The 57,671-nt window shown below is 73.8% G+C and carries 42 protein-coding genes (2 of these 42 cut by a window edge); 11 read left to right on the forward strand and 31 right to left on the reverse strand.

Going from position 1 to position 57,671, the window contains the following annotated elements; genetic code table 11:
- Positions 1-35: the start of an SCO0607 family lipoprotein gene (locus GA0070617_RS28580; RefSeq protein WP_229688254.1), read on the reverse strand. The gene continues 247 nt to the left of window position 1, outside the view; the window shows 35 of its 282 coding nt (coding positions 1-35); its start codon is at positions 33-35; the stop codon falls past the left edge of the window.
- 222 nt (positions 36-257) lie between these two features.
- Between GA0070617_RS28580 and GA0070617_RS28585 the strand changes: the two genes are divergently transcribed.
- Positions 258-2,357, forward strand: coding sequence for a cellulase family glycosylhydrolase (locus GA0070617_RS28585; protein WP_091445371.1), 2,100 nt, complete (start codon positions 258-260; stop codon positions 2,355-2,357).
- Between the two features lie 110 nt (positions 2,358-2,467).
- On the opposite strand, the gene GA0070617_RS28590 is transcribed toward GA0070617_RS28585, so the two are convergent.
- Together GA0070617_RS28590 and GA0070617_RS28595 are read right to left on the reverse strand one after the other, a co-directional pair.
- Positions 2,468-3,775, reverse strand: a complete 1,308-nt coding sequence (locus GA0070617_RS28590) for an ABC transporter permease (RefSeq protein ID WP_091445373.1) — start codon at positions 3,773-3,775, stop codon at positions 2,468-2,470.
- A complete protein-coding gene (locus tag GA0070617_RS28595; protein WP_091445375.1) occupies positions 3,772-4,470 on the reverse strand; it encodes an ABC transporter ATP-binding protein in 699 nt (232 codons plus the stop codon). Before GA0070617_RS28595 ends, GA0070617_RS28590 begins: the two co-directional genes overlap by 4 nt.
- A gap of 228 nt (positions 4,471-4,698) precedes the next feature.
- On the opposite strand from GA0070617_RS28595, the gene GA0070617_RS28600 reads away from it, so the two are divergent.
- The 3 genes from GA0070617_RS28600 to GA0070617_RS28610 all read left to right on the forward strand — a co-directional run bounded on the left by GA0070617_RS28600 (position 4,699) and on the right by GA0070617_RS28610 (position 8,361).
- A complete protein-coding gene (locus GA0070617_RS28600) occupies positions 4,699-5,838 on the forward strand; it encodes a sensor histidine kinase (RefSeq protein WP_217628882.1) in 1,140 nt (379 codons plus the stop codon).
- Complete coding sequence (locus GA0070617_RS28605) at positions 5,835-6,530, forward strand: response regulator (RefSeq protein ID WP_091445379.1); 696 nt, start codon at positions 5,835-5,837, stop codon at positions 6,528-6,530. Before GA0070617_RS28600 ends, GA0070617_RS28605 begins: the two co-directional genes overlap by 4 nt.
- Before the next feature lie 202 nt (positions 6,531-6,732).
- Positions 6,733-8,361: an alpha/beta hydrolase-fold protein gene (locus tag GA0070617_RS28610; RefSeq protein ID WP_139135800.1), complete on the forward strand. Its 1,629-nt coding sequence runs from the start codon at positions 6,733-6,735 to the stop codon at positions 8,359-8,361.
- Positions 8,362-8,434: 73 nt separating this feature from the next.
- Here GA0070617_RS28610 and GA0070617_RS28615 read toward each other — a convergent pair whose 3' ends face one another.
- Both GA0070617_RS28615 and GA0070617_RS28620 read right to left on the reverse strand, forming a co-directional pair.
- Positions 8,435-10,255, reverse strand: a complete 1,821-nt coding sequence (locus GA0070617_RS28615; RefSeq protein WP_229688255.1) for a sensor histidine kinase — start codon at positions 10,253-10,255, stop codon at positions 8,435-8,437.
- Entirely contained in the window at positions 10,252-10,959 is a 708-nt protein-coding gene (locus GA0070617_RS28620; RefSeq protein ID WP_091445383.1) for a response regulator transcription factor, read from the reverse strand. Before GA0070617_RS28620 ends, GA0070617_RS28615 begins: the two co-directional genes overlap by 4 nt.
- Positions 10,960-11,049: 90 nt before the next feature.
- Between GA0070617_RS28620 and GA0070617_RS28625 the strand changes: the two genes are divergently transcribed.
- The 3 genes from GA0070617_RS28625 to GA0070617_RS28635 are packed head-to-tail and all read left to right on the forward strand — an operon-like array spanning position 11,050 to position 14,233.
- Positions 11,050-12,243 (forward strand): efflux RND transporter periplasmic adaptor subunit, encoded by a 1,194-nt coding sequence (locus tag GA0070617_RS28625; protein WP_091445385.1) that lies wholly within the window; start codon positions 11,050-11,052, stop codon positions 12,241-12,243.
- A complete protein-coding gene (locus GA0070617_RS28630) occupies positions 12,240-12,962 on the forward strand; it encodes an ABC transporter ATP-binding protein (protein WP_091445387.1) in 723 nt (240 codons plus the stop codon). Before GA0070617_RS28625 ends, GA0070617_RS28630 begins: the two co-directional genes overlap by 4 nt.
- 26 nt (positions 12,963-12,988) lie before the next feature.
- Positions 12,989-14,233: an ABC transporter permease gene (locus GA0070617_RS28635; protein ID WP_229688256.1), complete on the forward strand. Its 1,245-nt coding sequence runs from the start codon at positions 12,989-12,991 to the stop codon at positions 14,231-14,233.
- Positions 14,234-14,302: 69 nt separating this feature from the next.
- Here the strand turns inward: GA0070617_RS28635 and GA0070617_RS28640 are convergent, their stop codons facing one another.
- The 4 genes from GA0070617_RS28640 to GA0070617_RS28655 form a co-directional block, all read right to left on the reverse strand.
- Positions 14,303-14,854, reverse strand: a complete 552-nt coding sequence (locus GA0070617_RS28640; protein ID WP_139135801.1) for a hypothetical protein — start codon at positions 14,852-14,854, stop codon at positions 14,303-14,305.
- A gap of 207 nt (positions 14,855-15,061) precedes the next feature.
- On the reverse strand, positions 15,062-16,732 hold the full coding sequence (locus GA0070617_RS28645) for a right-handed parallel beta-helix repeat-containing protein (RefSeq protein ID WP_229688257.1): 1,671 nt from the start codon (positions 16,730-16,732) through the stop codon (positions 15,062-15,064).
- 153 nt (positions 16,733-16,885) lie between these two features.
- Positions 16,886-17,584 carry a hypothetical protein gene (locus GA0070617_RS28650; protein WP_139135802.1) on the reverse strand — a complete coding sequence of 233 codons (699 nt, stop codon included), beginning with the start codon at positions 17,582-17,584 and terminating at the stop codon, positions 16,886-16,888.
- Between the two features lie 134 nt (positions 17,585-17,718).
- Positions 17,719-21,021, reverse strand: a complete 3,303-nt coding sequence (locus GA0070617_RS28655; protein WP_091445397.1) for a non-ribosomal peptide synthetase — start codon at positions 21,019-21,021, stop codon at positions 17,719-17,721.
- Positions 21,022-21,192: 171 nt separating this feature from the next.
- Between GA0070617_RS28655 and gntD the strand changes: the two genes are divergently transcribed.
- Complete coding sequence (gene gntD, locus GA0070617_RS28660; protein WP_091445400.1) at positions 21,193-22,266, forward strand: guanitoxin biosynthesis L-enduracididine beta-hydroxylase GntD; 1,074 nt, start codon at positions 21,193-21,195, stop codon at positions 22,264-22,266.
- Between the two features lie 81 nt (positions 22,267-22,347).
- Here the strand turns inward: gntD and GA0070617_RS28665 are convergent, their stop codons facing one another.
- Entirely contained in the window at positions 22,348-22,725 is a 378-nt protein-coding gene (locus GA0070617_RS28665; RefSeq protein WP_217628883.1) for an ACT domain-containing protein, read from the reverse strand.
- A 70-nt stretch (positions 22,726-22,795) separates the two neighbouring features.
- Between GA0070617_RS28665 and GA0070617_RS30915 the strand changes: the two genes are divergently transcribed.
- A complete protein-coding gene (locus GA0070617_RS30915; protein ID WP_091445405.1) occupies positions 22,796-23,197 on the forward strand; it encodes a VOC family protein in 402 nt (133 codons plus the stop codon).
- Positions 23,198-23,237: 40 nt separating this feature from the next.
- Here GA0070617_RS30915 and GA0070617_RS28675 read toward each other — a convergent pair whose 3' ends face one another.
- Together GA0070617_RS28675 and GA0070617_RS28680 are read right to left on the reverse strand one after the other, a co-directional pair.
- Entirely contained in the window at positions 23,238-25,925 is a 2,688-nt protein-coding gene (locus GA0070617_RS28675) for a condensation domain-containing protein (RefSeq protein WP_091445408.1), read from the reverse strand.
- Between the two features lie 16 nt (positions 25,926-25,941).
- Entirely contained in the window at positions 25,942-29,280 is a 3,339-nt protein-coding gene (locus GA0070617_RS28680; protein ID WP_091445410.1) for a non-ribosomal peptide synthetase, read from the reverse strand.
- Positions 29,281-29,514: 234 nt separating this feature from the next.
- On the opposite strand from GA0070617_RS28680, the gene GA0070617_RS28685 reads away from it, so the two are divergent.
- The gene (locus GA0070617_RS28685) at positions 29,515-30,792 is read left to right on the forward strand and encodes an MFS transporter (protein ID WP_091445413.1); all 1,278 of its coding nucleotides are present in this window, start codon (positions 29,515-29,517) and stop codon (positions 30,790-30,792) included.
- Here the strand turns inward: GA0070617_RS28685 and GA0070617_RS28690 are convergent.
- From GA0070617_RS28690 to GA0070617_RS28780, 19 genes are all read right to left on the reverse strand, one after another.
- Entirely contained in the window at positions 30,782-32,425 is a 1,644-nt protein-coding gene (locus tag GA0070617_RS28690) for a condensation domain-containing protein (RefSeq protein WP_091445416.1), read from the reverse strand. The genes GA0070617_RS28685 and GA0070617_RS28690 overlap by 11 nt on opposite strands.
- Position 32,426: 1 nt before the next feature.
- Positions 32,427-35,786, reverse strand: a complete 3,360-nt coding sequence (locus tag GA0070617_RS28695; protein ID WP_175440700.1) for a non-ribosomal peptide synthetase — start codon at positions 35,784-35,786, stop codon at positions 32,427-32,429.
- A gap of 1 nt (position 35,787) precedes the next feature.
- Entirely contained in the window at positions 35,788-36,942 is a 1,155-nt protein-coding gene (locus GA0070617_RS28700) for an acyl-CoA dehydrogenase family protein (protein WP_091445420.1), read from the reverse strand.
- A complete protein-coding gene (locus tag GA0070617_RS28705; RefSeq protein WP_091445422.1) occupies positions 36,939-38,081 on the reverse strand; it encodes an acyl-CoA dehydrogenase family protein in 1,143 nt (380 codons plus the stop codon). The genes GA0070617_RS28700 and GA0070617_RS28705 overlap by 4 nt, the downstream gene beginning before the upstream one ends.
- Positions 38,078-41,506 carry a non-ribosomal peptide synthetase gene (locus tag GA0070617_RS28710; protein ID WP_091445424.1) on the reverse strand — a complete coding sequence of 1,143 codons (3,429 nt, stop codon included), beginning with the start codon at positions 41,504-41,506 and terminating at the stop codon, positions 38,078-38,080. Before GA0070617_RS28710 ends, GA0070617_RS28705 begins: the two co-directional genes overlap by 4 nt.
- A 3-nt stretch (positions 41,507-41,509) precedes the next feature.
- Positions 41,510-42,364, reverse strand: a complete 855-nt coding sequence (locus tag GA0070617_RS28715; protein ID WP_217628884.1) for a [LysW]-aminoadipate kinase — start codon at positions 42,362-42,364, stop codon at positions 41,510-41,512.
- Between the two features lie 8 nt (positions 42,365-42,372).
- Positions 42,373-43,398 carry an N-acetyl-gamma-glutamyl-phosphate reductase gene (argC, locus tag GA0070617_RS28720; RefSeq protein WP_091445426.1) on the reverse strand — a complete coding sequence of 342 codons (1,026 nt, stop codon included), beginning with the start codon at positions 43,396-43,398 and terminating at the stop codon, positions 42,373-42,375.
- Entirely contained in the window at positions 43,398-43,562 is a 165-nt protein-coding gene (gene lysW / locus GA0070617_RS31905; protein WP_091445428.1) for a lysine biosynthesis protein LysW, read from the reverse strand. The genes argC and lysW overlap by 1 nt, the downstream gene beginning before the upstream one ends.
- A gap of 256 nt (positions 43,563-43,818) precedes the next feature.
- Positions 43,819-44,904, reverse strand: coding sequence for a BtrH N-terminal domain-containing protein (locus GA0070617_RS28730; RefSeq protein ID WP_091445430.1), 1,086 nt, complete (start codon positions 44,902-44,904; stop codon positions 43,819-43,821).
- Entirely contained in the window at positions 44,894-45,514 is a 621-nt protein-coding gene (locus GA0070617_RS28735; RefSeq protein ID WP_091445432.1) for a hypothetical protein, read from the reverse strand. The genes GA0070617_RS28730 and GA0070617_RS28735 overlap by 11 nt, the downstream gene beginning before the upstream one ends.
- On the reverse strand, positions 45,511-46,494 hold the full coding sequence (locus tag GA0070617_RS28740) for a transketolase family protein (RefSeq protein ID WP_091445434.1): 984 nt from the start codon (positions 46,492-46,494) through the stop codon (positions 45,511-45,513). The genes GA0070617_RS28735 and GA0070617_RS28740 overlap by 4 nt, the downstream gene beginning before the upstream one ends.
- The gene (locus GA0070617_RS28745) at positions 46,491-47,348 is read right to left on the reverse strand and encodes a transketolase (protein ID WP_091445436.1); all 858 of its coding nucleotides are present in this window, start codon (positions 47,346-47,348) and stop codon (positions 46,491-46,493) included. Before GA0070617_RS28745 ends, GA0070617_RS28740 begins: the two co-directional genes overlap by 4 nt.
- A complete protein-coding gene (locus tag GA0070617_RS28750; RefSeq protein ID WP_217628886.1) occupies positions 47,345-48,676 on the reverse strand; it encodes a DegT/DnrJ/EryC1/StrS family aminotransferase in 1,332 nt (443 codons plus the stop codon). Before GA0070617_RS28750 ends, GA0070617_RS28745 begins: the two co-directional genes overlap by 4 nt.
- Positions 48,673-49,023: a hypothetical protein gene (locus tag GA0070617_RS28755; protein ID WP_091445438.1), complete on the reverse strand. Its 351-nt coding sequence runs from the start codon at positions 49,021-49,023 to the stop codon at positions 48,673-48,675. Before GA0070617_RS28755 ends, GA0070617_RS28750 begins: the two co-directional genes overlap by 4 nt.
- Positions 49,020-49,907 (reverse strand): RimK family alpha-L-glutamate ligase, encoded by an 888-nt coding sequence (locus GA0070617_RS28760; RefSeq protein ID WP_217628887.1) that lies wholly within the window; start codon positions 49,905-49,907, stop codon positions 49,020-49,022. The genes GA0070617_RS28755 and GA0070617_RS28760 overlap by 4 nt, the downstream gene beginning before the upstream one ends.
- Complete coding sequence (locus GA0070617_RS28765) at positions 49,904-51,088, reverse strand: M20/M25/M40 family metallo-hydrolase (RefSeq protein WP_091445440.1); 1,185 nt, start codon at positions 51,086-51,088, stop codon at positions 49,904-49,906. The genes GA0070617_RS28760 and GA0070617_RS28765 overlap by 4 nt, the downstream gene beginning before the upstream one ends.
- 2 nt (positions 51,089-51,090) lie before the next feature.
- Positions 51,091-51,861 carry a 2OG-Fe dioxygenase family protein gene (locus tag GA0070617_RS28770; RefSeq protein ID WP_091445442.1) on the reverse strand — a complete coding sequence of 257 codons (771 nt, stop codon included), beginning with the start codon at positions 51,859-51,861 and terminating at the stop codon, positions 51,091-51,093.
- 154 nt (positions 51,862-52,015) lie between these two features.
- The gene (locus tag GA0070617_RS28775; RefSeq protein WP_139135804.1) at positions 52,016-54,934 is read right to left on the reverse strand and encodes an AAA family ATPase; all 2,919 of its coding nucleotides are present in this window, start codon (positions 54,932-54,934) and stop codon (positions 52,016-52,018) included.
- 116 nt (positions 54,935-55,050) lie between these two features.
- Complete coding sequence (locus tag GA0070617_RS28780) at positions 55,051-55,260, reverse strand: MbtH family protein (RefSeq protein ID WP_091445446.1); 210 nt, start codon at positions 55,258-55,260, stop codon at positions 55,051-55,053.
- 172 nt (positions 55,261-55,432) lie between these two features.
- On the opposite strand from GA0070617_RS28780, the gene GA0070617_RS28785 reads away from it, so the two are divergent.
- Positions 55,433-57,671: the 5' portion of a M20/M25/M40 family metallo-hydrolase gene (locus GA0070617_RS28785; protein ID WP_175440701.1), read on the forward strand. It continues 20 nt past the right edge of the window; 2,239 of the gene's 2,259 nt are visible here — the first part of the coding sequence; it begins with the start codon at positions 55,433-55,435; the stop codon falls past the right edge of the window.

A 57,671-nucleotide genomic window follows, 5' to 3' on the forward strand; every position in this document is an offset into this window, starting at 1 on the left:
AGGGTGGCGAGGAGGATCGTCATCCGGTTACGCATGGGAAGCATTCTGCTGCCCGCGACCGGGTCGGCCATCGGTACAGGTACTCAGTCCTCTCCATGACCTACGTCACTCCTTGGTGGAGTGCCGACCGACCTTGCCGGAGCAGACATCGATGGCTATGTTATCGGTAACACGGGAGCCTCTTCGCTCGGCGCGGACGTCACGGGCAGCGTCCGCACACCCCATCACCACGCGCCAGCATGGCGAGGAGTCTCCTGATGAGTGCGTACGACGTTCGAAGAACCCGAGGACGGATCGGCCTGGTCGCCGGCGCGGTGGCGCTGATGATGACGGCCGGCCTGATGGTCGCCGGCAACGCCCAGGCCGCAGCCGGTTGCCAGGTGGCGTACACCGTGTCGGCGCAGTGGCAGGGTGGTTTCACCGCCGACGTGAAGGTCACCAACCTCGGTGACCGGGTCGACGGCTGGAGCCTTACCTGGGCCTTCCCGTCCGGCCAGCGGGTGACCCAGGCGTGGAACGCCACGGTCACCTCCGCCGGGGCCCAACACACCGCGAAGAACCTGAGCTACAACGCCGCGATCGGCACGAACGCGGCGGTCTCCTTCGGCTTCAACGGGTCCTGGTCGGGCGGCAACACGGCACCTACCTCGTTCGCCCTCAACGGCGTCACCTGCACCGGCAGCGTGGGCACGCCGACCCCACCCCCCACCACCGGGCCCCCGTCCCCTACGCCGACGAATTCACCGTCACCGTCACCGTCGCCCGGTGGCGACGCGATGGCGACGGTGGCCGCGATGCAACCGGGTTGGGGGCTGGGCAACACCCTCGACGCCATCCCCGACGAGACCGCCTGGGGCAACCCGCTGGTCACCCAGGCCCTGCTACGCCAGATCCGCTCGCAGGGGTACAACAGCATCCGGATCCCGGTGACCTGGACCGACCACACCGGTCCGGCCCCCTCGTACACCATCGACCCGGTCTGGTTGAACCGCGTCCGCCAGGTGGTCGACTGGTCCCTCGCGGAGGGCCTGTACGTGATGATCAACCTGCATCACGACTCCTGGCAGTGGCTCAACGGTTACCTCGCCGACCGCACCACGGTGATGAACCGTTACACCGCGCTCTGGACCCAGCTCGCCACCACCTTCCGGGGCCACTCGTCGAAGCTGACCTTCGAGAGCATCAACGAGCCGCAGTTCGCCGGCACCTCCGGCGAGGCCCAGGGCGACGAGCTGCTGCACGAGCTGAACCTCGCGTTCGTCCGCCTGGTACGCGCCTCCGGTGGCAACAACGCCACCCGGCTGCTCGTGCTACCCACCCTGTACACCACCTCCGATCAGGCCCGACTCGACGCACTGACGACCACGCTCGACCAGCTCCGGGACCCCAACATCGCCGCGACCGTGCACTTCTACGGCTGGTGGCCGTTCAGCGTCAACATCGCCGGCGGCATCCGCTACGACGCCACCGTGGAGAAGGACCTGGTCGACGGCTTCGACCGGGTCCACGACACCTTCGTCGCCCGGGGGATCCCGGTGATCATCGGCGAGTGGGGCCTGCTCAGCTACGACTACACCCGGCCCGGCATCATCCAGCGGGGCGAGCTGCTGAAGTTCTTCGAGGCGGTCGGCCACCACGCCCGGACCAGGAAGCTCACCACCATCCTCTGGGACGCCGGGTCCTTCCTCAACCGCAACACCCTGCAATGGCGTGACCAGGGCCTCTACCAGCTGATGAAGGCGAGTTGGACCACCCGCTCCGCCACCGCCGCCACGGACCAGCTCTACCTGCCCCGCACCGGCACCATCGCCAGCAGGGCCCTCACCCTGAACCTGAACGGGGTCTCATTCCAGGGGCTGCGCCAGGGCAGCACCAACCTGGTCGCCGGCACCGACTACACCGTGTCGGGCAACACCCTCACGCTGACTGCCGCCGCGTTGACCCGGCTGGCGGGCAACCGCGCGCCGGGCGTCAACGCCACCCTCGAAGCCCACTTCTCGGCGGGTGTGCCCTGGCAGATCAGCGTCATCTCGTACGACCCGCCGACCCAGGCCGCGGCCACCGGCACCACCAGCTCGTTCGCCGTCCCCACCCAGTTCCGCGGCGACCAGCTCGCCACCATGGAGGCCAGGTACGCCGACGGCAGCAACGCCGGCCCGGCGAACTGGACCTCGTACAAGGAGTTCTGGACGCACTTCCAACCCGACTACACCGCGAACACCATCCTGCTGAAGCCCGAGTTCTTCGCCGAGGTCAACGACGGTCCGGTCGTCCTGACCTTCCACTTCTGGAGCGGTGCCCGGCTCACCTACCGGCTGACCAGGTCCGGCGGCACCGTCACCGGCAGCGTCGGCTGACGCCTCGGGTCCGACCGCGCCGCCGGCGTGGTCGGACCGCCCGACGACCAGGTACGGCCGTCCCGGCGCGGGGCGTCGGAACGGCCGTACCGGCGTGGTCGGGTGACCGGCTACTCGTAGCGCAGCGAGTCCACCGGGTCGGCCCGGGCCGCCCGCGCCGCCGGCAGGGTGCCGGCCAGGAAGGCGATCGTCATGACCAGCAGGATGATCGCCGCGATGGAGAGCGGGTCGAAGGCGATCAGGGTGAGTCCGGGCAGGTCCGCGAGGAACGAATCGGCGAGCATGGAGCTGATCACGGTACCGGCCAGCATGGCCAGCGCCGCGCCGACGGCGCTGCCGACGAAGCCGATGAAGGTGGCTTCGAGGCTGAACAGGCCGAACACCCGGCCGCTGCCCATGCCCATCGCCTTCATCAGCCCGATCTCGCGGGTACGTTCCTGCACCGACATGAACAGGGTGTTGACGATGCCGAAGCTCGCCGCGAGCAGGGCGATGACGGCGAAGGCGTTGAGCACCAGGACGATTCCGTCGATGATGCTCTTGAAGGTGCCGAGTTGGTCGTCGACGGTGACCCCGTTGTATCCGGCGTCGGCGAGGCGGCCCTTCAGGGCGTCGACCTCCTGTTCCGTGGCGTCCGGGTCGAACCAGACGCTGGCCTGGGCGTACCGCTGCGCCTCGGCGGCGGACAAACCGGTGTTCTGGGCGTCGAAGAGCGTGTCGGTGAGCGTGGCGTTGGGGAGGACACTGGCGCCCTCCGGGGACGCGAAGGACTCCTCGGCCACTCCGACGATCGTCGCCTCGACCACCTGGGCGGTGCGCTCCGCGTCGGTGATCGCGATCGACACGGTCTGCCCGAGCGCCGCGCCGGCGTCGGCGAAGCCGAGCGGCTCGACGTACGAGGTGGGGAGCACGACCTGCGGCTCGGTGGAGGAGTCGTCGGGTTCGGCCCCGGCGGCGAGCTGGATCTGCTGCCCGGCGACGATCCCACCGACGGTGACGACGTACTTCGGGCCCGTGCCGGCCTGGATGTAGTCGGGCCGGACCGCCTTGCTCGCCTGCACGTCGCGCACGCCGTCGATGGCGGCCAACGAGTCGAGATCCGCCGGGGTGAGCGCCACGACCGTCTGCCCCGGCGGGCCGGGCTGCGCGGACGCCACGGTGTCCGGGTCGTACTCGACGGGCCCGGAGGAGTTTCCGAAGCCTTCGGAGCCCTCCGAGGGCTTGACGACGGTCATCACGTCCGAGGCGCCGATGGCGGTCACGGTGTCGTCGATGTAGTCGTTGATGCCGGTGCCGAGCCCGTTCGTCAGGGTCAGCGTGAACGCGCCGATGAAGATCGCGAGGATGGTCAGCAGGGTACGGGTCTTGGCGCGGAAGGCGTTGCCGGCGGCCGAGCCGACGAGGTCGGAGATTTTCATGCCGGCACCGCCACGGTGTCGTCCACCAGCTGACCGTCCCGGACCAGGACGCGGCGGTCGCAGCGCGCGGCCAACTCGTCGTCGTGGGTGACCACGATGAGCGTGATGCCGTGCTGCCGGTTGAGGTCGAAGAGAATGTCCTCGACCACCGCGCCGGTGGCGGAGTCGAGATTGCCGGTGGGTTCGTCGGCGAAGATGACCCGAGGATTGTTCACCAGTGCCCGGGCGATCACCACCCGTTGTTTCTGGCCACCGGAGAGATTCGCGGCCTTGTTCTTCGCCTTGTCGCCGATTTCGAGCTGCTCCAGCGCTGCCAGGCCCCGGCGTTTACGTTCGGCACGGCCCACTCCGGCGATTTTCAACGGTAGCGTCACGTTTTCCAGCACCGAGGCGCCCGGGGTCAGGAAGAACTGCTGGAAGACGAAGCCGAACGTCTTGTTGCGGGTCTCGTTGAGCCGCTTACCACGCAGCGTACGGGTGTCGACACCGCCCAGGGTGACGGTGCCCGAGGTGGGCGCGTCCAGCAGTGCGAGAATATGCATGAGGGTCGACTTTCCGGACCCGCTCTTACCAAGGATCGCGATGCTCTCACCATCGGCGATGTCGACGCTGACGCCCTTCAGGGCGTCGAAGCTGTTCGCCCCGCGACCGTATGTCTTGCGCACGTCCGCGGCCGAGATGATCGGGCTTTCCATAGGGTTCCTTTCGCAGTTCGGCCAGCGGCTGGCTGGCGACTCCATCGTTGCCCTGCACCCACCTCCTCGACGTCCCCCCGCTGCGGATACCCGAATACCGCGTTCGCGGTATCCCGGTTGCCGCGGAAGGAGTACGCACACCGCCGGGGGGAGCGGCAGAATGAGGCGGTGACGTCGACAGCCACCGCGGCGGACCCCAGGATTCCGCGCCGCAGAGCACCCTGTTGGGTGGGGGACGTCGTCGCCGGGGTGGCCATCGTCGCTGCGGCGTTCACCCCGTTCGACATCGGGGAGTTCCGGCCGGGCAGTCACGCCGTCACGGCGGTGGTGATCGCCCCGGCCGCGCTGCTACCGCTGCGACGGCGGTGGCCGATCCCGGTGCTCGCCGGCTGCCTCCTGCTCTACGGCGTCGCGGCGTCCACCGGCATCCTGGCCCCTGGTGCCGTGCTGGCCACGGCGATCGCCCTGTTCCACGTCGCCAACCGGATGGACCGCCGGACCACCCTCACCGTGACCTGTGCGACCGTCGTGGCGATGGCCCTGCTCAGCCTGCTGTCGGTGATCGGGAACGTCTTCGATCCCCGGTCCCTGCAGTTCGCCGTGATGATCGCGTTCGCCGCTGCCGCCGGTGACGCGACCCGGTCCCGACGGGAGTACCTGATCGCCGTCATCGAGCGCGCCGAGCGCGCCGAGCAGACCCGTGAGTCGGAGGCCCGCCGGCGGGTGACCGAGGAACGGCTGCGGATCGCGCGTGACCTGCACGACGTCGTCGCCCACCAGATCTCCGTGATCAGCCTCAACGCCGGGGTGGCCTCGTCCACCCTGCGAACGCGGCCGGAGCGGGCGGAGCAGTCCCTCGGTGTGATCCGAAGCGCCGCCCGGACGGTGCTCACCGAGATCGGCGACCTGCTCCGGGTGCTGCGCGCCTCCGACGACGACCCGGCCAACCGGGCAGCCGTCCCACAGCCCGGTCTCGACCAGCTCGACCGGCTGGTCCGCGGGTTCGTCGAAGCCGGACTCAGCGTCTCGGTACGGACCACGGGAGATCTCTCGACGGTCACCGGCGCCGTCGACGTGGTCGCGTACCGCGTCGTCCAGGAAGGCCTCACCAACGCGCACAAGCACGGCACCGGGCACCGGGCACACGTCCTGATCGAGCTCGGTGACCAGCAAGTCACGGTGGTCGTCACCAATCCCGCCCCGCTCGGGGCGGCGGACGACCGGCCGGAGGCGGCATCGGGCGGCCACGGCCTCGTCGGCCTGCGGGAACGCGTCGCCTCCGTCCGCGGCGTCGTGGAGACCGGGTTGTCGACCAGCGGCTTCCGGCTCGCCGCCTGCCTACCCCTACCGAAAGAGGATCCGCGGTGACGACCGTGCTTGTGGTCGACGACCAGCCACTCATCCGTCAGGCCGTGACAGACATCCTGGTCGACCAGGCAGGCATCAGGGTCGTCGGGGAAGCGGTAAACGGCACGGAGGCGGTGGCGCTGGCCGCCTCGCTCCGCCCCGACGTCGTGTTGATGGACATCCGGATGCCGGAACTCGACGGCATCGGGGCCACCGCCGCGATCTGCGCCGACCCGACGTTGGCCGAGACCCGGGTGCTCATCCTCACCACCTTCGAGGAGGACGAGTACCTGGTGGCGGCCCTGCGGGCCGGTGCGAGCGGGTTCATCGGCAAGGGCGCGGAGCCCGAGGAGATCGTCCGGGCCGTACGCGCGGTGCACGCCGGCGACGCGCTGCTCTCGCCGGCTGCCACCCGCAGCCTCATCGAGAAGTACGTGCTGGCCGCCCCCGACCTGGCCCTGGCCAGGACGCACCGGCCGAACCCCGCCGCCGAGAAGCTGGAGCAGTTGACCGACCGGGAACGGGAGGTGCTGCTGCTGGTGGCGCGGGGCCGGTCGAACCAGGAGATCGCCCGGGAACTCGTCATCTCACCGCACACGGCGAAGACCCACGTGAACCGCATCATGGCCAAGCTGTACGCGCACGACCGGGCCCAGCTGGTCGTGCTCGCCTACGAGAGCGGCCTGCTTCCCGTACCCGGGCAGTCAGCCTGAGTGGCGGCGGGACGCGGGTCGGGCAGCACCGTCCGCCGGCAGGCGCCGTGACCAGGGACAACCACCCCGCAACAGCACCGCAACACCCTTGACATCGATTGGTGTGTCCGGCGACACTACCGACGCTAATTCGATTTAGCGTCCGAACCAGACCAGGAGATCCGCAACCGGCCACGCACCCCCCACAGAGGAGTTCCTTCAGTTGAGGACAACGATCGGAAGACGCCGACTCGGGCGCGCCGTCACGGTGCTCGCCTGCCTGTCCCTCGGCGCGGGCGCCGTCGCCCCCGCTCCGGCCGTCGCCGGCAAACCCCGGCCCGCGACCGCCGAGGGGGCGACCGTCACGGCGGACCGCCACTCGCCGACCGGGTACACCGTCACGTTCGTCTACCGCAACCCGAACGCCACCCAGGTACGCCTGGCCGGCGACCTGACCCTGCTCGACGTCGGCACCGGCACCACCCGGTACCAGCCGGAGGAATGGAAGCCGGGGCGGTACCACGCCGGCGGGACCGAGTTCCTGCGGGACATGACCAGGGACAAGCGGGGAAACTGGACGGTCTCGCTCCCGCTGCACGCCGGCGGCCTCAGTTACTGGTACCGGGTCTGGGACCCGAGCCGAGGCTGGGAGAACAAGCGCATCTGGGATCCCGCCTCGACGAACCCCAGGCCCCCGGGCGAGTCCTCGTTCCGGGTCCGCAACAACGACGTGCTCGACGCGGTGTACGTGCCGTACGCCGAGAAGCAGAACGACCCGGTGCTCAAGGAGCGGGCGGCGTACGAGCTGCCGGCGGCCAGGCGCTCGCAGCGGGGCACCGTCCAGTACATCCCCTACACCACGATCCTCGGCGACAGTGGGCACCACCTCGGCGTCTACCTGCCGGCCAACTACGACGCCAAGCGTGCCGAGCCGTACAAGGTCGCGTATCTCGCGCACGGCATCTTCGGTGACGAGACCGACTTCATGGTCCCGGCCAACGTGCCGAACATCCTGGACAACATGACGGCCAAGGGCGAGATCGAGCCCACCGTGGTGGTGACCGTGGGCAACCACTTCACCGGCACCAGCCTCGGCTTCGCCTCGTACAACCAGACCAACGCCGCCAACAACCTGGTACGGACGGTCCTTCCCCTCATCGAGAAGAAGTACAACGTCTCCACCGACCGTACGGGGCGGGCCTACGCCGGGTTCTCCTACGGCGGCATGACCGGCGCCCACGTCATCCGGGGCTACCCGACCACGTTCGGGTACTTCGGACACTTCTCCGGCAACCCCTCGCTGACCACCCAGGACTACGACGACGTCGCCGCCGCGGTAGGCGACGACGACCTCTTCGTCTTCCTCGGCAACGGGGTCTTCGAGGGCAGCCTCGACGTCCAGAACGCCATCGCGGACAACTTCCGGGCCCGCGGGTACGCCGCCGAGACGGCCCAGGTTCCCGGCGCACACGACGGGATGACGGCCAGCCAGCTCTTCACGATCTTCGCCCGGGACCACCTGTGGTCGGCCGGCACCGGCGCGGTCGGTACGGCGAAGACCGTGGTGAAGGCGAAGGCCGCCCCCGCCTCGGTCGTCCGGGGCGGCACCTTCACGCTCGACGTCGAGGTGCGGGCGCAGTCCCGGCACAAGAAGTCCCCGACGGTGACCGGCGAGGTCGTGGTCACCTTCGGCGGCACCACCCAGGCGGTGGCGTTGGCCGGCGGCCGGGCCGTGGTCACGCTGCCGACCGCCGGACTGTCGGCGGGGACGTACCCGGTCCACGTCGCCTACTCCGGTGACCCGACCTACGCGCCCGCCGCCGCGCTCCACCAGCGGCTGCGGGTCCGATAAGCAGGGGGCGGTGGTGGACCGGCGACCCCGGTCGCCGACCCACCACCGCCATCGGTTCCGCCAGGGGCCGCCGTCACCCGGGACTGCTCGCCACCTCGGCCGGCAGCCGGACGGTGAACACGCTGCCCTCGCCGAGCACGCTCTGCACCGTCAGCGTGCCACCGTGCGCGCTGACCAGGTGCTGGGTGATCGCCAGCCCCAGGCCGCTGCCGCCGGTGGCCCGGTTACGTGACCCGTCCGCCCGCCAGAACCGCTCGAAGATCTTCGGCAGGTTCTCCGGCGCGATGCCCACCCCGGTGTCCCGTACCGTGATCGTGGTGTCGCGGGCGGCGACGGTGACCGAGCCGCCGGGCGGGGTGTGGCGGATCGCGTTGGAGACCAGGTTGCCGACGATCTGACGCAACCGCACCGCGTCGACCGGCAGCACCGGATCGTCGTCGATCCGCGTGCTCAGCTCCACACCGGCCGCCTGGGCGGTGCCCCGGTGGCTCTCCACCACCTGGGTGAGCACGTCCCCGACGTAGGTCGGCTCGGGGTGGATGCGCAGCGTGCCGGCGTCCGCCGCCGCCAGGTCGGCCAGGTCGTCGATGATGTGCTGGAGCAGCACCGCCTCCTCGTGCAGCAGGCCGAGCAGTTGGGCGTCGGTCGGTGCGAGGTCGTCCTGGGCCGCCTCCAGCCAGCTGCGGATGTTGGTCAACGGGGTACGCAGCTCGTGCGCCACGTCGCTGACCATCGCCCGCCGCTGGGCCTCCGCCCGGTCCCGGCGCTGGATCGAGTCGTTGAGGGCGCGGGCCAGCCGGCCGATCTCGTCCGGGGCGGTCACCGGAGCGGGCCGCTGCCCGTCGACGGCCTCGGTGAGCACCCGCAGCGGACGGACCAACCGGCGGCCCACCAGCACCGTCACGACGATGGTGGCGACCAGTACCGCACCGGTCACCGCCACGACGCGGGCGGTGTTCTCGCCGGACAGGGTGAACGTGGTCTGGTCGGTGCCGCTGTCCGGGGCGGTGATGAACAGCAGCACGGCCGGGGCCACGTACGGCTGCAGCAGGGTCCGCCGGGACTTCTCCACACAGCCGTCGAGCCGGGCCGGGCCGGTCGTCCTCACCTCGGTCCCCAGCGCCTCCTGCGGGATGGGTCGTTGGCTCCGTTCGCCGTCGACCACGGCGACCACGTACGCCGAGAAGTCGGGCAGCACCTCCAGCTGGTGGCGTTTCTCGTCCAGGTCGAGGCAGCGGGCCGCCAGCCGGCCCAGCGAGCGCAGCGTCTTCGCCTCGGAACGGGTGGCCGTCGCCAGCGGATCCGGACCACAGGCACCCGCCGCCACACCCAGGCCCGGCGTGGCCAGGACCACCTCGGGCCGGCCGTTGGGCTGCTCCTCGATGCGCGCGTCGAACCCGGACTGCCGGAGGCAGGCCAGTTGCTTCTCGGCGCGCTCACGCAGTTCGACGCGATCGGCGGGGGTGAGCCGGAACGGGCCGACCGCCCGACGGTCGATGCGGTCGGTGCCGCCGGTCAGACCGAGGTCCAGGTTCAGCGGATCCACCACGGCGGCCGGCCGGGCGGTACGCAGCGACGGGCCGGGCATCGTGTCCACGATGACCGTCCGGTCCTCGGTCGTCAGGGTGATCCGGCGGTCCAGCTCGGCGGCCCGTCGTTCGAGCACGGGACGTACGCCGGACCAGTCCGGGTGACCGGCGGCGTAGTCGACCAGCAGGTCGTACACGCTGGTGTTCTCGGCGAGCGAGCGGCCCTGCTCCTGGCTGATCGCCCGGGTGGCGGTCCGGGTGGCCAGCCAGGCGGTAGCGGCGATCGCGGCGATCGCGATCAGCACCGAGGTGACCAGCAGCCGGGTCACCAGGCTGTGCCGGATCGGCACCCGCCGCCCGCTCACCGCGGCGGCGCCGCGACGGTGCTCAGCTTGTAGCCCACCCCGAAGACGGTGACCAGCCAGGCCGGGCGCTGTGGATCGCGTTCGATCTTGCGGCGCAGGTTCATCAGGTGTACGTCGATGGTCCGCTCGGTGGAGTTGCGGTCGATGCCGTGGGTGTGGTGCAACAACTGCGCCCGGCTGAATACCCGGTTCGGCTGCTCCGCCATCGCCGCCAGGATGGCGAACTCGCCACGCGTGCAGGCCACCCGGACACCGTCCACTGTCACCTGGTGCGCGGCGGTGTCGATTTCGATCGGGCCGATCCGGCGCGGACCGGTCCCGGCCACCACCGGCGCGCCCCGGCCCGCCCGCCGCAACAGGGTACGGACCCGGGCCATCAGCTCCCGCGGGCTGTACGGCTTGGTCAGGTAGTCGTCGGCACCGATCTCCAGGCCGGTCAGCAGGTCGTCCTCGGTGGTGCGGGCGGTCAACATCAGCACCAGCACGTCGGACTCCCGGCGCAGGGCCTGGCACACCCGCAGGCCGTTCAGCACCGGCATCATCACGTCCAGCACCAGCAGGTCGGGGCGGGTCCGGCGGGCCGTGTCCAGCGCCGCCCGGCCGTCGTGCACCACCGTGACACCGTGACCCTCTGCGGTCAGGTACCGGCGTACCACCTCGGCCTGGCGGGGATCGTCGTCGGCGACCAGAACCTGTGCGCACATGGCGGCGATGATAGGTGCCGATTCCCGCCGGTGGGGCTTCGGCCGCCATACCTGACAGGTTCCTAACGACCGCTGGACACCCTCGTCGGCATGCATCCGTTGCCTGACGCCCCGACCGAGTTCATTCCACGGGTGGCCGATCCGCCCCACCGCCGGCGCGGCGTGCGGTGGCTCGTCGTGGGGCTCGTGGTGGCGGGACTGGCGGTCGGGTCCGGGATCGCGGTGACCCGGCACCGGGCCGCCGCCGAGCCGAAGCCGGAGCGCACGACCGCCGCCGCGACCGCACCGATCGAGCGCCGTGACCTCTCCACCACCAGGACGCTGCCCGGCACCATCGGGTTCGGCGCGACCCGCCCGTTGGCCGGGCACCTGGCGGCGACGGTGACCTGGCTGCCGGAGGCCGGCGTCACCATCAAGCGGGGCGGGCAGCTGTTCCGGGCCGACGACCGGCCGGTGGTGCTCTTCTACGGCAGCATGCCGTTGTACCGGGACATCGCCGGGGCGAACCTGGTCGGCCGGGACGTGCGGATCGTCGCGGAGAACCTCGCCGCGCTCGGCTACGCCACCGGCCGGCAGCCCGCGTCCGGCGAGCGGGTGCCCTCACCCGCGCCCACCGGCAACGCCACCACCGGTCCCGAGACCGGACCCCGCCGGGTACGCGACGGCGAGGGCGTGCTCACCGCGGCCCTGACCGCGGCGATCAAACGGTGGCAGGAGGATCTCGGCGTACCGGCGACCGGCACCATCCCGGTAGGACACGTCGAGGTCGCCAGCGGGGCGGTCCGGGTCGACTCGGTCACCGGGCAACCCGGTTCCCCGGCGAACGCGCCCCTGCTCGCGGTGACCGCCGTCCGCAAGGTGGTCACGGTCGGCGCCGAACTCGCAGACGCCGCCACGGTCAAGCGGGGGGACCGGGTCCGGGTCGGCCTGCCCGACGACCGTACGGTCCCCGGCCGGGTCCTCTCCGTCGGGCGTGCTCTCGCCGCGGCCGACAACGGCCCCGTCACCGGCCCACAACTGTTGACCGTGACGGTCGCCGTCGACAAGCCGCAGACCATCGCCGACCTCGACTCCGGTGAGGTGCGGGTGCACTTCGCCGGGCGTACCGCCACCGACGTGCTGGTCGCGCCGGTCGAGGCGTTGGTGGCACTGCGCGAGGGAGGCTACGCGGTGCAGACGCCCGGCGGGCTGGTGGCGGTGCGCACCGGCATGTTCGCCGACGGCTGGGTCGAGATCACCGGCGACGGGCTGACCGAGGGCACCGAACTGGTGGTACCCGAATGAGCGGGCGACCCGTGCTCTCGGTGCGCGACGCGTCGATGGTCTATCCGGGCGGGGTCACCGCGTTGGCCGGGGTGAGCCTGGACGTCACCGCCGGGGAACTGGTGGCCATCGTCGGACCGTCCGGTTCGGGCAAGTCGACCCTGCTCAACATCATCGGCACGTTGGACCGCCCCACCTCGGGCACCGTCCACATCGCCGGCCGGGACGTCGCGACGCTTGCCGACCGGCGACTGTCCGCCCTGCGGGCCCGGGAGATCGGCTTCGTCTTCCAGCAGTTCCACCTCTCCGACGGCCTGAGCGCGGCCGACAACGTCGCCACCGGTCTGCTCTACGCCGGGGTGCCGCGTCGGCAGCGGCGGGAGCACGCGGTGCGTGCCCTGGCCCGGGTCGGCCTGGCGCACCGCACCGGGCACCGTCCACCGCAGTTGTCCGGCGGCGAGAAGCAGCGCGTCGCGATCGCCCGCGCCCTGGCCAACCGCCCCTCGCTGGTCCTGGCCGACGAACCGACAGGCGCGCTGGACACCGCCACCGGGCAGTCCGTGCTGCGGCTGCTGCGGCGGCTCAACGAGGAGGGCACCACCATCGTGCTGATCACCCACGACCGCGACATCGCCGCGGCCCTGCCCCGGCGGATCGAGATCCGCGACGGACGGCTGGTCCGCGACGACACCGGGCCGGCAACCCGGCCGTCGGCACCCGCCGGTCCGGTGGCCCGGTGACGGACTCACGCCGGTCCGGTGGCCCGGTGACGGACTCACGCCGGTCCGGTGGCCCGGTGACCGGGCGGTTCGACGGGGCGCCACGGCCGGTCCGGTTGGGCGTGGCGGACCTGCTCGCACTCGGCTCGACGGGCCTGCGGACCCGTCCGCTGCGGGCGGCGCTGTCGGCGCTGGGCATCGCGATCGGCATCGCCACGATGATCGTGGTGACCGGCATCCCGGCGTCCAGTCAGGCCGCGCTGCTGACGCAGCTGACCGCGCTCGGCACCAACACCCTCCAGGCGACGGCCGTGGAGCGCGACCCGCCGGCCCGGCTGCCGGAGTCGGCGGTGGGGATGGTCCAGCGCATCGGTCCGGTCACCGCGGTCAGCGCGGTCGGCAACACCCACACCCTGGTACGCCGCAACGACCAGCTGGACGCCCTGGACGGCTCCGGCCTCACCGTGCTCGCCAGCCGCCTGGACCTGCTGCCCACCATCAACGCCCGGATCCGGACCGGCAGGTGGCTGACCCCGGCCACGGCGAACTTCCCCACCGTCGTGCTCGGCTCGGTCGCCGCCGGACGGCTCGGCATCGTCGACCTGCCCACCGGCCAGCCCGCGCCGCAGGTGATCATCGCCGACCGGCGGTTCACCGTGATCGGGGTGCTGGCCGAGACCCCGCTGTCACCGGACATCGACCGGTCGGTGCTGGTCGGGTGGGAGGCGGCCCGCAGCGAGCTGCGCTTCGACGGTCATCCGACGGTGATCTACGTCCGCTGCGAGGAGTCACAGTTGGAGGTGGTCCGGGGTGTGCTGGCCGAGACGATCTCACCGGAGAGACCGGGCCAGGTGGTGGTGAGCCGGCCCTCGGACGCGTTGGCCGCCAAGCGGGCGACCGAGGGCAGCTTCTCCGTGCTCTTCCTGGCCCTGGCCGGGGTCGCGCTGCTCGTCGGCGGGATCGGGGTGGCCAACACGATGGTCGTCTCGGTCCTGGAGCGACGCGCCGAGATCGGCCTGCGACGGGCCCTCGGGGCGACCCGGGGGCAGATCCGGGGGCAGTTCCTGACCGAGTCGGTGGTGCTCGCGGTGCTCGGCGGCCTGGTCGGCACGACGCTGGGACTGCTCGTCACCGTCGGGTACGCCAGCTGGCAGGGGTGGCCGCTGGTGGTGCCGGGCGAGTCGGCGGTCGTCGGCGTCGGCGGGGCCGTCGTGATCGGCGTGCTCGCCGGCGTCTACCCGTGTGTACGCGCGGCCCGGCTGCCCCCGACGCAGGCCCTCGCCGCCGGCTGAGCAGCCGGACGGACGAAGAAGCGCGGCGGCCGGGGAATCCGGCCGCCGCGCCTGCTGTCAGTCGCCGGGTCACTTGAACTCGGCGGCCACCTTCCGCTCGCACTCCGGCGCGAGGTCCAGGCCCATGCTGATCGAACGGGAGTCGTTCTGGTCACCGCCGAAGGCCAGGGAGATGCCGTCCTCGTCGACCTCCACGTACCTGACGCCCTGGGCCTTCAGGCACTTCATCACGTCGAGCGCGAAGTCCCGGGCCTCCGGGTTGGCCGGGTCCTTCTCCCACGGCGGCAGCGGATAGAACTGCGGCTCGCAGACCCGGTTGGCCGCCTCGAACGTCTCCATCTCGGCCTCGCTGGTCGGCCTTGGCGCGCTGCCGTTCTTGCCAGGGATGCCCTGCTCGGCCATGCACGCGTTGTACGGCCCGAGCATCGCCAGGAACTCCTCCGACGTGGTGTCGAGCCGCTGGCGCGGACGTTCCTTCTTCGGCTCCGCGGAGCCGGTGCGTTCCGGTTCCGCGGTGGCCAACGTGGCCACCTGCGGCGCGTCGTCCTTCGCTGGCGGCCTGGCGTCCGCGCTCCCGCAGGCCGACAACGCGACCAACGCGACGGCAGCTACCAACAGCACCCGACTCCTGCGCATGGCATCGCCCTTCGTCTCCGGTCGGCCCGGGACGCTCCCGGTCCGTTCCGGCCCACCTCCCGGCGGACTGGAGCCAGCCTGTCGGGCCCACGTGAGGAAGATGTCAGGTTCGCCGACCGGCATCGACCCGGACAGCGCGGCGCGCGGATGCCGGCGTCACCGCTGCGGTGACGCCGGCACCGTCCGTGCTGGTTACGGGGTGACCACCCGGCCGCCGAAGGTCACCACGAGGCGACCGTCGGAGGCGAAGGACCAACCCAGGGCTCCGGTGTACGCGGAGCACCGGGAGCCGTTGGAACCGGACCAGAACTGGTTGGAGCTGTCGGCGTTGCCGATGATCCGGTCGTTCGAGCCGCTGTCGCAGGAGGTGTTGTTCCGGAACACCGAGGAGCCACCGTCGAAGTTGAAGTTGCGCTCGGTGTTGCCGATGTTGGCGTTGTTCGACACCGTCATCGTGCCCGGGTTGCGGTTGTAGGTGAACCCGTGCTTGCCGTTGTCGTAGGCGATGTTGCCCCGGATGGTGTGGTTCACCGCGATGTCCTCGCCGCCGAGCTTGAAGCCGTTGCGGTCACCGTTGCCGGCCTGACCGCCGTTGCTCAGCGTGCCGTTGCCGTACGCCAGGGAGGACTCGATGGTGATCGCGCCGATCGCCCCGGTGTCGCTCTTGGTGTAGAGGTCGTACCCGTCGTCGATGTTGTTGTGCGAGACGGTGTAGCGGAAGACGTTGCCCGGGCCGACGGTCAGCTTCGGGGCGAAGCCGTCGGCGTCCTCACCGTCGGAGTCGACGTTGTCGTGCGACTCCGTGCTGACCACGAGGTTGTTCGACGGCCACTGGTCCCGGGGTGCGTTGGCGATCAGCCGGGAGAGCTGCAGCCCGGAGTCCCGGTTGTGCCGGGTCACCACGCGCTCGATGATGTTGTTGTTGCCGGCGAGCAGGATGCCGTTGTCCCCGGCCCGTTCGACGACGATGCCCCGGACGTGCCAGTACGACCCGCCGATGGCGAGTCCCCGGTTGGCCGGGTCCTCGCTCTGCGCCGAGAAGTTCAGGACCGGGGTCTCGCCGGCGTACGCGAAGATGTTCTTGCGGCCGCTCGACGTGCCGTTGTTGCCCTGCCCGATGGTGATGGTCTGCGAGTAGCGGTAGGTGCCACCGCGCAGGAAGATCGTGCCGCCGGGGGCGATCCGGGTGATCGCGGAGGTGAGCGTGGTCGGGTTCGCAAGCGTGCCGGCCGCGCCGTCGGTGCCGGTCGGTGCCACGTACAGGGTGCCGCTCGACGGGGGTGGGGTCGACGGCGGAGGCGTGCCCGGCGGGGTGGTGGGTGGGGTCGTCGGCGGCGGGGTGGTCGGCGGGGTGGTGGTGCCGGCGGCGTACGTCTCGAACTCGGCGATCCGCGGCGTGCCGCTCGCCCCGGTGATCTCGAAGTTGATCTTCCGGAGCGAGGTGGCGGTGAAGGATACCGCTCCGGCCCCGGTACCGCTGGCCAGGACCGCGCCGTTGTCGTTGTTGACCAGCCGCCAGGAGCCGATGACCCCGACGGCGCCGGCCGCTTCCCTGATGTTGACCGAGGCCACCGTGGTGGCCGCACCCCACTTGATCGAGATCCGGCCGGTCGAACCGGACGGCGACCACCAGGTGCCCATGTTCCCGTCGAGCACGTTGCCGTAGCTGGTGCCGCTGGCCTTGCTGGAGCCGTCGGAGCCAGCCCCGAGGCTGAGGTTCGTCGCGTTGGCGTTTACCGACGTGCCGGCGGGGCCGTCCGCCGCACCCGACGCCTGGGTCACCGGCAGCGCCGCAGCCACCACGGCTGCGGCGACCACGGCGGTACCGCCGGCAAGAAGCCGGTGTCGCACGGAAGTTCTCACGGTGGGACTCCTCGCAAGTGAGCAGGTGGCTACGTCTTCGCGCCCTCAGCCTGGCCATAGAGCGAAACATCGATGTAACACCACCGTAGGAAAGCGCTTGCCACCCACGCAAGGGCAGAGACGTGCAGGTTTGTTGCAGGATCGGGACCGCAGCTACCCGCGCGCGGCGGCGCGGCGCCCGCCGATCTCCCGGACGGCGAACCACGCCAGTGGCACCAGGGCGCTCGCCGCCAGGATGGCCGCCGGCAGCAGCCATCCGACGCCGCCCACGCCCGTGGCGACGAAGCCGGTCACGAAGGCGAGCACGGCGGCGGCAACCGCGTAGGCCCGGCCGGAGCCACCCCCGAAGCTCCGCTCCCGGCGCAGGCGCCACACCCCGTAGAGCTGCACCACCATCAGCACGAACGCCGGCGGCAACAGCGTGGAGACCAGCATGACCCCCGGCGGCCAGGGGTCGCGCACGTACTGGTCCTCGACGGTCACGAGGTGCCCGCGCCACGTACCCACCCGCACGGTCTGCCCCTCTTCGACGGTGAGGTAGGCAGCCCGGTCCCGCAGCACGGAGGTCCGCTCACCGCCGCCGGGCAGCCGGTACCGGACCTCCTGCACGCTGCCGCCGCCGTACCCGTCGTCGAGGCTGCGGTAGCCGACCGCCACGGCCTCGGCCTGCTGCACCACCAGGGTGCCCGCCCGGTGGGCCCCGGACGCGCCCAGCTCCACGTAGCCACGGTGGCCGAGATAGGCCAGGAGGACGAGAGCGACCACACCGGAGGCCACCGCCAACCAGAGACGGTCGCGGGCCTCCTGCCGGCCGACCGGCGGTACACCACCACGCCTGCGCTCGGGGGTCATGTCCACCATGCTAACGAAGCACGGCAACAGCAACGACCCAGTCGATCACCGAACGTGATCACGGTTGGTCGATGGTCGCCGATGGGGCCCGGCACCGGTGGCACCGGGCCCGTCCGCTGCCCCGTCTCCTCCCGTTATCCGGTACGCCCACCCGAACCGCGGTCCCGCAGCCCCCGCAGCACCGCCGTGACCACCGCGGCGAAGGTCGGATCGGCGAGGAAGGCGTCCATCGTGATCCGGGTACCGAAGCTGTCCCGCACCGCCTGGCACAGGGCGAGCGCACCGATGGAGGTGCCACCCGCGTCGAAGAAGTCCTGCGCCCCGGGGCTGTCCGCCGGCGCCCGACCGAGGGCCCGCCACCAGAGCACCGCGAGCCGGTCGTTGAGCGGCGACGGGGGAACGGTGGCGCCGCCCTGCGCCGAGGCCAGCCGGGCCAGCGCCACCCGGTCCACCTTGCCGTTCGAGGTCAACGGCAGACTGTCCACGGTGATCGCGCGGTTCGGCAGGAACCGGGCGGGCAGCCGGTCGCGCAGGAAGTCCCGCAACTCGGCCACGCCCATCGTGGCCCCGGCGGCGACCACCAGGTAGGCGATCAGGTCCTGGTCCCCGGCGGGCGTGCGGTACAGGTCGACCACGGCGTTGCGCACGTCCGGGTGCAGCCGCAACGCGACCTCGATCTCGCCCGGCTCGATCCGGTTCCCGTGCAACTTGATCTGACGGTCCACCCGGCCGAGGAAGTCGAGGTTGCCGTCCGGCAGCCAGCGCACCAGGTCACCGGTGCGGTACACCCGGGAGCCGGGCGGGCCGTGCGGATCCGGCTGGAACCGCTCCGCGGTCAGCGCCGGCCGGTGCAGGTAGCCGCGCACCACCCCGTCGCCGCCCATCCGCAGCTCACCGGGGACCCCGTCCGGGGTCAGGTCGCCGAACTCGTCGGTGACGTAGGCGGTGAGGTTGGTGAGCGGCCGGCCGATCGGTGGTCGGCCGGGCGGCGCCGGGTACGGGAAGCGGTACTCCGTCGAGGTCACCGTCACCTCGGTCGGGCCGTAGATGTTGTGCACCTCCCGCTCCGGGGTCCGCCAGCGCGGGGCGAGGTCACCGGGCATCTCCTCGCCGCCGACGTTGAGCATCCGCAGGTCTTCGAAGCCGTCGAGATCGAGCAGCTGCGGGATGACCGGTGGCAGGTCGGCTGCGGTGATCCGCTCGGTGCGCAGCACCACGGCGAGTTCCCTCGGGTCGTACAACGCGGCCCGTGGGGCGTGCACCAGCGTCGCGCCGTTGGCCAGGGTGGCGAAGATGTCGAAGACGCTCACGTCGAAGCAGGGGTTGGCGAACTGCAGGATCCGGTCCCCCGGCCCGATCGGGAACCGGTCGCGGCAGTGCAACACGTAGTTGACCGCCGAGCCGTGCTGCACCAGCGTGCCCTTCGGCCGCCCGGTGGAGCCCGACGTGTAGATCACGTACGCGAGCCGGTGCCCGTCGATCGCAGGGGTCCGGCCCGGCTCCGGCGCGGTGCCCTCCGCTGCGGTGTCCTCCGGCGCGCGGCCCTCCGGTGCGGTGGCCGGCGGTGCGCCGCCCGGGTCGGCGGGGTCGACGATGACGGTACGGACGCCGGCCGGCAGCCGCGCGGCGAGCGTCGCCGTGGTCACCACCAGCCCGCACCGGGCGTCGCCGATCTGGTAGCCGAGCCGCTCGACGGGATGGTCGGGGTCCAGCGGCATGTAGGCACCGCCGGCCCGCAGGATCCCGAGCATGGTCACCGGCAGCGCCGGCCCCCGCTCGAACAGCACCCCGACGATCTCCTCCGGCGCGATCCGCAGCTCGGTCAGGGCCGCTGCCACCCGCTCGGAGCGGGCCCGCAGCTCGCCGTAGGTGTAGCCCCGGCCGTCGAAGCGCAGTGCGGTCGCCCCGGGAGTGCCCGCCGACCATTCGTCCACCAGCTCGACGAGGTTCCGGGACCGCCGGTCGTCGCCGGTGGACACCGGGCCACGACCCGTCTCGACCAGTCCGCGCACCTCCTCGGGGTACAGCAGCGTCGCCGATCCGACCGCGGCCTCCGGGTCGGCGACGGCCTGGCCGAGCAGGTGCAGCAGGTGGCCGCCGACCGCCCGTACCTGCTCGGCGGCGAAGAGCGCGGGTTGGTACGCCAGGCGTACCCGCAGGCCGTCGGGGCCACCGGTGAACGCCCACACGGCCAGGTCCAGCCGGCCCAGAGCCGGGGTGACCAGAGCCGCGCCGGCTGCTTCCACCAGCGCGACAGTGGTCTGGAACAGCGGATGGCGGCCCGGCTCCCGGGCGGGTGCGGCGGCCCGTACGACGTCGGTGAACCCGGTCCGGTCGAGGCTCGCCCGGGCCAGGCCGGCGGCGGCGTGCGCGGTCAACGCGCGCCAGCTCAGGCCGGTCACCGGCAGGTGCAGGACGGCCGGGGTGGCGACGACGGAGGTGTCGATGCTGGAGGTGGCGTGGGTGGAGGTGCCGTCGGCCGGCGGCCGGCGCAGGGTACCGAGCACCGCGGACCGGCCACCGCCGCCGTACCGGCTGAGCAGGACACTCCACGCGGCAGCCAGCACGGCGAGCAGTTCGTCACCCGACCTGGCGGTCAGGGTGGCCGCGAGGGTCGGGGGGAGGTCGACATCATGGGTCGCGGCGGTCCATGTCGCCGGTCCCGTGCGGTCCGCGCCGGTCCACAGGCCGGTCGTCCCGCCGGCCGGCGGCGGTGTCGGATCGACCACCGCCGCGTCGGACGCGCCCGGACCGGCGCTTTCCGGGTCGCTCCCCGCCGGTCCGGCCCCGGCCGGATCGGGAACGGCCGGATCGATGTCGGCCGGATCGGTGCCGGCCGGGTCGATGTCGGCCGGGTCGTCGGTGGGGGTCCGGGCCGGATCGGGTCGGTCGGCGGGGGGCTGGCCGGCGGCGGTGGCGATCGCGGTGAGCAGGGCCGGCGCGGTCCACTCGTCAACCGCGATCCGGTGCCCGACCAGGAGCAGCTCGTCGGGACCGTCGGTACGGCGCAGCAACGCCACCCGGACCGGGCAGTCGGTCGCCAGCTCGAACCGCCGCTCGACCAGCTCGGCCGACTCGGTCTCGGTGGGATCGGTCAGCACGGCCGGGCCGGCGGGGACGGCATTCGGCTCGGACCACCGGATCGGGCCCTCGGCGCCGTCGGCCCAGCGGTGGCGCCAGAGGTCGTGCTCGGCGGCGACGGCACGCAGCGCCACGTCGAGACGGGCCGGTTCGACCGGGGTGTCCAGGGCGGTCCGGGCCACCACGTGTACGGCTCCGGCCCGGTCCGACCACCGGTGGGCCAGCCACCAGGGCTCCTCGGCCGGTGCCAACGGTACGGTCCGGTGTGCCGTCGGCGCGGCGGTGGCTGCCCGGCCGGCACCAGCCCGGCCAGCGGCGTAGGCCCGCCGGTCGATCCGCGCAATTCTCTCCACCACTCACCGAGACTCCCCCCGCGCGGGTGACCGAGGCAGTCGGGTATCCACCTGACTGCCCTGGCAGGGGGGTCGTTGCGAGCCTGGGACCAGTCCACATCCGTCGGCGATCCGGCGATCTTGCGGGCAGGCCGCCGACGGCGTGCGTGTCCGCCGGCAAAGGCGAGGTACGGCATGAGCAAGTCGACCATCGAGGGCAGCGAACAGCGGCACACAGCGATTGCTCGCCTCACTCTCTCCAGCGCTGAGCGCGAGGAGCTGACCGGCCTCGTCGACGAGGCGCTGACCGGACCGCAGGCGCTGCCCGTCGAACACCAGCTCGGTCGGCTCGCCGTGCTGGCCCACCGGCTGCCGGAGCGGGTCCGGGAGACGCTCACCGAGTTCCGGCTCACCGGCCGGCCGTACGGCGGTCTGGTGCTGGCCGGCCTGCCGCTCGACGAGTCGGCCCTCGGCCCCACCCCGGCCAGCTACAGCGAGGTCACCGACCGGCCGGAGCTGCACCGGGCGACCGCCCTGCTGGCGCTGCTCGCGTCGCTGCTCGGTGACCCGTTCTCGTTCCTCAGCCAGCAGAAGGGTCAGCTCTTCCTGGACGTGTTCCCGGTGACGCAGCACGAGAACGACCAGCTCGGTTCCAGCTCGGCGGTGGAGCTGGACTGGCACAACGAGGACGCCTTCCACGAGGACCGGGCGGACTGGATCATGCTGCTCTGCCTGCGCAACCACGATCTGGTGCCGACCACCTTCGCCACCACCGAGGCGCTGCCGTTGGACGCCGAGACGGTACGGACGCTCTTCGCCAGGCGCTTCGTCATCCTGCCCGACGAGTCGCACACCGCCTCGTTCAACCAGGCCACGACCGGGGTCACCGACGACGCGATGCAACAGCTGGCCTTCGACCTGATCGCCGACCTGAACACCGGCAAGCACCAGATCCCGATCCTGACCGGCGACCCGCAGGCCCCGATGATCCGGATCGACCCGGCCTTCATGCAGCGCGACCTGGGTGACGAGGAGGCGGAGCGGGCCCAGCAGGTCCTCATCGACACGTTCGCCCGGCGGATGACCGACGTGCCGCTGACCACCGGGGAACTGCTGGTCGTGGACAACAAGCGGGCGGTGCACGGCCGACGGCCCTTCAAGGCCCGCTACGACGGCACCGACCGCTGGCTGCGCCGTACCAACATCACCGCCGACCTACGGCGCACGGAGGGTCGACGCGGTGGCAGCCACGGCCGCGCCGTGGTCTGACCCGCTGCGGCCGGTCCGACGCGGGCCCAGGCCGGCTCGGTGCCGGTCCGGACCGGTCGGTGCCGGTCCGGCTGGGTGCGGTCAGTCGGCGACGGTGTGACCGGCGTCGTGCAGGGCGGTCAGCGCGTCGGCGCGCCGATCCTCCGGCACCAGCACGAGGTCGGCGTGGTGGGTGGACGCGACGAAGACCGGCACCCCGGCCTGCGCCAACGGCACGAGCAGTGCGGAGAGCATGCCGGGCAGGTCCACCGGATGGGCCTGGTCACCGGTGTAGAGGGCGATCCAGGTGCCCTCGGCGGGCTTCTCACCGGCGGCCACCGGCCGGATCACGGTGAGCCCTTCGGGGGCCCTGACCAGGGCGATCCACTCAGCCGGGGGTACGGAACCGTCGGCAGCCAGCTCCATCGTGCATCGGCCGGGCAGCACCCGCAGTCGCTGGCTGGTGTCGGAGGTTGGCACGCTTGTACCCTACCGGCCCATCGCCGGCGCTCCGCCGCGAGCGTCGGCCACCTCGATCGACAGGAGTCCCGTGCCCGCCGTCATCCGTCACGTCACCATCGACTGCCGTGAGCCGTACGCCCTGGCCCAGTTCTGGAGTGTGGTCACCGGTTTCCCGCTCGACACCGAGGACGAGCCCGGCGACGACGAGTGCGCGGTGGTCCCGCCGGACGGGGGATCACCGGTGCTGCTCTTCGTGCAGGTGCCGGAGGCCAAGGCGGGCAAGAACCGGGTACACCTCGACATCGCGCCCCGCTCCGGCACCCGTGACGAGGAGGTCGAGCGGTTGCTCGGGGCCGGGGCCAGCCTGGTCGACGACCGGCGCAAGCCCGACGGCAAGGGCTGGGTGGTGCTGGCCGACCCCGAGGGCAACGAGTTCTGCGTCGAGCGCGGCGAGGCCGAACGAGCGAACGACAAGCCGTCCGGCACCTGACGGACCTCGGCCGGCACGCCGGTGCGTCGTCAACGCGCCGTCAGGCGCCTGACGGACCGTCGGCGAGCATCGCGCGTACCTCCTCCTCGGAGAGCCGGCCGACGGAGAGCGCCAGTTCGGCCGCGGCGGTGACGTCGACGGCCGCGGCCCGCCCGGCCTCGACCAGGAACTCGGCCTGCGCCGCCACGGTCGGCAGCTCGAAGAGGGTACGCACGGGCAGCTCGACCGCGAGGGTGTCGCCGGTGAGCGCGGCGATCCGCATGGCGGCGACGGAGTGCCCGCCGAGCGCGAAGAAGTCGTCGTGCACGCCGACCGGGCCGACCTGCAGGACCGAGCCCCAGATCTCGGCGAGCACCGTCTCGACCGGATCGCGCGGCTCGATGTGCCGGTCCGGGGTCACCCGCTCGGTGCCGGTCGGGTCGGACCGGCCGGTGCCGAGCAGTTCGATGCTGTCGTCGACGGCCTGGCGGGCGGCGAGTCCGGAGCGCCACAGCCGGGTCCCGGACGGTGTCGCCGGGTCCACCCCCGCGTAGGGGTGGTCGACCAGGTCGTCCGGACCACCGGGGCGTCCCGCGAACGCGTCGGGCCCGGCCGCCAGCAGGAGTTCGCCGGGGGTACCCGGGGCGACCAGCCGGCCGTCCGGATCGACGATCGCCGCCCGGCCACCGGGCAGCAGCCGGGCGGCGATCCGCGACCCACGCCACGGACCGAGCACCAGCGTGGGGCCGCCCGCCACGACCCCACCGAGCAGGGCGACCGTGGCCAGGCCGGGTGCCCTGGCCGCGAACCAGCCGGCCACCGCCTCGGACAGTGGACCGTCGACGACCAGCCGGCGCAGCGCGGGCAGCGGGCCGGTCTCCGGCAGCGCGGCGAGGCGGGCCAGCTCCGCCGCCGGCCCGGCCAGCACGGTGACCTGCTCGGCAAGCGCCAGCCGGGCCCACTGCGCGGCGTCGGCCACCCGCTCGACCGACGGCTCGACGGAGCCGGCGCCAGCCGACAGTACGACGGAGCCGGCGCCAGCCGACAGTACGACGGAGCCGGCGCCAGCCGACAGTACGACGGAGCCGGCGCCAGCCGGCGGTACGACGGAGCCGGCGCCAGCCGGCGGTACGACGGAAGTGGCACCAGCCGCGCGGACGTGCCAGGACCAGGCGGCGGACGCCGGGCTGTCCGGATCGGACAGGTCCAGCACCCGGTCGTCGGGCCGGAGTGCGGCGTGCTCGGCCAGCACGCCGACCCAGCGGCGCAGCGCGGCCGGGGACAGGGCGGCCACCGCCGGGTCCGCAGAGTCACCGGCATCCGGGGAGCCGGCCAGGTCCGGAAAACCGTCGGCGGCCGGGCTGTCGGCCGGGGCGGCCGGTGCCGGGGTCGGGCCACCGGCGGTCAGCGCCCGGCGCAAGTCGGTCGGGTCGAGCGGGGCGAGCTGCGACAGTGGCCGGTCCCCGTCGGTCGTGGCGTCCTGCAGCAGCGCCACGAACCGGTCCCACAGCCGCTGCACGGTCGCCGAGTCGAACAGGTCGGTGGCGTACTCGCAGAAGCCCTCGATCCGCTCCCCCGCGGCCCAGAGCTGGATGTCCAGGTCGAACTGGGCCACCCCCCGGGCGACCAGGCCCGCCTCCGCGGTCAGCCCGGCCAGTTCCGGCTGCGGCATCGGGGCGTTCTGCACCCCGAACATGAGCTGGCTCAGCGGCTGGTGCCGCAGGTCACGCGGGCGTGGCCCCTGCTCGACGATGCGGTCGAAGGGCAGGTCCTGGTGCTCGAAGGCACCCAGCACGGCCGTCCTGGTCCGGTCGGCCAGCTCCGTGAACGACGGTTCGCCGGCCACCGACACCCGGATCGGCAGGACGTTGAGGAAGCAGCCGATCAGGTCCTCCACCTCGGGGGTACGGGTGGCGACGCTGGTCGTGACGAGCACGTCGGTGCGGCCGGTGGACCGGGCGACGACGGCCTGGAAGGCGGCGAGCATGACCACGAACGGGGTGCTGCGCAGCCGACGGCTGGTCGCGGTCACCGCCGCCACCAGCTCGGGCGGGAGCGCGACCGGCAGGGTGGCCCCGGCGAACGAGGGCACGGCCGGCCGGTCCCGGTCGCCGGTCAGCTCCAGCGTCGGCGCCGCCCCGGCCAGCGTCTCCCGCCAGTACGTCTCCAGCTCCGCCACCTCCGGGCCGGCCAACCGGTCGTGCTGCCACACCGCGTAGTCGACGTACTGCACGGGTGGTTCGGGCAGCTCGGGCGACCGGCCGTCCCGGGCGGCGGTGTACGCGGTGGACAGGTCCCGGACGAACACCGCGCACGACCAGGTGTCGGCGACGGCGTGGTGGAGGGTGACCGCCAGGACGTGCTCCTCGGCGGCACGCCGGTAGAGGTCGAGGCGCACCGCCGACCGGGTGAGGTCGAACGGCTCGGCGACCGCTGCGGTGAGCCGGCAGCGGACCGCCTCGACGGTGCCGGCCGCCGGATCGGCGCTCAGGTCGTGCTCGGTGACCACCGGCCCGGCCCCGGCGTCGACCAGCTGCACCGCCTCGCCGTCCAGCACGGTGAACGTGGTCCGCAGCGACTCGTGCCGCTCGACCACGGCGGAGACGGCGGCGGTCAGCGCGGCGGTGTCCAGCGGTCCGTGCAGCCAGAGCGCGAACGCGACGTGGTACGTCGCCGTGCCCGGGTGCAGCCGCTCGAAGGTCAGCAGCCCCTGCTGGGCGTACGAGGTGGGAAAGATCATCGGCTGCATGGGCGCTCCACGGTACTCAGTCCACGTGCTTCGGACGACGGAGGGATTCGGGCAGCCGCAGGGCACCGCCGGCCCGGCCGGCGACGTACCGGCTGCGGTCCACCCGGGTCACGGCGGGCGCCGGCGCCGACCCACCGGCGGCGGCCGGCGGCGGACCGCCGGAGGCCGCCGAAGCAGCACCGTCGGCGGCGGTGGAGACCAGCGCGGCGAGCCGCGCCACGGTGGGGTCGTCGAAGAGCTGGTGCAGGGGTACGGCCACCCCGAAGCTGTCCCGCAACCGGATGACCAGCCGGGACATGGTCAGCGAGTCGCCGCCCAACTCGAAGAGGTTGTCGGTGCGACCGACCTCGACGCCGCCCAGCAGCTCACCGACCAGGGCGGCGATGTCCCGCTCGACCGGTCCGGCGGGCGGCTCGACCACCCGCCCCGTCGCCGCCTGCTCCGGGGCGGGCAGCGCGGCCCGGTCGACCTTGCCGTTCGCGGTGAGCGGCAACTCGTCCAGCCACACCAGGGTCGACGGGACCATGTACCCGGGCAGGGTCCGGGCCACCGAGGAACGCAGCCGGGCCCCGTCGGCCTGCCGGGTCGGGTCGTCCGCCGTGGGTGCGGTGGTGGCGGTCAGGTAGCCGACGAGCACCGGGGTCCGGCCGTCCCGCCGGTGCACGGTGACCGCGGCCCGCCGTACCCCGGGTTGGGCCTCGAACGCGGCCTCGATCTCACCCAGCTCGATCCGCAGCCCATTGAGCTTGACCTGCAGGTCGGTACGCCCGAGGTAGTCCAGCTGCCCGTCGGGGCGGTACCGCCCCAGGTCACCGGTGCGGTAGAGCCGCCCGCCGGGGGTCGCGCCGTACGGGTCGGGCAGGAACCTGGCGGCGGTCAGCCCGGGGCGGTGCAGGTAGCCGTGCGCCACCCCCGCACCACCGAGGTAGATCTCGCCGACCACTCCGGGCGGCACCGGCTGCATCGCGGCGTCCAGGACGTACACCTGGGTGTTGCCCACCGGCCGGCCGATCGGCACCGGGCCGGGGCCGCCGTCGACCCGGGCGGCGGCCGACCAGATCGTCGTCTCGGTCGGGCCGTACATGTTCCACACCTGGCCGGCGACGCCGGTCAGCCGCGCCGCGAGGGCGGCCGGCATCGCCTCGCCGCCGCACAGGGCGGTGATCGCGGCACCGTCGCGCCAGCCGGCGTCGAGCAGCAGCTGCCAGGTCACCGGGGTGGCCTGCAGGTGGGTGACGGCACCGTCGGTCAGCCGACGACGCAGTTCGTGGCCGTCGGCGGCGACGTCCCGGGTGACGATCTCGGTGCTGCCGCCGGTCACCAACGGCAGGAACAGTTCAAGTACGGCGATGTCGAAGGAGAAGGTGGTCACCGCCAGCATCCGGTGCCCGGGACCGAAGTCGAACAGCCTCCGCATGGCCGCCAGGAAGTTGACAAGCGCCCGGTGCGGTACCGCCACCCCCTTGGGCCGGCCGGTCGAGCCCGAGGTGTAGATGACGTACGCGCTGCTCTCGGGGGGTATCCGCACCACCGGCGGGCCGGGGTCCGCCGGGTCGGCGGTCGGTGTCGGAAGCCGCAGGGTCGGCAGGTCGGCGGCCGGGACCGCTGTTTCGGCGTCGGTGAGCAGCACGACGGGCCGCGCGTCGGCCACCATGAACGCCAACCGGTCCGCCGGCAGTTCCGGGTCGAGCGGCAGGTAGGCGGCCCCGGTACGCAGCACCGCCAACGCCGCCACCACCAGCGCGGCACCGCGTTCCAGGTGCAGCCCGACGATCCGGCCGGGCCCGGCGCCCGCCGCGACGAGCCGGTGCGCCAACCGGTTCGCCGCCCGGTCCAGCTCGGCGTAGCCGAGCCGGACGTCCGGGCCCCGCACGGCCGGGGCGTCCGGGGTACGCCGGGCCTGCCGGGCGACCTGACCGCCCAGGTCGTCGGCGGGCTGGAACGGCATCGCGGTGTCGTTCCAGGCGTGCAGCACGGTGTCCCGCTCGGCGACGTCGAGCATCGGCAGCGTCCCCACCGGACGGTCCGGTTCGGCGGCCAGGGCGGCGAGCAGGGTCCGCAACCGGGCGGTGAACCGGTCGGCGGTGGAGCGGTCGAACAGGGCGGTGTCGTACTGCAGCTGACCGTGCAGCCGGTCGCCGACCTCCGCCACGGTCAGGGTGAGGTCGAGCTGGCTGTGCCGCTGCGCCACCGGCACCGGGGTCATCCGGTGCGGCCCCATCGACAGCGCGGTCGCCGGCACCCCGGTGGCGAACCCGGCCAACGCCGTGGCCTGCGGGCCGACCGGGCGCATCAGGTTGAACAGCGCCTGCACCAGCGGGGCCCGGCTGGGATCGCGCGGCACCCGCAGCCCCCGGACCACCTCGGTCAACGGCAGTTCGGCGTGCCGCAGCGCCGCCCGGGTGGTGGCGTGCAGCCGGGCCAGCAGCGCGGTGCCGGGTTCGCCGGCCACGATCCGGCCGCGCATCACCACCGTGTTGACGAAGAACCCGACGGTACGCAGACCGCCCGCGCGCCGCCCGTGCACCGGTGAGCCGACGAGCACCTCCGGTTGCCCGGTGTGCCGGTGCAGCAGGATCTGGTAGGCCGCCAACAGCACGGTGTACAGGGTGGTGCCGGTGCGCTCGGCGAGCCCGCGTAGGGCTGCGGTGAGCTGCGGATCGAGGGAGAACCGGGCGGTGTCGCCGCCGAACTGCCGGACCGGTGGGCGCGGCCGGTCGGTGGGCAGGTCGAGGGTGGTCGGCGCGCCGTGCAACTCCGCGCGCCAGAACTCGCGCAGCTCGGTGCCGCGCGCCCCGGCGAGCCGCAGGTGCTGGTCGGCGGCGAGCTGCGGGAAGCCGGGCACCGGCCGTACCGGGGTGGGCCAGGCGGTGCCGGCCAGCGCGGCGGCGTACCGCTCGCCGAGTTCGGCGGCGACGATCTGCATCGACCACAGGTCGGCCACGAGGTGGTGGACGACCAGCAGCAGCAGCGGTCCGGCGGCACCGTCGTCGATCACGTCCACCCGCAGCACCGGCCCGGTGGCCAGGTCGAACGGCCGCTCGGCCAGCGACGTGACCAGCCGGTCGGTGTCGGTGCCCGCCGCCGGGCGGTGCCAGGTGACGTCCACCGGCGCGGGCGGTGCCACCCGCTGCACCACGTCACCGTCGACGGACGGGAAGGTGGTCCGCAGGGCCGGATGGTGGTTGACCAGGCCGGTCACCGCCTGCCGCAGCGGCTCCGGCTGCAGCGGGCCGTCCGACCGGGCGGCGACGACGATGGTGAAGGCGGTGCTGGCCGGGGCGAGCTGGTGGAGGAAGAACATCGCCTGCTGGTTCGGCGCGAGCGGATGGTCCCGCGACTCGCTGTCCGGCATCGTGAGCGCCCCACCTTCGCACCGCCACCCGCGACGGTCTCGCCCCGCGACGGTCTCGCGCAGCTCTCGCGGACGATTCCGCACCACCCTCGCTGACCGGCGGGCCGCCGACCATCGGGTCTTTCCCGGACTGGCCGGCCCGGCCGAGGCCGGCGAGAGTACGAACGCGCAGCTGCGTGCGGATCCGGATCAGTCACCCGCCGGAGCCGGTCGGCACGCCGACGGAGGAGTCCGATGACCGCCCGTCCCACCGAAGCCGTCAAGCCGGGTAACCGCGGTTGGAGCCGCGACTTCCGCCTGCTCTTCGCCAGCGACGCGACGGCCCAGCTGGGCTCCCAGGTCACCATGACGGTGCTGCCGCTGGTGGCGATCGCCCAGCTGGACGCCTCCGGCACCCAGTTGGGCGTGCTGCAGGCGTTGTACATGCTGCCGTTCCTGGCCCTGCCGTTGCTGGCCGGCGTCTGGATCGACCGCCGCAGCCGGCGCCCGGTGCTGATCCTCTGCGATCTCGTCCGGGCCGCGCTGGTGGTCACCGTGAGCGTCGCGGCCTGGCTGGGCGTGCTCACCCTCCCCCAGCTCTTCCTGATCGCCCTGCTCGGCGGCTGCCTGTCGGTGGTGTACGACATCAGTCTCCTCGCCTACGTCCCGACCATGGTCGGCCGCAGCCGCCTCGACGGGGCCAACAGCGCGCTCGGCGTCAACCAGGCGGTCGGCGGCACGGTCGGCCCCGCCCTCTCCGGCGTGCTGGTCCGGGTGATCGGCGGTCCGGCGACCCTGCTGGTGGACGCCGTCTGTTACCTGTTCTCCGGGCTGTCGTTGGCGCTGATCCGGCACCGGGAGCCGACGGAGACCCGTACCGGCCCACGCAACCTGCGCCGGGAGGTGGCCGAGGGGCTGCGCGCGGTCTGGCGGACGCCGCCGATCCGGGCGATCGTGGTGCACGCCGGCCTGTACAACCTCGGGATGGAGCTGCTGGCGATCGCGTTCCTGGTCCGCGTGGTGACCGACCTGGACCTGGGCACCTTCGTGTACGGCATGGTGCTGACCGCCGGCGGGGTGGGTGCCATCGGTGGCGCGCTGCTCGCCCCGGTGCTGATCCGGCGGATCGGCTACGGTCCGGCCGTCGGCGCCGGGGTGGTCCTCGGCGTGCTGGCCTACCTGGCGCTGCCGCTGGCCGGCACCGGGGGCACGGCGATCGTGGCCTGGTCGGCGGGCTTCCTGCTCGGCTCGGCGGGCAGCGGGATCGGCAGCGTCGTCGCGGTGACGGTGCGCCAACTGCTCACCCCGTCGGAGCTGCACGCCCGGATGAACGCCAGCTACCGGCTCATCGCGTTCGGCGGGATCCCGGTCGGCGCACTGGCCGGTGGCGTGCTCGTCGACGCGCTCGGCTCGCGTACCACGATGGGGATCGCGGTGGCGGTGGTCGCGCTGTCGGCGGTGCCGGTCCTCACCCGACCGGTCCGCACGCTGCGCAGACTGGACGGGCCGGACGGGGGTGGGTTCAAGGCTTGACCGGGGTCTCCCAGTGTGCGGCAGCGGCCAGCTGCCGCACCGTGTGCTCGCCCATCAGCGCCTCCACCGGCAGGCTGAGGCCGGACTCGCGGGCCGCCATCACCACCCGTACGGCACGTAGCGAGTTGCCGCCCCGGGCGTAGAACTCGTCGTCCACGTCGACCACCGCGACGTCGAGCACCTCCCGCCAGAGCCGGGCGATCAGCTGCTCGGCGGGGGACTGCGGGGCCCCGCCGGTACCCGCCGACGGTGCCCCGGCCGGTGCCCCGGTCGAGGCCGGTTCCTCCGGGTAACCGGGGCCGTCCCCCCGCGCGCCGACCGCCGAGGTGATCGCGCAGGGCAGCGCGGCGGTGTCGAGGTCCGGGTCGTCGGCCGCCGCCGACAGCACGTCGAGGAACGAGCGGGCCAGCAGCTCGGCGGTGCGTTGCTCGAAGAGGTCCGCCGACACCGCGAAGGAGGCGACCAGGGTGTCGTTCTCCGTCGCCAGCTCGGTCAGCACGTCGAACTCGATGTGCGTCACCGGGACCGGCACCTGCTCGACGGTGAGGTCCCCCATCCGGCCCAGCCGTGGGAAGGGGGTGTTGTTGAGGCCGAACATCGCCCGCGCCAGCGGCAGCCGGCCGGCCCGTCGGCGTACCCCGGCCACCTCGACGATCCGCTCGTACGGCGGCTCGGCGTTGGCCAGCGCGGCCAGCCACCGGTCACGCACCTCGCCGAGCAGCTCGCGGAAGGTCGACGTGCCGCCGACCGGCACCCGCAGCGGCAGGGTGTTGACGAAGAACCCGATCACCGGCTCGACCTCGGCCTGGTCCCGGCCCGCCACCGGTACCGCGACGACCACCTCGGGCTGCCCGCTCCACCTGGCCAGCACGACCGCGTACGCGGTGAGCATCAGCATGAAGTCGGTGACCGAGGCGTCGACGCCCGAGCGCAACCGGTGCAGCACCTCGGCCGGCACCCGGCTGACCGCGGTGTGCGCCGTGGCCTGCGGCTCCGCCGGGTACGGCAGGTCCGGCGGCAGCCGCAGCGGGGCCGCCCCGGCGAGCTGCCCGCGCCAGAAGTCGAGCTGCCGGGTGAGCGACTCCGAGCCGGCCGTCTCGCGCTGCCAGACGGCGAAGTCCGCGTACTGCACCGCCAGCTCGGGCATCTCGACAGGCGTCCCCTCGCGGTGCGCGGCGTACAGGACGCCCAGCTCCCGGACGAGCACGCCGAGCGACCAGCCGTCGGCGACCGCGTGGTGCACCACGATCACCAGGAGGTGTTCCTGCGGGGCGAGCCGCAGCAGGCGGCAGCGGATCAGCGGGCCGACGCCGACGTCGAACGGCTCCCGGACGGCCGCCGCGACCGCCGCCGACGCATCGTCGACCGGCTCCACCACCTCCAGCGGTACCGGCACCGAGTCGCGGATGAGCTGGCACACCGCGCCCTGCTCCATCCGCAGCACCGTCCGCAGCGCCTCGTGCCGCTCGACGATCTCGGTCAGGCAGCGCTGCAGCACCGCCACGTCGAGCGGGCCGCGCAGCCGTGCCGTCGCCGGCACGTGGTACAGCGGCGAACCGGGCTGGAGCTGCTCCACCAGCCACAACCGCTCCTGACCGAACGAGGCGGGCAGCAGGTAGGCGTCGTCAGACATGTCACGCTCTCCGGTCGGTGGGGTCGGCGGGACGGGTGACCCGGTACCGCTCGCGGGACACCCGGCCGATGGTCGGCGGGGCCGGTGCGGACCCGCCGTCTGCTCGCGCGGCCCGGACCGCCGCGGCCATCCCGGCCACCGTCGGCGCGGCGAAGACCACCGGCAGGGCCACCTCGACCCCGAGCACGGTACGGACCCGGGTCAGGATCCGTACCGCGACGATGGAGTGGCCACCGAGCGCGAAGAAGTCGTCGTGCGCGCCGACCCGGTCGACGTCCAACACCTCCGCCCAGATGGCGGCCACCGCGCGTTCGGTGTCGTCCCGGGGGGCGACGAAGGCCTGCGGCGACGTCGGCGCGGCGACCGGCAGCGCGGCGCGGTCCAGCTTGCCGTTGGCGTTCAGCGGCCACCCGTCGAGCACGGTGACGGTGGCGGGCAGCAGCGCGGCGGGCAGCCGGTCCCGCAGGTGGGCCCGGAGCACCGCCGGCAACTCAGGTGCCCGGGTGGCCCCGTCCGGGCAGGTCACCCAGGCCAGCAGCAGCGCGGCGCCGTCCGGTCCGGGCCGGACGTCGACCACGGCCGAGGCCACGTCGGCATGGTCGGCCAGGGTCGCCTCGATCTCGCCAGGTTCGATCCGGACGCCCCGGATCTTCACCTGCCGGTCCAGCCGGCCCAGGTAGTCGAGCGTCCCGTCGGGCAGCCAGCGGACCCGGTCACCGGTACGGTACGCCCGCGCGCCGGGCGGACCGAACACGTCGGGTACGAAGCGTTCGGCGGTCGCCGCCGGGCGGTTCCAGTACCCCCGGGCCACGGCCACCCCGGCGATCAGCAGCTCACCCGGCACCCCGACCGGCACCGGCTGGCCGTGGCCGTCCACCACGTGCAGGCGTACCCCGGCGATGGGACGGCCGATCGGCACCCGTGGCCCGTCCTCGGGGCGGCACCGGTGCCAGCTCACGTCGACGGCCGCCTCGGTGGGGCCGTACAGGTTGAACACGGCGGCACCGGGCAGCTCCCGGGCACAGGCGGCGACCAGCGACGGGGGCAGCTCCTCGCCGCTGCAGACCACCCGGCGCAGCGCCCCGCCGCAGTCCGCCGCCGCGCCGGCGGCCAGGAAACCCGCAAGCATCGACGGTACGAAGTGGACGGTGGTCACCCGGTGCTCGGCGATCGTGGCGGCCAGCCGGGCGGGATCGCGGTGTGCGCCCGGCTCGGCCAGCACGCACTGCGCGCCCACGAGCAGCGGCCAGAACAGCTCCCACACCGATACGTCGAAGCCCAGCGGGGTCTTCTGCAGCACCGCCTCGCCCGGCTGCAACCCGAACGCCTGCTGCATCCAGAGCAGCCGGTTGACCACCGCCCGGTGGGTGTTCATCGCCCCCTTCGGGCGGCCGGTGGAGCCGGAGGTGTGCAGCACGTACGCCAGGTCACCGGGGGTGGCCACCGGCTCGGGGCGGTGCTGCGCAAGGTCGTCGGCGGCCACCTCGGCCCCGTCGAGTTCCAGCACCGGCGTGCCCTCGGGCACCGCTGCGGTGACCGCCGCCCGGTGCCGGGCGACGGTGAGCACGACCGGCACCGCCACGTCGGCACCGATCTGGGCGAGCCGGGCCGGCGGGTGCTCCGGGTCGAGCGGCACGTACGCGCCACCGGCCTTGAGCACCCCGAGCAGGGCGACCAGCAGGTACGGCCCGCGGGGCAGCGCGACACCCACCGGCCGGTCCGGTCCGATCCCCCGGGCCCGCAGCAGGTGCGCCAGCCGGTTCGCCGCGGTGTCCAGCTCGGCGTAGCTGAGCCGGTGCCCGCCGGAGCGCACCGCCACCTGGTCGGGCCAGCGGTCGGCGGCCACCTCGACCAGGCCGTGCACGGTGGCCTCGGACCCCTCCGTCGGCGGACCGCCCGAGCCGAACCGCTCGACGACCTCGATGCGTTCGGCCGGGGAGAGCAGCGGCAGGTCCGCCAGCCGGGTGTCGGCGGTGGCGTGGGTCAGGACGGTCCGCAGGCCGGCCGCGAAGCGGACGGCGGTGTCGGGGTCGAAGAGTTCGGTACTGTACTCGACGGTCCCGTCGAGACCGCCGTCCGGCGCGGTGGCCAGCTCCACGGAGAGGTCGAACTTCGCGGTGCCGGTCTCCACCGGGAAGAACCGGACCTCCAGCTCACCGACCCGCACCCGGCGTACCGGGCGGTCCTCGTAGCTGATCAGGTGTCCCACGATCGGCGGTCGGCCACCGCTGTCGCGTTCCGGCCGGAGCCGCTCCACCAGCAGGTCGAACGGCACCGCGCTGTGCTGGTGCGCATCCAGCAGCGTGTCCCGGGCCTGCTCCAGCAGGTCGACGAAGCGGTCCGCCGGGTCCAGTCGCAACCGCAGCGGCAACGTGTTGACCAGGCACCCGACCACACCGGCCAGCTCCGGCCGGTGGCGTCCCGCGTGCGGGGTGCCGAGCACCACGTCGTCCTGGCCGGCCCAGCGGCCGGCGACGACCGCCGTCCCCGCCAGGGCGGCCAGGAAGGGACTCGCCCGGTGTTCGGCGGCGAGCGCCGCCAACCGGCCCGCGACCCGCGGCTCGATCGAGAACCGGTGGGTGTCGCCGGCCGAGGTCGGTTGGAGCGGGCGGGGCCGGGTGGTCGGCAGCTCCAGCAGGGGCGCGTCGGCGAGCTTCGCCCGCCAGTGGTCGAGCTGGCTGGCCGCCTCGGCGGAGGCCAGCCAGCCGGGCTCCCAGCACGCCACATCCCCCAGTTGCAGGCCCGACCGCGACTCGGACTGCGCACCGCCGGCCCCCTCGGCGTACGCGTCGAGGAGCTGCCGGAGCAGCAGGTCGAGCGACCACCCGTCGGCGACGATGTGGTGCAGGACGACTACCAGCAGGTGGTCGTCGTCGGCCAGGCGCAGCAGGCGGCACCGCAGCGGCGGGCCGGCGGGCAGGTCGAACGGCTCCCGGGCGATCTCCCGGGCCAGGCGCAGCGCGGTCTGCTCGACCTCGGCCGGGGTACCCGCCAACGGCTGCGCGGGCAGCTCGATCAGGCGCGGTGCCGCGGCGGGCAGCTGGGTCGCGATGCCGTCCGGGCCGGGCGGGAAGACGGTACGCAGCGCCTCGTGCCGGCGGACCAGGGTGGTCAGCGCGGTGGCCAACGCGGCCACGTCCAGTGGTCCGCGCAGCCGGGCCCCGGCGGCGATGTGGTAGACCGGGCTGCCACCGGAGAGCCGGTCGAGGAACCACAGCCGGCGCTGGGCGTACGACAGCGGCGCGTCCGGTCCGGTGCGCGGGGTGACGCCGGCCGGTCCCCGCCGCACGCCACGCTGGGCGGCCAGCCGGGCCAGCAGTTCCCGTCGGTCGTCGGTGAGCCACCCCGGTCCCGTCGACATCTCAGCCACCCACCGCTCCGGAGCCGCCGGCATCCGCCGTCGCCCGGCGGATCAGGGCGTCCGCCGCGGTTCGGCGCAGCTGGGCGGGGGTGCCCCACCAGCCGGCGTCGACCACCGCCCGACGGAAGTAGAGCTGGGCGTCGCTCGCCTCGGTCAGCCCGTACGCGCCGTGCAGGTGCACCGCCTCGGCGGCGGTCTCCCGGGCCAGCTCCGCGGCGAGCATCAGCGCCTGGGCCCCGGCCAGCACCGGGTCGGCGTACGCCGGGTCACCCAGGGGTGTCGGGCCGTCGGCGCGGGCGGCGCGGCGGACGAGGGCGAGCACGGCGTGCCGGCGGGCGGTGAGCGCCGCCAGGCGGAACGACAACGCCTGGTTGCGCGCCAGCGGCTGGCCGAAGGCGGAACGGGACCGCAACCGGGCGGTGGTCAACTCGACCGCACCACGGGCGGCGCCGAGGAGGTAGGCGGCGTGCCGCAGCCGGGCCCGGCCGATCGCCTCGGCGTACCGGCTGCCGTGCCAGCAGCCACCGGGCAGGGTCGCGGCACCGTCCAGGTCCACCCGGTAGAGGTCGCCCCGGCCGGTGTCGTCGTGCCGACGCAGGCGCACCCCGGGCTGGTCCCGGGGCACCAGTCGCAGCTCGGTGCCGGCCGGGCCGGGTGCCGGCACCAGCAGCAGGTCGCAGTCGGCGGCGAAGGCGACGAACCGGCGTACCCCGTGGATCCGGTCGTCGTCGACGGTGACCGGGTCGGGCACGGCCGGGTCGGTGCGGCCGTCGGTGCGGGGGGCCACCGCGACGGCACACCGACCGGCGGCGATCGCGACCCGCACCTCGCGCGCCGCCGGGCTGTCAGCCTCGGCCGTGGCGAGCAGCTCCGCGGTGAGCACGGTGTCCGGGTACGGGCTCTGCAGCAGGCTCTCGCCCATCAGCTCGGCCAGCTCCACCAGCTCCGGCAGCGGCTCCGGCCGGTGCGCGCCGGCGTCCGGGTCGGCCCAGGCCAGCGCGCCGAGACCGACCAGGCTCTGCCAGACCGCCTGCCGGGCGACCCGGTCGTCCGGGTCGACGGCCGCGTCGGCTCCCGCACCCATCGGGCGTTCACCGAGCCGGCGCAGGGTGGGCACCAGCTCGGGGTCGAACAGCTCCCGGTAGTCGGCGCTCACTGCAGCTCCAGCCCGCTGGTCGCGATCAGGTACAACATGATCTCCGAGGTGCCGGAGGCCAGCCGCTGGGTGGGGCTGGCCCGGTAGGCGGCCTCCAGCAACCCCTCCTGCGGTGCCTCGCCGTCCCAGGCCGACAGCGCCAGGTCCAGGCCGAGGCCGTCACCGGCCGCCGCCATCACGTCCCGGACCTGCTCGGTGACGAACCACTTGGCCATCGCCGAGCGCACCGGATCGGGCTCGCCGCGCGCCAGGTCGGCGACCATCTCCCAGGCCAGCGCGTGCCCGGCGCGCAGCCGGGCGTCGAGGTCGGCCAGCCGGTCGGCGTACGCCGGATCGTCGAGCGCGCCGGTCGCCGCCGCCTGCCGCACCAGCAGCTCGAACTGGCGGCGGGTCTTGGCGTGGAAGTCGATGCCGGTGCGTTCCCGCAGCAGCAGTTCGTTGATCAGCTGCCAGCCGTCGTCCGGGCGGCCCACCACGTCGTCGGCGGTCAACCGGACGCCGTCGATCACGACCAGGGTGAACTGGTCGTTGCCGATGCCGGGCACGGTCTCGATGTGCACGCCCGCCGAGCGCAGCGGCAGCAGGAACAGCGTGATCCCGTGGAACGGCACCGGGCTCTCGGTGGTCCGGGCGGCGCAGAGCGCCACCTCGGCGAACTGCGACTTCTGGTTGTAGATCTTGGAGCCGGTGAGCCGCCAGCCGTCGCCGTCGGGTTCGGCGCGGGTGCGCAGCGCGGCCAGGTCGGAGCCGGCCTCCGGCTCGGTGAAGAGCACGGTCGCCATCCGCTCGCCCCGGGCCAGCGCGGGCAGGTGCGCGGCGCGCTGGGCGTCCGAGCCGTGTCGCAGCACGAACGCGCCTACCAGGTCGATGCTCAGCACGTGCAGGTCGTCCGGTACCCCGGCCAGCCCCATCTCCTCGGTGACGACCGCCGCCTCCGTCGGGCCGAGGTCGGCGCCGCCGTACCGGGTGGGCCAGTCGGCCGCGAGCCAGCCCCGCTCGCCCAGCCACCGGTAGATGTCCAGCAGCGCGGGTTCCCGGCCGGCCGGATAGCGGGCGATCTCGACCACCGCGTCCCGGACCCGTGGCTCGGCCAGGAACCGCCGGACCTCGGCGCGGAACCGCCCGGTGTCGCCGCTCACCGCCGCTCCCCGCGCTCCGACGCGTCCGACTCCGACGCGACTGTCTCCGGCGCGTCCAGGTCCGACGCGGCCGGGTCCGACGCGGCCGGGTCGGGCGGGGCCGCCTCCAGGGTGGCCAGCAGGTCGGCCAGCTCGTCGTCCGAGGCGGCGGCCAGCTCCTGCTCCTCGACCAGCTCGGCGAGCTGGGCGATGGTCGCGCCGACGAAGACGTCCCGCAGGCTCAGCGTCACCCCGAACCGGTCCCGGATCCGGGACACCAGCTGGGTGGCCTGCAGCGAGTTGCCGCCGACGGCGAAGAAGCTGTCGTGCACCCCGAAGCCGTCGGTGCTCAGCAGCTCGGCCCAGATCTCGGCGAGCACGACCTCGGTGGGGGTGCGGGGCGCCACCGTCGGCACCGGGGCGGGGCCGCCGCCCGATTCCGCGAGGAGCCGGTTGCGGTCGAGTTTGCCGCTGGCCCCCCGGGGCAGCTCGGGCAGCTCCACGAGCTGCCCCGGCACCAGGTACGCCGGCAGCCGCTCGGCCAGAAACTGACGCAGCCTGGCCTGGTCCAACGTGGTGCCCGGCACCGGCACCACGTAGGCCACCAGCCGCGCGTCGGCACCGCTGCCCCGGGCCAGCACGGCCACCTCGGCGACCTGCGGGTCCGCCCCCACCGCGTGTTCGATCTCGCTCGGCTCGATGCGCAGCCCGCGCAGTTTGATCTGGTTGTCCACCCGACCCAGGAACTCCAGGTTCCCGTCGGCCCGACGACGCACCAGGTCGCCGGTGCGGTACAGCCGGCCACCGGGCGCGCCGAACGGATCCGGTACGAAGCGTTCGGCGGTCAGCCCCGGCCGGCCCACGTACCCGCGGGCGACCCCGACGCCGCCGACGTACAGCTCGCCGGGTACGCCGACGGGTACCAGGTTGCCGGCCGGGTCGAGGACGTACGCGGTGTAGTTCGCCAGCGGCACCCCGATCGGCGGCATCGACTCGTGGTGCTCGTCGGGGCACCGGTAGTTGATGCAGGCGACGGTGGCCTCGGTCGGGCCGTACCCGTTGTGGAACTCGCGGTCCTTGGTGTTCCACCGGTTGACCAGCTCACCGGGGAAGGGCTCCAGGCCGACGAAGAGGGTCCGCAGCGCGGGCAGCCCGGTCGGGTCGAGCAGGCCGAGCACCGCCGGCGGCAGGTCGGTGACGGTGACCTGCTCGTCGCGCATCAGCGCGGTCAACGCCGCCGGGTCCAGCAACGTCGTCCGGGGTGCCTGCACCAGGGTGGCCCCGCTGCACAGGGCGCTGAAGAAGTCGAAGAGGCTCACGTCGAAGGACGGGTTGGCGAACTGCAGCACCCGGTCACCCGGACCGAGCCGGAACAGCTCGACGATCGCGGTGGTGAAGTTGACGATGCTGCGGTGCTCGACGGCGACGCCCTTGGGCCGCCCGGTCGAGCCGGACGTGAAGATCACGTACGCCAGGTCGCCGGGCCCGGCGACCGAATCAAGCCGACCGCCGGGCCCGGCGACCGGATCAAGCCGACCACCGGGCAGTTCGCGGTGGGCGGGGTCAGCGGCGAGCACCGGTACCGTCTCCGGCGGCAGGTCGGCGGCGAACTCGGCGGCGGTGACCACGTGCCGGCAGCCCGCCTCGGCCAGCAGGGTGGCCCAGCGGGCCGGCGGATGGTCCGGGTCCAGCGGCAGGTACGCCCCGCCGGCCTTGAGCACGGCCAGCATCGCGGTCGGCAGCTCGGGCGAGCGGGGCAGCAGGATCGCCACCGGTGTCTCCGGGCCGACCCCGGCGGTCCGCAGCGCCCGCGCCAGCCGGTTGGCGGCGGCGTCCACCTCGCCGTAGGTGTGGGTGGCACCCTGCCAGCGCAGGGCCGGCGCCTGCGGGTCGGCGTCGACCCGGTCCTCGAAGAGCTGGTGCAGGCAGCGCTCCCGGTCGGGCGGCCCGGTCTGGGTGTCGTTGGCGGTGACCACCAGCGCGTGCCGCTCGTCGGCGGTGAGCAACGGCAGCTGCGACAGGCGTCGCCCCGGCTCGTCGACCACGCCGGCGAGCAGCGTCAGGTAGTGCCCGAAGAGCCGGGAGATCCGGTCCGGCTCGAACAGCTCGGTGGAGAACTCGGCCCACAGCCGCATGCCCGCGCCGGGCGTCTCGGTCACCTGCACCGCCAGGTCGAAGCGGGCCGTGCCCAGCTCCAGCGGGAAGAGTTCCGCACCCACGTCGGCGAAGCGCGCCGACCCGGCGGACGCGGTCTCCATCGTGAACGACACCTGGAACAGCGGGTTGCGGCTGGGGTCGCGCTCCGGCCGCAGCTCGTCCACCAACCGACCGAACGGCAGGTCCTGGTGGAAGTGCGCGCCCAGCACGGTCTCGTTCGTCCGGGCCAGCAGCTCGGTGAAGGCCGGGTCACCTTCGGTGGAGGTACGCAGCACCAGGGTGTTGGCGAAGAACCCGATCAGCGGCTCGATCTCCGGGCTGGTCCGGCCGGAGAAGACCGACCCGATCACCAGGTCCCGCTGACCGGTGTACCGGGACAGCACCGCGGTGAACCCGGCCAGCAGCACGGTCAACAGGGTCACCCGCTCGGTACGGGCCAGCGCCACGAGCCGGGAGTGCAGCTCGGTGGGGATCACCGTCTCCAGGGTCGACCCGGCACCGGTCGGTACCACCGGTCGTGGCCGGTCGGTCGGCAGGTCCAGGGTGGGCAGCCCGGCGAGCCGGTCCCGCCAGTAGCCGAGCTGCTTCTCCAGCACCTCGCCGGTCAGCCGGCCACGCTGCCAGACGGCGTAGTCGGCGTACTGCACGGGCAGCGCGGGCAGCGGACCGGCGACACCGGTCAGCTCCCGCTGGTACAGGGTGATCAGGTCGCGCAGCAGGATCTCCGCGGACCAGCCGTCGAAGGCGATGTGGTGCAGGGCGAGCACGAGCACGTGGTCGTCGTCGGCGATCCGGATCAAACTGGGCCGGAACACCGGGCCGGTGCCCAGGTCGATCGGTTCCCGGGCCACGGCGGTGACGATCTCGGCGGCGCCGGCGACCCCGGTCGCCTCGACCACGTCCAGCTCCGTCGCCTCCGGTGCCGGGTCGACGATCTGGTACGGCACCCCGCGCTCGGCCGCGTACCGGGTGCGCAGCACCTCGTGCCGGTCGACCAGGGCGGTCAACGCCCGACCCAGCGCACCGACGTCGACCGCCCGGCGCAGCCGGATGGCCACCGGCGAGTTGTAGACCGGCAGACCGGGGGCCCACTGGTCGAGGAACCAGAGCCGTTGCTGGGCGAACGACAACGGCAGCGGCCGGTCCCGACGGGCCGGGGTGATGGTGGCACCGGTCGCCCGGGTGGCCTGCCGCTGCCGCTCCCGGACCGCCAGCAGCGCGCGGCGGGTGTCGGCCAGGCTGGGCACCGGTGCGCCGGCGCTGGGGGTACTTCCGGCGGAGGTCGACATGCGCTAGCTCCCGGCGGGGGTTCGGACCGGCTCGGACAGGGTGACCGTGGTGCCCTGGCCGGCCAGGGCCGCGGTCAACGGGCCGGTGCGCCGGCCGTCGGCGATCAGCACCCGGCCGACCCCGGCGAGCAGCGCGTCGTGGGCCGCCTGCAACTTGACGGTCATGCCCGCCCCGGCGATCTCCGGCGACGGTGGCTCGGCCGGGGACAGCTCCAGCCGCCCGACGACGCTCGTCTCGTCCGCCGGGTCGCGCAGCAGGCCGGGCGCGCCGGTGAGGAAGACCAGCTCGGCCGCGCCGAGCGCGCCGGCCAGCGCGGTGGCGACCCGGTCGGCGTCCACGTTCACCGGGTGGCCGTCCTCGCCCAGCGCCGGTGGCGACACCACGGGCACCACGTCGGCGGCGAAGAGCGTCCGGAGGAGCTGCGGGTCCACCCGGGTCAGCCGACCGTTGTGGTCGTCGCGGATGACGACCTTGCGCCCGTCGAGCACGGCCCGGTGCACCGCGGTACGGCGCGCGGTGAGCAGTCCGGCGTCCAGCCCGGTCAGGCCCACCGCGCGGGCCCCGGCACGGGCCAGCGCGGCCAACAGCCCCGGCTTGACCTTGCCGGCGAGCGCCATGGTCAGCACCTCCAGGGTGGCCGGGTCGGTATACCGGCTGGACGACCCGCTGGGGGTGGTCAACCGGCGCTGCGGCAGGCCGAGCCGCGCCGCGAGCCGGTCCAGCTCCGCCGCGCCGCCGTGCACGAGCAGCACCCGCCGCCCGTTCCGCTGCAACGCCGCGATCTCGGCGCACAACGCGTCGTGCGCGATCGTGGCGGCCCCGCCGCACTTGACCACGGTGATCTGGTCGTCCATCATGCCCCCGCCTAGATCGGATGCAACCCGAGGAATTCCAGCCCACGGCGTTCGGGCAGCCCCATCCGGACGTTGAGGCACTGCACGGCGTTGCCCGCGCCGCCCTTGCCGAGGTTGTCCAGCGCGGCGATCAGGACCAGCTCGCCGTGCGCGGCGTCGAACGAGAACCCCACGTCGCAGTAGTTGGTGCCGAGCAGGATCTTCGGCTCGGGCAGGCGGTAGTTGCCCCGGCGCTGGGCGATGACCCGGACGAACGGCTCGTCGGCGTACCGGGCGCGGTAGGCGGTGCGGATGTCCAGCTCGGTCAGCCCGTCCGCCGGGGTGACCCGGCACAGCACCTGGGCCCCGCGTACCGCGTCGACCCCGGTCGCGCCCATCCGCACGGACAGGCCGGTGGCCTGGGCGATCTCCGCCTCGTGCCGGTGCCCCGACGGCGCGAAGACCCGCAGCACGCCGGCCCGCTCGGCGTGCTGGTTGACCTCACCTGCCTGCGAGCCCGAGCCACTCGACCCGATCCGCCCGTCGACCAGGACGTCCGGGCCGATCAGGCCGGCGGCGGCCAGCGGTTGCAGGGCCAGGATCGCCGCCGTCGCCATGCAGCCCGGCACCGCGATGGTGTCCGCCTTGGTGAGCGCGGCGCGGTGCAGCTCCGGCAGACCGGGTACGGCCACCGCCGCCAGCTCGGGCGACGGGTGCTCGCCGCCGTAGTACCGCCGGTACGTGGCCGGGTCGGCCAGCCGCAGCTCCGGACCGATGTCGATGAGCACCGCACCGGCGTTCACCCGGGCCCGTACCGCGTCGCTCATCGCCGCTCCCGGCGCGGCGAGCAGCAGCACGTCGCAGTCGGGCAGCCGGTCGTGCGGCGCGTACGTCAGGTCGGTGTGCCCGCGCAGGGTCGGATGGTTGCCGTCGACCCGACGCCCGGCCAGCCGGTCCGAGGTGGCGGCGACGACCGTGACGTCCGGGTGCGGAATCAGCATCCGCAGCAGCTCACCGCCGATGTACCCGGCTCCGCCGACGACGGCGACGTCGACCACTACTCGCCCCAGTCCTCGTCCACGTCCGGCGCGACCGCGATCAACAGCGGGTCCACGGACATCACCTCGATCTCGGCGCGGCACTCGGGGCACTCCAGGATCTCGTTGAGCTGCACGCTCTCCGGCACCGAGATGCCGCCACCGCACTGCGGGCATGCCGACATGCTGATCAGTCCTTCCACTGCGGACGGGACGGCCCCGCGGGGAGCCGTCGCCCGGTCGGTAGGCCACGAGCGGCCAGGCCGGCGGGCGGTCGACACGGGACCGCTCCGATCGTCGCGCGCGGTGGCTCGGGCGGGCAGTCGGGGACTCTCCTGACTGCCCGGCCCCGGGGCCGTCGGGTGGCCGGCCTGACTGCCCGGCCTCGGGGCCGGCCGTGGCCGGCCTGACTGCCCGGCCTGAGGGCCGTCGGGTGGCCGGTCAGCAACGGTCCAGCGCAGCCAGGGCCCGCTCGTGGTCGGCGAGCATGGCCGCGCACCGGCGGCGCAGCCCCGGCACGGCCGACGCACGGTCGTGCCGGGCCGACGCGACCGTGATCCGCAGCGCCGACCAGTGGTGGGCCACCCGCTCGACCAGCCGGGCGTTCTCCCGCAGGCCGGGCAGCGCGAACCGGTCGGCCGCCCGGTACAGGTAGTCGGCGTGCAGGCCGGCGACCGCCATGGCGGGCTCGCCGACGAGGAAGACCTCGTCGACAAGTCCCGGCTCGTCGGCGAACCGCTCGGCGACCCCGTCCAGGTACGTCCGCAGTCCGGCCAACCCGGTCAGCGCCGCGGTGCCGTTGGCTTCCTCCGGTGACCCGACGGCGGAGTCGTCGGCCCGCTCGGGCGCGGCGGCGGTGCCGTCCAGCCGCTCCGGTGCCCCGGCAGCGGTGAAGCCGGCGAGGTTGGCGCGGATCGCGGCGCGTACCGAGTCCGGGTCGAACGGCGGGCCGTCGGGGCGTACCGACACCTCCAGCCAGCGGTTGCCGATCGGGTTGGCGGTGTAGAACATGTCCCGGTCGTGCCGGACCGGGTTGGCCGAGTCCCGCGCCGCGGTCAGCGCCTCGATGGTGATCGGCCCCTGGAACGCCGGCGGCACCGGATCCGCGACGAACACCTCGCCGGCCTCGTCGTCGAAGCCGTAGACCACCAGCAGGTGGTTGGTGTGCACGTCGCGGAAGGCGGGCCGGAACGGCAGGTGGAAGTTGTCCGCGGCGACCGCGACCGGGTTGCCGGCGGCGACGGCGGCCCGGACCTGGGCCCAGCCGGAGTCCGCGTCCGCCGGCTGGTGCCACCGCGAGGAGACCGGATGGTACGGCGCCAGCCCGGCGAACAACGAGTCCCGGGTGGGCGGGAAGTAGTACTCCTCGCGCGGCACCGGCCCCGGCACGTGGTGGAACCCCCAGTACGCGCCGAGCACCTCCAGCGGGTCCAGCCCGTGGAACTCCAGCAGCACCCCGGCGGTGGTGTGCAGGCAGTACGTCAGGTCGTGCCGCCAGGTGCCGATCGGGGCGAGTTCAGTCCGCATCGGGCCACCCCTCCGCCGGCAGTTCCGCGTCGGTCACCGCGGTCAGCGCGAAGACGTGCATCGCCGGGTTGTCCGGCAGCCGCACGGCGTGCACCTCTCCGGGGCGGCTCACCGGGATCCGCTGCTGCCAGATGGCCGGTGCCATGCTCGGCTGCGGGTGCCGGGGGTAGAGCATCCGCGAGCAGCGGAACGCCAGCACGTCACCGAAGCGCGGCGCGGTGTCCGGCCAGAAGTCGGAGATCCGCAGCCACTGCTCGGCGGTCGATCCGTCGGTGTAGTGCAGTCGTACGGTGTCCTCGGTCCGGCGTTCGGCGGCGGCCAGCACGTACAGCCAGTCGTAGTGGCCGGGGGGCAGCGCGACGACCTGGCCCCGGCAGCGGATGTTGTCCCGGTTGCCGGCCAGCGGGAACGAGAACGACACCCCGTCGACCGTGCACACCCCACCGGCGGGCGGCAGCTCGTCGGCCGGGAACGCGTTGCCCCAGATGTTGAAGCCGCCGCCGTGCGGCCACCGGGGCACCACGATGCCGAGGTTGTCGACGTGGTCGGTGAGGTCGACGTGCCGCTGCCTCGTCCCGGCCCCGGCTCCGGTGCGGGTGCCGGTGGTCACGCCGGCCGCCGCATGCCCAGCACCAGCTGCGCCTCGGCGGCGATCCGCTCCGGGGTCACCCCGACCAGCTCCAGCAGTTCGAGTTCGTCGCCTACCGCGTCGTGGAAGCCGTCGGGCACGCCGACCCGGCGTACCGGGCAGGGTGCCGCCTCGCCGACGACCTCGGCGACCGCGCCACCCATGCCGCCGACGACCAGGTGGTCCTCGACCGTGACGATCCCGGCGGTCTGCCGGGCCGCGGCCAGCAGCGCCTCGGTGTCGATCGGCTTGACGGTGTGCAGGGCCAGCACCCGCGCGTCGATGCCCCGCTCGGCGAGCAGCTCACCTGCCTGCACCGCCATCAGCACCGGGTAGGGGCCGGTGGCGACGATGGTCACCGCCGCGCCGTCGCGCAGCGGCACCGCCCGGCCGAGCTGGAAGGTGGTGCCGTCCGGCCAGGGGATCCGGGGCGTCGCCGCGCGGCCGAGCCGCAGGAAGAGCGGGCCGGGCAGGTCGGCGGTGGCCGCCACGGCCAGCCCGGTCTGCACGTCGTCGGCCGGAACCACCACGGTCATGTGCGGCATCGTCCGCATGATCGCGATGTCCTCGACGGCGTGGTGGGTGGGCCCGTAGTGGCCGGCGGAGAAGCCGGAGTGGGTCACCACGATCCGTACCGGCAGGTTGTTGCCGGCCACGTCGATCTTGATCTGCTCGCAGGCCCGCGCCGCCGCGAAGCTGGAGATGGTGTTGGCGTAGGGCCGTAACCCGGCGGCGGCCATGCCGGCCGCCATCCCCATCATGTTCGCCTCGGCGATGCCCAGGTTCAGGTAGCGCTCCGGCACCTCCACGGCGAAGCCGGTCTCCAGCCCGCCCATGTCGGTGTCCAGGCACCACACCCGGGGGTCCCGGCCGGCCAGGGCGAGCAGTTCGGCCCGGTACGCGTCGCGCGCCGCCACCGGTGCGGCGCTGTCCACCTCGGGCGGTGCGGCCTGGCTGGTCATCGCGGTTCCCCCGTCGGGTTCGGTGCCGGCGGCGCGTCGGCTCGGGACTTGCGGAGCCCGGCCACGGCCCGCTGGAACAACCTCGGCGAGAGCGTCACGTGGTGGCTCTTCTTCTTGCCCTCGAAGAGCCCCACCCCGCGCCCCTTGACCGTGCGGGCCAGCACCACTGTCGGTCGGCCGGCGGTCACCGGCAGTCCGGCGAAGACCTTCCGCAGCTGGTCGTGGTCGTGGCCGTCGACCTCGGCCACCGCCCAGCCGAAGCTGCGCCACCGGTCGGCCAGCGGTTCCAACGACACGCACTCCTCGGTGTCGCCGGTGATCTGCAGCCCGTTGCGGTCCACCACCGCCACCAGGTTGTCCAGGCCCTGGTGCCCGGCGAGCATGACCGCCTCCCAGACCGAGCCCTCCTGCAGCTCGCCGTCGCCGAGCAGCACGAAGGCGCGGGCACCGGTGCCGGCGGCGCGCGCGGCGACCGCCGCCCCGCAGCCCAGCGAGAGCCCGTGCCCGAGCGAACCGGTAGGGAACTCGACGCCGGGCAGCCGGCGCAACGGGTGCCCGGCGAGCCGGCCGCCGGACACCGCGTAGCTGTCGCACTCGTCGGCGGGGATGAACCCGAACTCGGCGAGGACCGCGTACAGGGCGGCACCGGCGTGGCCCTTGCTGAGCACGAACCAGTCCCGGTCTCCTCGGTCCGGTTCGTCGGGCGAGACCCGCAGCACCTCGCCGTAGAGAACGGTGAGCAGGTCCGCCACGGACAGGCAGCCGCCCACGTGGGCCCCCTGCGGGGTGGCCGCCATCTTCAGGATGCGCTCGCGCACCCGGTACGCCCGCTCGGTGCTGTCGGTCGAGGTCATCGGGTCACCGTCCTGCTCCGGCCCGCCGCGGCGGCCATGCTGGCCAAGGCGGGAAGGTGCGCCCAGACCTTCTCGAACGCGTCGGCCACCCGCCGCAGCACCGGCCCGGCCGCCGGGTTCAGGTGCCAGCGCTGCAGGGTCAGCGAGTCCGCGATCACCTCCTGGGTGACCGGGTGGTCCTCGGCCCGGTACGGCTCCCGGGGCCCGCCCGGCAACCGCCACGGGTACCCGCCGAAGCCGGTCAGCTCCTGGAACGCCTGCTGACCGGGGAGGGCGACCAGCTGGTACGGCTGCACCGGCACCCCCTCGGCCCGCAGCGCCCGGTGCAGCACCGCGCGCATCGCCGCCGGTGGCACGTCGAAGCCCATCTCGGCCGGGCGGAACCGCAACCGCAGGATGTGCCAGCTGTGGGTCCGCTCCGGCGGGCAGGTCGGCACGACGACCCCGGGCAGCTCGGCGAGCCGGCCCAGCAGTTCGCTGACGTTGCGGTGCCGGGCGGCGGCGTACTCGTCCAGGCGGGCGAGTTGGCAGCGGGCGAAGGCGGCCTGGACGGCGCTCATCTTCTCGTTGCCGGCCAGCAGCCGGGAGACGTAGTCGCGGGCCCGGCCGCCGGTGAGGTCCTCGCCGAACTGCCGGGTCAGCACGATCCGCTCGTGCACCCCGGCGTCGACGGCGGTGACCAGGCCACCCTCGCCGCAGGTGGGCAGGTTCTTGGTGGCGTTGAGGCTGACCGTCCCGACGTGCCCGATGGCGGCGACCCGGCGGCCCCGGTAGGTGGCCCCCTGCGCCTGTGCGGCGTCCTCGACCAGGAACAGCCCGTGCCGGTCGGCCAGCTCCCGCAGGGCGGTCAGGTCGGCCGGCAGGCCGTGCAGGTGCACCACGATGATCGCCCTGGTCCGGGGCGTGACGGCGGCGGCCGCGGCGACCGGGTCCATGGTGAAGGTCACCGGGTCGACGTCGACGAAGACCGGCACGCACATCCGCTGCACCGGGGCCACCGCGGTGGCGATGAAGGTGAACGCGGGGACCAGCACCTCGTCGCCGGGCTCCAGGCCGAGGCCGGCGAGGGCCAGTTCCAGCGCGGCGGTGCCGTTGGAGACCGCCGCCGCGTGCGGGGCGTCGACGTACGCCGCCCACTCGCGCTCCAGCGCGGAGACGTCCCCGGACCCGGCGTCGTTGGAGGTGAACACCCCACGGTCGAGCACCCCGCGTACGGCCTCCTGCTCGGCCCCGGTGACCACCGGCCAGCCGACGAGGTCCCGGGACGCGTCGGCGGCGGGCAGGCCGCGCGGGCCACCGAGCATGGCGAGCTGGTCGTGGCCGGTCACCGCGGTGCCTCCGACGCCGAGGTGACCAGGGTGGCGGCCAGGATCCGGGCGGTGGGCACGTCGGGCAGCCGGACCCCGGTCAGCACGGCCCGCCGGGTGACCGGCACCCGGTGGGTGCCGCGCCCGGCCGGCAACGGAAGCGTCTCCGGGTCCACCGCGTCGGCGTAGTGCAGCCAGACGGTCTCCGCGCCGGGCTGCGGTGCCGTCTGGTCGATCCGCAGGTACAGCCAGTCGTACCGGCCCGGTGGGAGGCTCATCAGCTGGCCGGCCAGCGGCACCGCGTCGGGCCGCAGGGGTACCCGACGCCCGTCGTCCGGTGCGGCGGCGACCCACTCGTCGGCGCTCACCGGGTCACCTCGTCCAGGTGCCGCAGGACGTAGTCGACGTAACGCTCGACCAGGTCCTCGGAGAGCACCTTGATCGCCCCGTGGAACTCCGGGGTGTGGTTGACCTCGTTGACGAACATCCGGCCGTCCCGGTCCTCGATCACGTCGATGCCCAGCACCCCCTCGCCGATCACCCCGGCGGTCGCGGTGAGCAGCTTGACCAGGTCGTCGGAGAGCGGGCAGCGCTCCGTCCAGCCGCCCCGGGCGGTGTTGGTACGCCAGTTGTCCGAACACTTGTAGATCGCCCCGGCCACCTCGCCGCCGAAGACGTACGCCTTGATGTCGCGCCCCGGCTTGTCGATGTACTCCTGGACGAAGGTGATGTTGTGCTGCGGGCCGGGCAGCGCCGCGCGGTGCTCCAGGATGCTGTCGGCCATGTCCTGGTCGGTCAGCCGGGCCCCGAGCCGCCCCCACGACCCGATCAGCGGCTTCACCACCGCCGGGTAGCCGAAGTCGGCCAGTTCGGTGCGCGCCGTCTCCGGGGTGAGCGTGACCATGGCCCGGATGGTCGGCAGGCCGGCCTCGCGCAGCGCCAGGGTGGTCAGCAGCTTGTCGCCGCAGAGGTTGATCACCGCCGAGGAGTTGACCACCGGCACCCCGAAGTGTTCGAGCAGCCGCACGGCGTACGAGTTGCGGGTGTGCGAGATCTCCCGGCTGACCGCACCCCGGTACGGGGCCTGGTGCTCGCCGGCCGCCTCTCCGCCGCGCGGCAGCTGGGCCGACCAGGTCCGGGTGTCCAGCTGTTCGAAGGCCACCCGGCGCTCGCGCAGAGCCGCCATGATCAGGCGTTCCTCGACGCGTACCAGCGAGGTGAGCAGGGCCAGCGGACGGTTGTCACCGGTCACGTCGGCGTCTCCTGTCGGTCGTCTGATCGGGTCGACGTGGTCACGCCGGCCCGTCCCGTCGTGGCGCGGTCACCCGCGGGTCCGGTCACGGGGTCACCGGCGGGTCCGGTCGCGCGGCCATCGGCGAGGTCGCCGGCGAGCAGGAGCAGGGCGTCGGTGAGCACGTCGACGGCCAGCCGGTACTCGGCCACCGAGATCCGTTCCTGCGCCGTGTGGCAGAGCCGCGAGTCGCCCGGTCCGTACGCGACGACCGGCACCCGCCAGACCGGTCCGACCACGTTCATGTCCGACGTGCCCAGCTTGCGCTTGGCCACCGGCTGGCCGCCGTGCTGCCGGACCGCCGTCGCGAAGGCCCGCCACAGTGGCCCGGTACGGGTGCCCCGAACCGCCGGCACGCTCTCGGTCACCTCGATCCCGACGCCGTCGGTGAGGCCACGCACCAGCGCGACGAACTCGTCGGCGTCGAAGTCGGGTGGGATGCGGCAGGACACGTCCGCGACCGCGGTCTCCAGGTCTCCGGTGATCCCGACCAGGGTCGGCATGATCCGGTCGAAGAGCGCGGTCTCCGCCGGTACGCCGTCGGTCAGCCGGGACCGCAGCGCGTGCCAGAGGCCGGCCACCGCCTCCGCCGCCGTCTCCTGGTCGGAGCTGGTGTGCGCCGGTGGCCGCCGGACGGTCAGCCGCAGCCGCAGCACCCCCTTGTAGCCGACCGCGATGCCGTACGCGCCGCTGGGCTCGCCGATCACCACCGCGTCGGGCCGCACGCCGGTGAGCAGGTGCCGGGCACCGACGGAGGCGCGTTCCTCGTCCACCGCCCCGACGACCAGCAGCCGACCGGGGAACCGGCCGGCGAGCCGGATCGCGGCGCTGACCATCGTGGCGAGTGGGCCCTTCGCGTCGACGGTGCCCCGTCCGTGCAGGACGTCGCCGTCGAGCCGTACCGGCGGGGCACCCGGCACGGTGTCGAGGTGGCCCAGCAGCATGACGGTGGGCCCGGTCGCGGCGTCACCGGTGCTGCCGATCACGTTGCCTACCTCGTCGAGCCGCGCGTCCAGTCCGGCCGCCCGCAGGTGCGCGGCGACGTGGCGGGCCAGGGCGTCCTCGGTGCCGGAGACCGACGGGATGTCGACCAGGTCCCGGAGCAGCCGCACCTCGGATTCGGCCACCGCCCCGGGCGTCATCGTCACCGCCCGCCCGGTCGGTCGGTGGGCGCGCCGTCGTCCGACCGCCAGCGGTTGAGGTCCACCAGCAGCATGTCCCGTACCCCGGTGCCGTTCTCCGCACCGACCGGGGTGACCTCGTGGGTCACCTCGCGGTCGGCGACGAACAACGAGTCCAGCGGCTCGGTGAGCGTCGACTCGACCGGCGGGCCCTGCCTGGGATGGATGACGGAGAGCCCACCCGTGCAGTTGTCCCGCCGGATGAGGTGCATCCCGACGAAGTGGTGGCCGTCGCTGTGCCGCCCCTCGGGCGTCGGCAGCCCGGCCGAGGTGGGCTGCGCGATGATCCGGACCAGGTGCAGGCCGACCTCCCAGTCGGTGATGCCGGACAGGTCCCGGGCGAGTCCGGCGTCCAGCGCGAGCAGGAAACGCAGCGCGGGTGAGCGCAGGAACTCCTCGGCCACCGGGGCGAAGACCCTGGTCCGCCCGCGCCAGAGCGGGATGGTGTCCTGCCGGAACGCCGTGTTGGCGAGCGGGGTGACCACGGGCCCGTCCGCGCCGAGGACCACCCGTACCCGCCCGTACCGGCGGCGGCGGTAGGTCACGCCCTCGGCGACCTGCTCGTCGACGGGCAGGTCCGCCCACGCCTCGCGCAGGGCGGCGAACTCCGGGTCGGGTAGCTGGGCGCGCAGGTGCTGACCGGCAAGGACGGCGAAACCGTCGCGGCGGATCGCCTCGGCATGGCCAGCTGACCCGGTGGTGCCGCTCGGCCGCACGGTGCGGTTGATGGTCATGTCGCCTCGTCCCCCCGTACCGCTGCGCTGCGCACCCGTGCCGGGTGCGGTGCACGCGGTGCCGGTCCTCGCCACGTCTGACGACCCTGACACGTCCGGCCGGGAAACGATCGTCGGTAGATTCCCCGACTGGTTGCTCCGGTGGACCGGTCCGTCAGGCCGTCCGGCCTGGGACGTCGTGCGTCACGGCACCGGCCCGGCCGACCAGGTGGGCGATCTCCGCCCGCGAGGAGACGGCCAGTTTGACGAAGATCCGCCCCAGGTGGGTCTCCACGGTCTTCGGGCTCAACGTCAGCAACCTGGCGATCTGCCGGTTCGTCAGCCCGCGCGCCACCAGGCAGGCGATCTCGGACTCCCGGGGACTGAGCAGGCCGAGGTGACCGGCGGCGGTCGGCGGCATCTCGACGGCGACCTCGGCCCGGGCGGATTCGACCGCCGCGACCAGGTGTGCCGGCGAGCCGAGCCGGGCCACCAGGTCGGCCGCGTGGTGGAGTTCGGCGTCGGCGGCCGACGTCGACCCGACACCGAGGTACCGCCTGGCGGCCAGCAGACAGGCCCGGACCGCCGTGGCCCGGCAGCCCGCACCGCCCTGCGCGCCCAGCCGCCGGGCCAGCAGGTGCGGCTCCTCGGCGTGGCTGCCGTTGACCTCGACCAGGACGAGCTGCGCGAGCGCGATCTGCTCCGGCAGCCCCAGCTCGGTCGCCACCACGCAGGCCCGCTTCGCCCAGATCGGGGCCGCGTCCTGCCCCAGCGCCGCACCGGCGCGGGCCAGCAGGCCGAAGGCCCGGGCCTGCTCGAAGGCGGGCAGCCGGACCAGGTCCTCGCCGCCGCCGCTCTCCAGCACCAGCAGGCGGCAGGCGTCGGCGTCGCCGGCGCGCAGCTGGGCCTCGGCCCGGACCAGTTGGGCCCGGTGCCACCAGGCACTGTTCACCACCGCGTCCACCGGGGACGTACCGGTGAGTTCCAGGGCCTGGTCGAGTTCGTCCCGCTCGAGGGCCACCTCGGCCCGGACGACCGCCGCCATCGCGGCCAGCAGGGTGCTGTCGGTACGGTCGGCGAGGGCCAGCGCGCGGGCGGCGAGCCCGGCGGCGTCGTCGAGCCGGCTCTCCCGCACCGCCAGCAGGGCGAGCCCGCACAGGGCCGCGACCTGTGCCGGAACGTCACCGCTGGGGCCGGCGACGAGCAGGCAGCGGTTCAGCCGGTCGTGGGCCGACGCCGGGCGTTCCAGCAGCAGGTCGGCCCAGCCGAGCCAGCCGAGCAACGCGGGACGGCCGGCCAGCTCGTCGGCGCTGAGCCGGCCGACCAGCTGGCCGCACTCGTCGGCGCTGCGGACGGCCGCGCCGGGCACCCGGGCGGCGAGGCGGACGACCGCGTTGACGGCCAACGCCTGCGCCTGGAGCACCCGCGACCCGCTGCCGACGGCCGCGACGATCGCGTCCTCGCACCAGGGTGGAGCGTTCTCCAACGGCCCGGCCTCGAAGGCCCCGGCCACGGAGAGCGCCACCCGCAACCGGGCGGAGTGCGCCCCGCCGTCGTGGGCCGGAGCCGTCCGCAGCGCACGGATCAGCAGGTCCTGCGCCTCCAGTGGGCTGCCGGCGAGCATGGCGAGATCCGCTCTGATCCCGGCGACCCGCGCCTGCTCGACTCGGTCCGTGGTGGTTGTGCCGGCCAACGCGTCCCGCCGGTCGAGCACGGACCGGACGGCGGCCAGGTCCGCCGCGCGCAGCTGGCAGCGCGCCAGGGCGGTCAGCAGCGGCCGGCGACGCCGGTCGCCCTCGGGGTCGGCCGGCAGCATCCGTTCCGCGGCGACGTACCAGCGCAGGGCACGGTCGTTGTCGGTACCGGCCACCGCCCGGGCCGCCGCGATCAGGACCTCGGCGGCGGCCACCGAGGCCACCGAGGCACCCCGCTCGACATGGTCGGCGTACGCCTGCACCGGCGCGCCCCGGTGCCGCAGCAGGTCGGCGGCGAGCTCGTGGGCGGCCAGCAGCCAGCCCTGGGGGGTGCTGCGGTACACCGCGGCCAGCAGCGCCGGGTGCACGAACCGGAAGGTGCCCACGCCCCGCCCGGCCTCCAGGAACCCGGCGTCGACCAGCTCGTCGAGGCCGGTGAGCGCGTCGGCGGACGCCAACCGGGACAGTGCCGTGACCAGCTCGACGTCGGCGTCGTTTCCGAGCACCGCGGCGGCCCGGGCGACCGAGCGTGCCCCCGGGGTCAGGGTCTCCAGCTCCGCGCAGAACTCCGCCGGTGGAACGGCGTCCGGCTGCGACCACCACGGCACCACCGGGCAGTACGGCTCACCTGTGCAGTTCCGCCAGTACTCCCTGAGCAGGGCCGGATTGCCTCCGCTGAGCGCCGGTGCGGACCTCAGGTGCCGCCCGCAGACCCGGCCCCGGCCGAGCGCCGCGACGTCGTCCGGGCCCAGCGGCGCCAGCTCGACGTGGGTCACCGAGGTGGGTGCCGTGCCGGAGGTCGTCGGCACCGCGCCGAACGGTGCGCCGGAGCGCCGCCGGTGGTACGTCAGGACGGTGAGCACCGGTGCGCGGGGCGGCCGGCGCAGCAGCTCGTGCAGCAGCGCCACGGTGGCCGGGTCGGCGCGTTGTACGTCGTCGAAGAGCAGCACCAACGGCCGGTCCGCGGTCAACCGGCCACAGAGCGTACGCAGCGCCGACGCGGCGTCGTAGGGTGCCGGCACGGCCACCGGCCCGTCGGTGGCCAGCCGGGGGAAGACGCCGGCCAGGGTCCGCCGGGTGACCGGGTCGAGGCCGGCGGTCAGCTCCGGCCGGTCGGCGAGGTCGTCCTCGAACGCCTCCACCACCGGGGCGTACGGCCGGTGTGCCCCGCGCACCGAGATCGCCACGCTCCGGAGCCGGTGTCCCCGGTCGCGGGCCAGTTCGGCGTACGCGCCCAGCAGGGCGGTCCGGCCGAGGCCCCGCGCCCCGGCGACGAGCAGGACACCGCCTACCGGCTCCACGGCCGTCAGGGCGTCGAGCCGGGCGGTGAAGAGCTGGAGCTCCCGGCACCGTCCGGCCAGACTCGACGGTGCCGATCGCGGTTGACCGAGGTCGAACACGTAACTCCCAGGGTGGAGGGGACCCAGGCGGTTGTTCCGGTTCAAGGGGCCGGCGCTCAAGGGGCCGGCGTTCAAGGGGCCGGCCGGGCCGCTCGCCGCAGCCGGCTGGTCGTCGGTCAGCCCGGCTGGGCGGTGTCCCGGCGGACACTCAGCGGCCGCATGTCCACCCAGACGGTGTCGATGTGGTCAAGGCACTCCTGCCGGCTGCCGGTCGTGCCTACCTCGGCCCAGCCGGCCGGCAGCTCGCGGGCGGCCGGCCAGATCGAGTACTGCTCCTCGTCGTTGCGGACGACCGTGTAGACGGTGTCGTCGGTGTCAGCCTGCATGTGCGCACCTCACGGACGGTGTCGGAGACTTGTGGATCATTTTTCCGGATGGTACGACACTTGCTCAACCGCAGCCTCCCGGCGAGGATGGCCCCTCCGCAACGAACGGGGAGGTCACGTGCGTCGTCGGCTACTCACGGCCAGGTGGGTTCCTCCCCTGATCGCCACGCTTGTGGTGGTTCTGGCGCTCGGCGGCTCGCTGTGGGTGATCTCACCGCCGGCGGCGGTGGGGTCGGGTGCGCCGGCTGACGCGTTCTCCGCCGACCGCGCACTGGCCCAACTCGACATCCTCGGCTCCGGCCCGCGCCCGACCGGTTCACCGGCCGCGGCGGCGGTCGGCGACCGGTTGACCGCCCGGCTCACCGCCCTGGGCCTGCGGCCGGAGACCCGCCGGGACACCGCCGCCCGGGTGGCGTCCGACGGGGCCCACCGGGTCGGCCGGGTGGCCAACATCCACGCTGTCATTCCCGGTCGCGAGCCAGGCGTGGGTGCCGTCTACCTGGTGGCGCACCACGACTCCATCCCGTTCGGCCCGGGTGCCGCGGACGACGGCATGGGGGTGCTCACCATCCTGGAGACGGCCCGCGCGGTGCTGGCCGGTCCGCCGCTGCGGCACGACGTGCACCTGCTCTTCACCGACGCCGAGGAGGCCGGCCTGCTCGGCGCACGGGCCTTCGTCGCCGCCGGCCTCGGTGATCCGGACCGGACAGCGGTAATCAACCTTGAGGCGCGTGGCAACCGCGGTCGGGCGGTGATGTTCGAGACCGGCGGCCGGTCGGGTTCGGTCGTGCCGGCGCTCTCCGGCGGCTCGGCGTTGGCCACGTCGATGGCGGGTGCGGTCTACCAGGTGCTACCCAACGACACCGACTTCACCGAGTTCCGCGCCGCCGGCTACACCGGTCTCAACTTCGCGCTGATCGACGGCTCGGCCAGCTACCACACCCCCCACGACACCGCCGACCGGCTCGACCCGGGCAGCGTGCAGGACCTCGGCGACCAGGTCCTGCGGGCCACCCGGAACCTCGCCGACGGTCCGCTGCGCACCGACGACGCCGGTGAGGTGAGCTACTTCCCGTTGTTCGGCACGACGGTGTCGTACCCGCGGGTGGTGGACCTGGTGGTCGCCGTGCTGGCGGCGGTGCTGCTGCTCGGCGCCGGCGTCCTCGCGCTGCGGCGGCGGGTCGCCCGGGGCCGGGCCACCGTGCTCGCCGCGTCGACCCTGCCGTTGTCGCTGCTCGGCGCGGCCGTGGTCGGACTGCTGGTCTGGCCGCTGTCGGTGCTGATCCGGCCGGCCCTGGGCGGGCTGGTGTTCAGCCTGCCGTACCGGCCGCTGCCGTACCTGCTGGGGTTGTCGCTGCTGGCGGTGGCCGGCACGGCCGGTTGGCTGGCGGTGCTGCGCCGCCGCGGGGTGGGTGGCCCGGAGCTGCTGCTGGCGGCCGGGGCCTGGTTCGCCGTGCTGGCCGTGGTCGCCTCGGTGCTGCTGCCGGGGGCCGGGTACCTCTTCGCCTGGCCGGCGCTGGCCACCGGCGGGGCCGTGCTGCTGCTGGTCCTGCTCGGTACCGACTCGCCGTGGCGGCCCGTCGTGCTGGCCGTCCCGGCCGCCGTCGCCGTCCTGCTGCTGACCCCGGTCGCCGTACTGGTCTTCCCGGCCGTGGGGCTGGCCGCCGCCGTGGTGCCGATGCTGCTGGTCGCCCTGCTCGGCGCGGCGGTCGCCCCGCTCGGCGGTCGGCTGCCGGCCGGCCGCCCGGTGCTGGCCGGCACGCTGGCCCTGACCCTGGGCGGGCTGGCCACGCTCGGCGTCGGGCTGGGCACCGAAAGGGTGTCGGTGGACCGGCCCGCGCAGGTAAGCCTCCTCTACACCGTCGATCTGGACACCGGTACCGCCCGGTGGGCCAGCGCGGGCGGGGCCCCGGACGCCTGGGTCGACCGGCACGTCGGGGACGACACCGGCAGCCTGGAAGAGGACTTCCCGACCCTCTACGACCCGGGCGGCTACCGCACCGGCCCCGCGCCCACCGTCGACCTGCCGGCCGCCGGGATCACCGTGCTCGGCCAGCGCCAAAACGACGACGTACGGGTGGTCCGGCTGCGGCTGGCCGTCCCGTCCGGGCAGGCCGACATGCTGGCGCTGTACGCCGACTCGGTGACCCCCCGCCTCGACGGCGTCACCGTCGACGGCGCGGTCCTGCCCGGTGCGGTCAACCGGCCATTCACCGACACCCCGTGGCGGTGGGGCAGCTACCTGTTCGGCGTACCGGCCGGGGGCATCGAGGTGGAGCTGCGGATCCGGGGCGCGGAACCGCTCGCGCTGCGGCTGCTCACCTACTCCGCCATCGGGCCGGCCGTGGCCGCCGATCCGCCGCCGGCCCGGGTGACCTGGTCGGCCGACGCGGCCGGCGAGGCGATCACCG

It is taken from the genome of Micromonospora yangpuensis (assembly GCF_900091615.1).
GTDB classification, from domain to species: domain Bacteria; phylum Actinomycetota; class Actinomycetes; order Mycobacteriales; family Micromonosporaceae; genus Micromonospora; species Micromonospora yangpuensis.

Coding starts and splice junctions, on each gene's coding strand:
- GA0070617_RS28585 (WP_091445371.1), top strand. CDS start 258: ATGAGTGCGTACGACGTTCGAAGAACCCGAGGACGGATCGGCCTGGTC.
- GA0070617_RS28590 (WP_091445373.1), bottom strand. CDS start 3,775: ATGAAAATCTCCGACCTCGTCGGCTCGGCCGCCGGCAACGCCTTCCGC.
- GA0070617_RS28595 (WP_091445375.1), bottom strand. CDS start 4,470: ATGGAAAGCCCGATCATCTCGGCCGCGGACGTGCGCAAGACATACGGT.
- GA0070617_RS28620 (WP_091445383.1), bottom strand. CDS start 10,959: ATGTGCGCACAGGTTCTGGTCGCCGACGACGATCCCCGCCAGGCCGAG.
- GA0070617_RS28625 (WP_091445385.1), top strand. CDS start 11,050: ATGCATCCGTTGCCTGACGCCCCGACCGAGTTCATTCCACGGGTGGCC.
- GA0070617_RS28630 (WP_091445387.1), top strand. CDS start 12,240: ATGAGCGGGCGACCCGTGCTCTCGGTGCGCGACGCGTCGATGGTCTAT.
- GA0070617_RS28650 (WP_139135802.1), bottom strand. CDS start 17,584: ATGACCCCCGAGCGCAGGCGTGGTGGTGTACCGCCGGTCGGCCGGCAG.
- gntD (WP_091445400.1), top strand. CDS start 21,193: ATGAGCAAGTCGACCATCGAGGGCAGCGAACAGCGGCACACAGCGATT.
- GA0070617_RS28675 (WP_091445408.1), bottom strand. CDS start 25,925: ATGCAGCCGATGATCTTTCCCACCTCGTACGCCCAGCAGGGGCTGCTG.
- GA0070617_RS28680 (WP_091445410.1), bottom strand. CDS start 29,280: ATGCCGGACAGCGAGTCGCGGGACCATCCGCTCGCGCCGAACCAGCAG.
- GA0070617_RS28685 (WP_091445413.1), top strand. CDS start 29,515: ATGACCGCCCGTCCCACCGAAGCCGTCAAGCCGGGTAACCGCGGTTGG.
- GA0070617_RS28690 (WP_091445416.1), bottom strand. CDS start 32,425: ATGTCTGACGACGCCTACCTGCTGCCCGCCTCGTTCGGTCAGGAGCGG.
- GA0070617_RS28695 (WP_175440700.1), bottom strand. CDS start 35,786: ATGTCGACGGGACCGGGGTGGCTCACCGACGACCGACGGGAACTGCTG.
- GA0070617_RS28710 (WP_091445424.1), bottom strand. CDS start 41,506: ATGTCGACCTCCGCCGGAAGTACCCCCAGCGCCGGCGCACCGGTGCCC.
- GA0070617_RS28715 (WP_217628884.1), bottom strand. CDS start 42,364: ATGATGGACGACCAGATCACCGTGGTCAAGTGCGGCGGGGCCGCCACG.
- lysW (WP_091445428.1), bottom strand. CDS start 43,562: ATGTCGGCATGCCCGCAGTGCGGTGGCGGCATCTCGGTGCCGGAGAGC.
- GA0070617_RS28730 (WP_091445430.1), bottom strand. CDS start 44,904: ATGCGGACTGAACTCGCCCCGATCGGCACCTGGCGGCACGACCTGACG.
- GA0070617_RS28740 (WP_091445434.1), bottom strand. CDS start 46,494: ATGACCAGCCAGGCCGCACCGCCCGAGGTGGACAGCGCCGCACCGGTG.
- GA0070617_RS28745 (WP_091445436.1), bottom strand. CDS start 47,348: ATGACCTCGACCGACAGCACCGAGCGGGCGTACCGGGTGCGCGAGCGC.
- GA0070617_RS28765 (WP_091445440.1), bottom strand. CDS start 51,088: ATGACGCCCGGGGCGGTGGCCGAATCCGAGGTGCGGCTGCTCCGGGAC.
- GA0070617_RS28770 (WP_091445442.1), bottom strand. CDS start 51,861: ATGACCATCAACCGCACCGTGCGGCCGAGCGGCACCACCGGGTCAGCT.
- GA0070617_RS28780 (WP_091445446.1), bottom strand. CDS start 55,260: ATGCAGGCTGACACCGACGACACCGTCTACACGGTCGTCCGCAACGAC.